The 56,877-nt window shown below is 52.3% G+C and carries 57 protein-coding genes, 1 tRNA gene and 2 other RNA genes; 23 read left to right on the forward strand and 37 right to left on the reverse strand.

From position 1 onward, the window contains the following. Positions 1–104: 104 nt before the first annotated feature. A non-coding RNA gene (locus OGV69_RS19760) (RtT sRNA) lies at positions 105–243 on the forward strand. Positions 244–287: 44 nt separating this feature from the next. Further along, positions 288–426: non-coding RNA, RtT sRNA (locus OGV69_RS19765), on the forward strand. A gap of 148 nt (positions 427–574) precedes the next feature. Here OGV69_RS19765 and torA read toward each other — a convergent pair. The 11 genes from torA to ccmA form a co-directional block, all read right to left on the reverse strand. Continuing rightward, a complete protein-coding gene (torA, locus tag OGV69_RS19770) occupies positions 575–3,094 on the reverse strand; it encodes a trimethylamine-N-oxide reductase TorA (RefSeq protein WP_114140308.1) in 2,520 nt (839 codons plus the stop codon). Positions 3,095–3,103: 9 nt separating this feature from the next. Continuing rightward, entirely contained in the window at positions 3,104–4,267 is a 1,164-nt protein-coding gene (locus tag OGV69_RS19775; RefSeq protein WP_286469447.1) for a NapC/NirT family cytochrome c, read from the reverse strand. Between the two features lie 225 nt (positions 4,268–4,492). Continuing rightward, complete coding sequence (gene ccmI, locus OGV69_RS19780; RefSeq protein ID WP_069323300.1) at positions 4,493–5,359, reverse strand: c-type cytochrome biogenesis protein CcmI; 867 nt, start codon at positions 5,357–5,359, stop codon at positions 4,493–4,495. Continuing rightward, complete coding sequence (locus OGV69_RS19785) at positions 5,356–5,823, reverse strand: cytochrome c-type biogenesis protein (RefSeq protein ID WP_077223854.1); 468 nt, start codon at positions 5,821–5,823, stop codon at positions 5,356–5,358. The genes ccmI and OGV69_RS19785 overlap by 4 nt, the downstream gene beginning before the upstream one ends. Next, a complete protein-coding gene (locus OGV69_RS19790; RefSeq protein WP_069323299.1) occupies positions 5,820–6,377 on the reverse strand; it encodes a DsbE family thiol:disulfide interchange protein in 558 nt (185 codons plus the stop codon). The genes OGV69_RS19785 and OGV69_RS19790 overlap by 4 nt, the downstream gene beginning before the upstream one ends. Then, a complete protein-coding gene (locus tag OGV69_RS19795; protein WP_069323298.1) occupies positions 6,374–8,329 on the reverse strand; it encodes a heme lyase CcmF/NrfE family subunit in 1,956 nt (651 codons plus the stop codon). The genes OGV69_RS19790 and OGV69_RS19795 overlap by 4 nt, the downstream gene beginning before the upstream one ends. Next, positions 8,326–8,802: a cytochrome c maturation protein CcmE gene (gene ccmE, locus OGV69_RS19800; protein ID WP_038639584.1), complete on the reverse strand. Its 477-nt coding sequence runs from the start codon at positions 8,800–8,802 to the stop codon at positions 8,326–8,328. The genes OGV69_RS19795 and ccmE overlap by 4 nt, the downstream gene beginning before the upstream one ends. Further along, positions 8,799–9,011, reverse strand: coding sequence for a heme exporter protein CcmD (gene ccmD / locus OGV69_RS19805; RefSeq protein WP_038639581.1), 213 nt, complete (start codon positions 9,009–9,011; stop codon positions 8,799–8,801). Before ccmD ends, ccmE begins: the two co-directional genes overlap by 4 nt. Next, positions 9,008–9,754, reverse strand: coding sequence for a heme ABC transporter permease (locus OGV69_RS19810; RefSeq protein ID WP_069323297.1), 747 nt, complete (start codon positions 9,752–9,754; stop codon positions 9,008–9,010). The genes ccmD and OGV69_RS19810 overlap by 4 nt, the downstream gene beginning before the upstream one ends. 36 nt (positions 9,755–9,790) lie before the next feature. Next, positions 9,791–10,450: a heme exporter protein CcmB gene (gene ccmB / locus OGV69_RS19815; protein WP_069323296.1), complete on the reverse strand. Its 660-nt coding sequence runs from the start codon at positions 10,448–10,450 to the stop codon at positions 9,791–9,793. Further along, positions 10,447–11,070: a cytochrome c biogenesis heme-transporting ATPase CcmA gene (gene ccmA, locus OGV69_RS19820; protein WP_038639573.1), complete on the reverse strand. Its 624-nt coding sequence runs from the start codon at positions 11,068–11,070 to the stop codon at positions 10,447–10,449. The genes ccmB and ccmA overlap by 4 nt, the downstream gene beginning before the upstream one ends. A 375-nt stretch (positions 11,071–11,445) precedes the next feature. Between ccmA and OGV69_RS19825 the strand changes: the two genes are divergently transcribed. Beyond that, the gene (locus OGV69_RS19825) at positions 11,446–11,739 is read left to right on the forward strand and encodes a YciI family protein (protein WP_069323295.1); all 294 of its coding nucleotides are present in this window, start codon (positions 11,446–11,448) and stop codon (positions 11,737–11,739) included. A gap of 49 nt (positions 11,740–11,788) precedes the next feature. On the opposite strand, the gene phoH is transcribed toward OGV69_RS19825, so the two are convergent. The 6 genes from phoH to putP form a co-directional block, all read right to left on the reverse strand. Next, positions 11,789–12,577 carry a phosphate starvation-inducible protein PhoH gene (gene phoH, locus OGV69_RS19830; RefSeq protein WP_006685183.1) on the reverse strand — a complete coding sequence of 263 codons (789 nt, stop codon included), beginning with the start codon at positions 12,575–12,577 and terminating at the stop codon, positions 11,789–11,791. Next, a complete protein-coding gene (locus OGV69_RS19835; RefSeq protein ID WP_038639568.1) occupies positions 12,556–12,852 on the reverse strand; it encodes a hypothetical protein in 297 nt (98 codons plus the stop codon). The genes phoH and OGV69_RS19835 overlap by 22 nt, the downstream gene beginning before the upstream one ends. A gap of 246 nt (positions 12,853–13,098) precedes the next feature. Further along, the gene (efeB, locus tag OGV69_RS19840) at positions 13,099–14,382 is read right to left on the reverse strand and encodes an iron uptake transporter deferrochelatase/peroxidase subunit (RefSeq protein WP_204563381.1); all 1,284 of its coding nucleotides are present in this window, start codon (positions 14,380–14,382) and stop codon (positions 13,099–13,101) included. 5 nt (positions 14,383–14,387) lie between these two features. After that, a complete protein-coding gene (efeO, locus tag OGV69_RS19845) occupies positions 14,388–15,515 on the reverse strand; it encodes an iron uptake system protein EfeO (protein WP_069323293.1) in 1,128 nt (375 codons plus the stop codon). A 58-nt stretch (positions 15,516–15,573) separates the two neighbouring features. Next, entirely contained in the window at positions 15,574–16,407 is an 834-nt protein-coding gene (efeU, locus tag OGV69_RS19850; RefSeq protein ID WP_038639559.1) for an iron uptake transporter permease EfeU, read from the reverse strand. A 950-nt stretch (positions 16,408–17,357) separates the two neighbouring features. Continuing rightward, entirely contained in the window at positions 17,358–18,866 is a 1,509-nt protein-coding gene (gene putP, locus OGV69_RS19855) for a sodium/proline symporter PutP (RefSeq protein ID WP_069323292.1), read from the reverse strand. 421 nt (positions 18,867–19,287) lie between these two features. On the opposite strand from putP, the gene putA reads away from it, so the two are divergent. Both putA and OGV69_RS19865 read left to right on the forward strand, forming a co-directional pair. Beyond that, complete coding sequence (gene putA, locus OGV69_RS19860) at positions 19,288–23,250, forward strand: trifunctional transcriptional regulator/proline dehydrogenase/L-glutamate gamma-semialdehyde dehydrogenase (RefSeq protein WP_069323291.1); 3,963 nt, start codon at positions 19,288–19,290, stop codon at positions 23,248–23,250. Positions 23,251–23,308: 58 nt separating this feature from the next. Continuing rightward, complete coding sequence (locus OGV69_RS19865; protein ID WP_069323290.1) at positions 23,309–23,704, forward strand: lysozyme inhibitor LprI family protein; 396 nt, start codon at positions 23,309–23,311, stop codon at positions 23,702–23,704. Here the strand turns inward: OGV69_RS19865 and rutR are convergent. The 3 genes from rutR to OGV69_RS19880 all read right to left on the reverse strand — a co-directional run bounded on the left by rutR (position 23,701) and on the right by OGV69_RS19880 (position 25,648). Continuing rightward, positions 23,701–24,339 carry an HTH-type transcriptional regulator RutR gene (gene rutR, locus OGV69_RS19870; RefSeq protein WP_069323289.1) on the reverse strand — a complete coding sequence of 213 codons (639 nt, stop codon included), beginning with the start codon at positions 24,337–24,339 and terminating at the stop codon, positions 23,701–23,703. The two genes, OGV69_RS19865 and rutR, sit on opposite strands and share 4 nt — an antisense overlap. Before the next feature lie 58 nt (positions 24,340–24,397). Further along, the gene (locus OGV69_RS19875; protein WP_069323288.1) at positions 24,398–25,312 is read right to left on the reverse strand and encodes a DMT family transporter; all 915 of its coding nucleotides are present in this window, start codon (positions 25,310–25,312) and stop codon (positions 24,398–24,400) included. Between the two features lie 162 nt (positions 25,313–25,474). Beyond that, positions 25,475–25,648 (reverse strand): con-10 family general stress protein, encoded by a 174-nt coding sequence (locus tag OGV69_RS19880; RefSeq protein ID WP_003036022.1) that lies wholly within the window; start codon positions 25,646–25,648, stop codon positions 25,475–25,477. A 386-nt stretch (positions 25,649–26,034) separates the two neighbouring features. Here OGV69_RS19880 and wrbA point away from each other — a divergent pair, with 386 nt between their 5' ends. Beyond that, positions 26,035–26,631, forward strand: coding sequence for an NAD(P)H:quinone oxidoreductase (gene wrbA / locus OGV69_RS19885; RefSeq protein ID WP_003036019.1), 597 nt, complete (start codon positions 26,035–26,037; stop codon positions 26,629–26,631). A gap of 20 nt (positions 26,632–26,651) precedes the next feature. Further along, entirely contained in the window at positions 26,652–26,879 is a 228-nt protein-coding gene (locus tag OGV69_RS19890; RefSeq protein WP_038639537.1) for a YccJ family protein, read from the forward strand. Between the two features lie 38 nt (positions 26,880–26,917). On the opposite strand, the gene agp is transcribed toward OGV69_RS19890, so the two are convergent. From agp to OGV69_RS19925, 7 genes are all read right to left on the reverse strand, one after another. Then, positions 26,918–28,159 (reverse strand): bifunctional glucose-1-phosphatase/inositol phosphatase, encoded by a 1,242-nt coding sequence (gene agp, locus OGV69_RS19895; RefSeq protein ID WP_038639533.1) that lies wholly within the window; start codon positions 28,157–28,159, stop codon positions 26,918–26,920. A gap of 87 nt (positions 28,160–28,246) precedes the next feature. Beyond that, entirely contained in the window at positions 28,247–28,954 is a 708-nt protein-coding gene (locus tag OGV69_RS19900) for an ArsR/SmtB family transcription factor (RefSeq protein ID WP_038639530.1), read from the reverse strand. A 68-nt stretch (positions 28,955–29,022) separates the two neighbouring features. Further along, the gene (locus tag OGV69_RS19905; protein WP_069323287.1) at positions 29,023–29,778 is read right to left on the reverse strand and encodes a sulfite exporter TauE/SafE family protein; all 756 of its coding nucleotides are present in this window, start codon (positions 29,776–29,778) and stop codon (positions 29,023–29,025) included. A gap of 135 nt (positions 29,779–29,913) precedes the next feature. Next, a complete protein-coding gene (locus OGV69_RS19910) occupies positions 29,914–30,420 on the reverse strand; it encodes a protein disulfide oxidoreductase (RefSeq protein ID WP_069323286.1) in 507 nt (168 codons plus the stop codon). Continuing rightward, positions 30,410–31,033: a DsbA family protein gene (locus tag OGV69_RS19915; RefSeq protein ID WP_069323285.1), complete on the reverse strand. Its 624-nt coding sequence runs from the start codon at positions 31,031–31,033 to the stop codon at positions 30,410–30,412. The genes OGV69_RS19910 and OGV69_RS19915 overlap by 11 nt, the downstream gene beginning before the upstream one ends. Beyond that, on the reverse strand, positions 31,030–32,910 hold the full coding sequence (locus OGV69_RS19920) for a protein-disulfide reductase DsbD family protein (RefSeq protein WP_069323284.1): 1,881 nt from the start codon (positions 32,908–32,910) through the stop codon (positions 31,030–31,032). Before OGV69_RS19920 ends, OGV69_RS19915 begins: the two co-directional genes overlap by 4 nt. Positions 32,911–32,958: 48 nt before the next feature. Then, the gene (locus OGV69_RS19925) at positions 32,959–33,321 is read right to left on the reverse strand and encodes a copper resistance protein (protein WP_069323283.1); all 363 of its coding nucleotides are present in this window, start codon (positions 33,319–33,321) and stop codon (positions 32,959–32,961) included. Positions 33,322–33,741: 420 nt separating this feature from the next. On the opposite strand from OGV69_RS19925, the gene dsbA reads away from it, so the two are divergent. The 4 genes from dsbA (at position 33,742) to OGV69_RS19945 (ending at position 36,578) form a co-directional block, all read left to right on the forward strand. Further along, a complete protein-coding gene (gene dsbA / locus OGV69_RS19930; protein WP_038643102.1) occupies positions 33,742–34,365 on the forward strand; it encodes a thiol:disulfide interchange protein DsbA in 624 nt (207 codons plus the stop codon). Between the two features lie 206 nt (positions 34,366–34,571). Beyond that, positions 34,572–35,498 (forward strand): curved DNA-binding protein, encoded by a 927-nt coding sequence (gene cbpA / locus OGV69_RS19935; protein WP_038639512.1) that lies wholly within the window; start codon positions 34,572–34,574, stop codon positions 35,496–35,498. Further along, positions 35,491–35,784 (forward strand): chaperone modulator CbpM, encoded by a 294-nt coding sequence (gene cbpM / locus OGV69_RS19940; RefSeq protein ID WP_038639509.1) that lies wholly within the window; start codon positions 35,491–35,493, stop codon positions 35,782–35,784. The genes cbpA and cbpM overlap by 8 nt, the downstream gene beginning before the upstream one ends. Positions 35,785–35,891: 107 nt before the next feature. Further along, on the forward strand, positions 35,892–36,578 hold the full coding sequence (locus OGV69_RS19945) for a Crp/Fnr family transcriptional regulator (protein ID WP_038639506.1): 687 nt from the start codon (positions 35,892–35,894) through the stop codon (positions 36,576–36,578). A gap of 42 nt (positions 36,579–36,620) precedes the next feature. On the opposite strand, the gene OGV69_RS19950 is transcribed toward OGV69_RS19945, so the two are convergent. The 3 genes from OGV69_RS19950 to deoD all read right to left on the reverse strand — a co-directional run bounded on the left by OGV69_RS19950 (position 36,621) and on the right by deoD (position 39,453). After that, positions 36,621–37,457 carry a nucleoside-specific channel-forming Tsx family protein gene (locus tag OGV69_RS19950; RefSeq protein ID WP_069323282.1) on the reverse strand — a complete coding sequence of 279 codons (837 nt, stop codon included), beginning with the start codon at positions 37,455–37,457 and terminating at the stop codon, positions 36,621–36,623. Between the two features lie 95 nt (positions 37,458–37,552). Then, complete coding sequence (gene tsgA, locus OGV69_RS19955; RefSeq protein ID WP_038639500.1) at positions 37,553–38,707, reverse strand: MFS transporter TsgA; 1,155 nt, start codon at positions 38,705–38,707, stop codon at positions 37,553–37,555. Positions 38,708–38,745: 38 nt separating this feature from the next. Then, positions 38,746–39,453, reverse strand: coding sequence for a purine-nucleoside phosphorylase (deoD, locus tag OGV69_RS19960; protein WP_069323281.1), 708 nt, complete (start codon positions 39,451–39,453; stop codon positions 38,746–38,748). A gap of 271 nt (positions 39,454–39,724) precedes the next feature. Between deoD and OGV69_RS19965 the strand changes: the two genes are divergently transcribed. The 3 genes from OGV69_RS19965 to OGV69_RS19975 are packed head-to-tail and all read left to right on the forward strand — an operon-like array spanning position 39,725 to position 42,451. Further along, on the forward strand, positions 39,725–40,087 hold the full coding sequence (locus OGV69_RS19965; RefSeq protein ID WP_038639494.1) for a GtrA family protein: 363 nt from the start codon (positions 39,725–39,727) through the stop codon (positions 40,085–40,087). Next, entirely contained in the window at positions 40,084–41,007 is a 924-nt protein-coding gene (locus tag OGV69_RS19970; RefSeq protein ID WP_069323280.1) for a glycosyltransferase family 2 protein, read from the forward strand. The genes OGV69_RS19965 and OGV69_RS19970 overlap by 4 nt, the downstream gene beginning before the upstream one ends. 1 nt (position 41,008) lies before the next feature. Beyond that, entirely contained in the window at positions 41,009–42,451 is a 1,443-nt protein-coding gene (locus OGV69_RS19975) for a glucosyltransferase domain-containing protein (RefSeq protein ID WP_069323279.1), read from the forward strand. 245 nt (positions 42,452–42,696) lie between these two features. Here the strand turns inward: OGV69_RS19975 and OGV69_RS19980 are convergent. Next, positions 42,697–42,784, reverse strand: a tRNA-Ser gene (locus OGV69_RS19980). 142 nt (positions 42,785–42,926) lie between these two features. After that, positions 42,927–44,555 (reverse strand): ABC transporter substrate-binding protein, encoded by a 1,629-nt coding sequence (locus OGV69_RS19985; protein ID WP_069323278.1) that lies wholly within the window; start codon positions 44,553–44,555, stop codon positions 42,927–42,929. A 269-nt stretch (positions 44,556–44,824) separates the two neighbouring features. Between OGV69_RS19985 and yccA the strand changes: the two genes are divergently transcribed. After that, positions 44,825–45,484 carry an FtsH protease modulator YccA gene (yccA, locus tag OGV69_RS19990; protein WP_069323277.1) on the forward strand — a complete coding sequence of 220 codons (660 nt, stop codon included), beginning with the start codon at positions 44,825–44,827 and terminating at the stop codon, positions 45,482–45,484. Between the two features lie 56 nt (positions 45,485–45,540). Here yccA and OGV69_RS19995 read toward each other — a convergent pair whose 3' ends face one another. Both OGV69_RS19995 and OGV69_RS20000 read right to left on the reverse strand, forming a co-directional pair. Continuing rightward, on the reverse strand, positions 45,541–46,017 hold the full coding sequence (locus tag OGV69_RS19995; RefSeq protein ID WP_038639481.1) for a hypothetical protein: 477 nt from the start codon (positions 46,015–46,017) through the stop codon (positions 45,541–45,543). After that, entirely contained in the window at positions 46,014–46,769 is a 756-nt protein-coding gene (locus OGV69_RS20000; RefSeq protein WP_069323276.1) for a winged helix-turn-helix domain-containing protein, read from the reverse strand. The genes OGV69_RS19995 and OGV69_RS20000 overlap by 4 nt, the downstream gene beginning before the upstream one ends. A gap of 308 nt (positions 46,770–47,077) precedes the next feature. Here OGV69_RS20000 and OGV69_RS20005 point away from each other — a divergent pair, with 308 nt between their 5' ends. The 6 genes from OGV69_RS20005 to tusE all read left to right on the forward strand — a co-directional run bounded on the left by OGV69_RS20005 (position 47,078) and on the right by tusE (position 53,312). Then, a complete protein-coding gene (locus OGV69_RS20005) occupies positions 47,078–47,821 on the forward strand; it encodes a fimbrial protein (protein ID WP_069323275.1) in 744 nt (247 codons plus the stop codon). 74 nt (positions 47,822–47,895) lie between these two features. Then, a complete protein-coding gene (locus OGV69_RS20010) occupies positions 47,896–48,402 on the forward strand; it encodes a CS1 type fimbrial major subunit (RefSeq protein WP_069323274.1) in 507 nt (168 codons plus the stop codon). 72 nt (positions 48,403–48,474) lie between these two features. Next, complete coding sequence (locus OGV69_RS20015) at positions 48,475–51,192, forward strand: TcfC E-set like domain-containing protein (protein ID WP_069323273.1); 2,718 nt, start codon at positions 48,475–48,477, stop codon at positions 51,190–51,192. Position 51,193: 1 nt separating this feature from the next. After that, complete coding sequence (locus OGV69_RS20020; RefSeq protein WP_069323272.1) at positions 51,194–52,351, forward strand: CblD like pilus biogenesis initiator family protein; 1,158 nt, start codon at positions 51,194–51,196, stop codon at positions 52,349–52,351. 10 nt (positions 52,352–52,361) lie between these two features. Then, positions 52,362–52,913 (forward strand): LuxR C-terminal-related transcriptional regulator, encoded by a 552-nt coding sequence (locus tag OGV69_RS20025; RefSeq protein ID WP_069323271.1) that lies wholly within the window; start codon positions 52,362–52,364, stop codon positions 52,911–52,913. 69 nt (positions 52,914–52,982) lie between these two features. Next, on the forward strand, positions 52,983–53,312 hold the full coding sequence (tusE, locus tag OGV69_RS20030) for a sulfurtransferase TusE (protein ID WP_038639458.1): 330 nt from the start codon (positions 52,983–52,985) through the stop codon (positions 53,310–53,312). Here tusE and yccX read toward each other — a convergent pair. The 3 genes from yccX to OGV69_RS20045 are packed head-to-tail and all read right to left on the reverse strand — an operon-like array spanning position 53,309 to position 54,989. After that, complete coding sequence (gene yccX / locus OGV69_RS20035) at positions 53,309–53,590, reverse strand: acylphosphatase (RefSeq protein WP_038643100.1); 282 nt, start codon at positions 53,588–53,590, stop codon at positions 53,309–53,311. The two genes, tusE and yccX, sit on opposite strands and share 4 nt — an antisense overlap. 45 nt (positions 53,591–53,635) lie before the next feature. Beyond that, positions 53,636–54,424, reverse strand: a complete 789-nt coding sequence (locus OGV69_RS20040) for an AraC family transcriptional regulator (RefSeq protein WP_038639456.1) — start codon at positions 54,422–54,424, stop codon at positions 53,636–53,638. Positions 54,425–54,437: 13 nt separating this feature from the next. Beyond that, positions 54,438–54,989: a YbhB/YbcL family Raf kinase inhibitor-like protein gene (locus OGV69_RS20045; RefSeq protein ID WP_069323270.1), complete on the reverse strand. Its 552-nt coding sequence runs from the start codon at positions 54,987–54,989 to the stop codon at positions 54,438–54,440. A gap of 214 nt (positions 54,990–55,203) precedes the next feature. Between OGV69_RS20045 and rlmI the strand changes: the two genes are divergently transcribed. Then, positions 55,204–56,415, forward strand: coding sequence for a 23S rRNA (cytosine(1962)-C(5))-methyltransferase RlmI (rlmI, locus tag OGV69_RS20050; RefSeq protein ID WP_069323269.1), 1,212 nt, complete (start codon positions 55,204–55,206; stop codon positions 56,413–56,415). A 57-nt stretch (positions 56,416–56,472) separates the two neighbouring features. Continuing rightward, positions 56,473–56,790: a heat shock protein HspQ gene (hspQ, locus tag OGV69_RS20055; protein WP_038639447.1), complete on the forward strand. Its 318-nt coding sequence runs from the start codon at positions 56,473–56,475 to the stop codon at positions 56,788–56,790. Positions 56,791–56,877: the final 87 nt, after the last annotated feature.

Here is a 56,877-nt window from a genome sequence, read left to right on the forward strand (position 1 = left end):
ACGCCTGGAAAGTGTGTATACGGCAACGTATCGGGGGTTCGAATCCCCCCCTCACCGCCATATTTTAAGAAGAGCTCGTATGCAAGTACGGGCTTTTTTTTCGCATGTTGCACGTCTGCGGGGGGATGAGAAGCCCCGACCGGGGTTCGACTGCTGGCGCAGCCAGCTGGACAGACCGGGAGCATCGCGAACGGGCTGCCCCGAAGGGGCGAGCAAAGCGAGTCAATCCCCCCCTCACCGCCATATTTTAAGAAGAGCTCGTATGCAAGTACGGGCTTTTTTTTCGCATATTGCACGCCTGCGGGGGGATGAGAAGCCCCGACCGGGGTTCGACTACTGGCGTAGCCAGTTGGACAGACCGGGAGCATCGCGAACGGGCTGCCCCGAAGGGGCGAGCAAAGCGAGTCAATCCCCCCCTCACCGCCATATTTTAAGAAGAGCTCGTACGCAAGTACGGGCTTTTTTTTCGCATATTGCACGCCCGTGGGGTTCGACTGCTGGCGTAGTGAGAATTAAAAGAAACGGCCCCTCTCACCACTGGCAAGAGGGGCCGTTCGTTATGACCGGCTGTCGATTATGCGCCTACTGGCACATTATGCGCGGTGTTTTGCAGCACCGGTCCGGTATATTTCTCGATCTGCAACTGTGACATCTGCCCGCAGTTCCCCTGCGCCAGGCTGGAGGAACCGACGTCAAAGGTCAGGCAGTTGACGTTACCGTTCTTGCACAGCGAACCAGGCTGTGACGGATCGGCCGGGTCAAACCACGCCCCTTCGCTGATCCGCACCACCCCTTCACGGACGTTATCGGTAATCACTGCCCCAACCAGGATCTGCCCGCGATCGTTAAAGGCACGAACCAGATCGCCCGCACTAATGCCACGTGCGCTGGCATCCTTCGGATGGATCCAGATAGCCTCACGGTCGGCTACTGCATACTTCTTACGTAGCGGCGTGTTGTCGAGCTGAGAGTGTAGACGGTTAATCGGGTGACCGGTATTCAGCGACAGCGGGTATTTCGCTGCTTCCGGCCCGCGATACCACTCGTGAGGCGGCATCCAGGTCGGGATCGCTTTACAGTCCTCGTAGCCCATTTTGGCAATGGCATCAGAATAGATTTCGATTTTACCGGACGGGGTACCCAGTGGATTAAGCAGCGAGTTCTCGCGGAAATCAGCAAAGCGTACCCACTGTTTATTCTCTTCCGGAATCGGGAAGCGGATATAGTTGTTGGACGCCCAGAACATATCAAACGGCGGTAGCGCCACGCGTGCGTTACGCGCCTGGGCTTTCATGTCGTCATACATGCCTTTTAACCATAACATCTCATCTTTACCTTCGGTAAAGGCGTCGTGTACGCCGAGGATCTCGGCAATACCGGCAAAGACGTCAAAGTCATTTTTCGCTTCATGCTGCGGCGGCACACACTGGCGTAGCGGGAAGACGTAAAGCTGCGAGTAGTCGCCGCCCATGTCCAAATCGTTACGTTCATAGGTCGTGGTAACCGGCAGCACGATATCGGCATGTTTCGCCGTTGCCGTCCAGTAAGGTTCGTTGACGACCACGGTCTCCGGGTTCTGCCAGGCTTTGACCAGGTTATTGGTATCCTGATGCTGGTGGAAGGTATTCCCCCCCGCCACGTAGACCATTTTAATATCCGGGTAGGTCACTTTCGTGCCGTTATAATCAATGGTCTTGCCAGGGTTCGCCAGCGCATCGGCAATACGCGCTACCGGGAACGGTGTAATGTCTTTTGCCGCCGGAGAGGTTGGGCTACCCGCCGAAATCCCGGCAAGAATGCCGCCGCGCGCGGTCGGACTACCGCCGGAAGAGTAGTGATAGCTAAAGCCGAAGCCGCCGCCAGGCAGACCAATCTGCCCCAGCATCGACGCCAGGGTCACCATCATCCAGTGCGCCTGCTCGCCGTGATGTTGGCGCTGAATGCCCCAGCCGCCCATGATCATGGTGCGGTGTTTTGCCATATCGCGCGCCAGCTGTTTGATCACCTCGGCGTCAACACCGCTGATGTCCGCCGCCCAATTGGCGTCTTTCACAATACCGTCGTCCTGACCGGTCAGATACGCTTCAAACTTATCGAAGCCGACGGTATAGGTTTTCAGGAAGTCAGCGTTATGCAGTTTTTCCACCAACAGCGTATGGGCAATCCCCGCCATCAGCGCACAGTCGGTATAGCTGTGCGGGCCAATCCACTCGGCACCCAGCATGCGGGCGCTGTCGCTGTGCACCGGATCGATACAGATCATCCGGGTGCCTTTTTTCTTCAGCGCTTCAAAACCAGTCTGGCTGACGTGATCCGGCAGGTTCCAGCTGTTTTTAAGCGTGATCATAGGGTTACAGCCAATCATCACCACCAGCTCGGTGTTTTCAATGACGTTCGGCCATGCGGTCTGCTGCTCGTAAACCTCAACAGAGCCCACTACATGCGGCATAATTACCTGTGCGGCACCGGTCGAGTAGTCGCCGGAGTAGCCGACAAAACCGCCTGCCAGGTTCATCATGCGCTGCAGTAGCGTTCTTGGGTTGTGGAACATCCCCACGCTTTTCCAGCCATAAGAGCCCGCATAGATAGAGGACGGTCCGTGCTCTTTCTGCAGACGGCTGATTTCACCGGCCACCAGATGCAGCGCCTTATCCCAGCTCACGCGCACCCACTCATCGCGGCCACGCAGCTCTGGTTTACAGTCTTTCGCGCCGCCTTCCAGCCAGCTTTTACGCACCATCGGGTACTTGATGCGGTTTTCGGCATACACCTGATAAGGTGCCATGGTAATCAGTTCGTTCGGATACGGATCGTCTTTCACCGGACGAACGTCAACCATTTTGCCATCGCGGACAATCGCTTCAAACGCGCCCCAGTGGGCGCCGGTCAGAATGCCGCTTTCCGCCTGGCGTAACGCTACAAACTGCGGCAGCGCCTGGCTTATCGCTTCGGCCAGCGCCGAGCGTGGCCACATTCCCGCCAGCAGCGGCGCCGCCATTAAAGCTCCGGCACCAGCCAGAAAACGGCGACGAGTCAGATTCATACCTGCTTCCTGGCTCTGCTGCGCCATGTCATGGTCATTATTCTTTTTCATCATGGCTCCTTATTTTTTGTCCTGATCGGCTGCTGCGGGCATGTCGCTCGCGTGTTTTTGTACGTACTGGGTCAGAAGACGAACCTGTTCCTGCGTCAGCGACGTACGACCGGACATGCCTTTAACCACCCCAATCCACTGGTTGGCGTTAAAGCGATTCAACTCGGTAAGACCGTGGCAACCGGTACAGTTGTTAGCCATGAGTTCGGAGGCGTAGCTCCAGATTTTTTGTTGATCGCCAATCAGACTTTTCGCCGGCAGCCAGACCTGCAGATCGACTTCATGCCAGACCTGTTTCGTCTCTTCATCGGTTACCGTGCTGTTCACTTTCAACGCTTTACGCGCTTCCTCACCCAGCAGGGCGCTCATGATGCGTTTACCACGCGCGGCGTAGAACGCCTCGGTGACGCCATCCTGCTGCCAGCCTTTGACGTCAGCCAGTACCATATCACCGTCACGTTTCACTACCTGCACTTCGGTGGAAGCCATCAGGTTACCGTCGTTATGATCGGTTGTTTTCTCACTAAGCCAGAACGGTTGGGTTTGAATGGTGTACAACGTGGTCGCCGTTGCCGGCGTTTTCGCTGCCGCATTCGCCAGTTCGCTCGCCCCTGCTGCCGCCAGGCCACTCATGTTCGGCAGAATGTGCGCGACCCCTTTATGACAATCGATACAGGTTTGGCCCTCTTTGATCGCTACCGGGTGCTGCTTACGGGCTTCAGGCGTTTGCGCCAGTATATCCATCGCTTTGTAGTCGTGGCAGGAACGACAGGTTGCCGAGTCGTTCTTCTTCAACCCATCCCAGACGCTCTGGGCCATCGCGAGCTTATGCGCCTCGTATTTTTCTGGGGTATCGATTTTGCCGGTCATTTCACCCCAGACATCTTTCAGGGCGCCAATTTTGGTCAGCATATAATCGATCGGTTGGTGGGGAACGTGGCAATCGGCACACTCGGCGCGAATACCTTTATTGTTCTGGAAATGCACACTGCCCTGATATTCCGCCAGAGGTTGTTGCATGGTATGACACGACACGCAGAATTCAGTGCCGCTGGTTTTATGCATGATAGTTGCCGTACCCGCCAGCAGCACGACACCAATAATGATCCCAACCAGCAGGGCGATAAATATAATTTTTCGCCTACCTGAACGTTCCAGTGAAAGTTTTCTCATCTTATTATTTAACCCTTTTCCTAAAATAAAGACGCAATAGTCCTTGCCACATGACAATCGCTATATAAAAATATTTATAGCGATTACCGTCATCTTCTACTCCAACAATGCTTATGGAAGTTTGATTCTGCGGGCTAATCATCAGAGGTTGATTAGCCGATAATTTCAGCGTGGTATCACATTGCAAATCGAACAAACCTTCGCGCAAATGTTGATATATTTTGATTATTTCAGTGTAGCGATTTGTTCTTGTTTCGCGCGGTCGATACTACGAATAATGATCTCTCGTTGGCTATCGTCCGGCGGTAACAGTTTCAGCATCAGTTGCCATGCTGCTATCGCTTTATCATATTGTTGATGCTCAAAGGCGTTAAACGCCACAAGGCTGAGTACCCGTACATCGTTATGGTTATTTTTAAGCAACGTATCAAGCAACTGCTGGGCTTCACGGCTATCATTCGGATCCGTAGAGTGCAGCAATGCTTCGGTATAGCCCAGTTGCGCATCCGCATTTCCCGGCGCCAACTGTCGCGCTTTATCAAATGCCTGTAACGCAGCCCCGGGGTTATTCAGCACCAGTTGTAGCCTACCGAGCATCGTCCAGCTTAGCTGGTCTGCCGGATATTGCTGCAGACGAGTACGTAGCCCCAGCGCCAGGCGAAACAGCTCTTCTTCCGACAGCGGTTTCCCCTGGGGATCCATCACGCGCTGCATCAGTTGCGGCGTTTGCTGCACGACCTGCTGCCACTCAATTACACGGGGGACGTAACTCGTTCGGACGAATACCCCTACGCATAAAGAGGTTAGTATAATAACCCCGAGAATATACACCCAATAGCTACTATTTTTGTTATCCGTTTTTGGCGACTCAGGCAGATCTTCCAATAAATTCAAGCGTAAATCGTCAACCAACTGCTGTTGCTGAGCCGCATTTACCGGAGAAATGTCTTCATCAAGCTCCTGAAGACGCGCACGAAAAATCATATGATTCATCGTGTTACGATCAACGCGCTGTCTGCCTGACCAGGGAATAAACAGCAGTGCCGCCGTCCCCAGCAGTAAAATCATCATGATAAGAAAAGCGACGATCATTTCAGGGTCCTTTTGTTTTCATCGAGAAGCGCTTGCAAACGCGCCTGCTCATGCGGACTGAGTTCCGTTTCCCGCGCTGCCCGCGGGCGACGGCTTAAACGGAAAATGACCAGCGCGCCGCCCAGTACAAAACAGGCGGGCAACAGCCAGAGGATCAGCGTCGCCAACGTTACCGGCGGCTCATAGGTGACGAAGTTACCGTAGCGCGCCACCATATAATCGGTAATTTGCTGATTGCTTTGTCCCTCCTCCATCAGTTGCCAGACTTTTTTACGCATATCGGCGGCAATCATCGAATTGGAGTCGGCAATACTGTTGTTTTGGCATTTCGGGCAGCGCAGTTGCGCGGTCAGTTGGCGGAACTGTTGCTCCTGAGCCTCATTTTTAAACGGATAAGTGTCAATCGCCGCCAGCGCCTGAAACGATAGCAGCGCCGTCAGCAACGTCATTAGCAAAAATCTCACGCGCTGCCCTCCCGACTGTATTTATTCCACAACGGCAGGATTTCCTGCTGCCATACCTGTTCGTTCAGATCGCCTGCATGGCGGTAGCGAATAATGCCTTTGCCGTCGATAAGAAAGGTTTCCGGCGCACCGTAGACACCGAGATCCAATCCCAGCATACCGTCACCATCAAACACCCCCTGCGCGTACGGATTACCCAGCTCCTGCAGCCAGTCCAGCGCCTTCTGGCGATCGTCTTTATAGTTAATGCCCACGATGCGAATACCCTGCGCCGCGAGGGAACGCAGGTATTGGTGCTCCGCGCGGCAGGTTGGACACCAGGTCGCCCAGACGTTAAGCAGCACCGGTTTACCGTTGATAATACTGGACGCGTCCAGCATCACGTCAGGCTTCTCCAGCGACGTCAGATGAAACGCGGGGAGCGGTTTGCCAACCAGCGCCGACTCCAGCGCCGTCGGGTCATCGCCGTCGCTATTGCGCAGCAGTTGCCACATTAGCGCTGCCACCAGAATCAGAAAGATAACCAGCGGCAGATAAAGGACTTTGCGGTTCATTGTGCGTTCTCCGGCAGCGATTTACGTAAGCGGTAGCGCGGGTCCAGAATGCACAATACGCCACCAAGCGCCATTAACATTCCGCCAAACCAGATCCAGCGAACAAACGGTTTGTAGTACAGGCGCACCGCCCAACTGCCGTCATCCAGTTCTTCACCCAGCGCGGCATACAGATCGCGCACCAACCCGCCGTCGATGGCGGCCTCGGTCATCTCCATCCGGCTGCTGCTGTAGACGCGTTTTTCTGCCCGCAGCGTGCTGATATGCCGCCCGTCCTGCGAGACGTCAATCACCGCTTCACCGCCAAAATAGTTCGGACCTGTAATGTCCTGAACGTCGCGGAAGACAAAGTGATATTGATGAATATCGACGCTATCGCCCGGCTTCATACGCACATCGCGCTCAATGCTATAGTTCTGGCTAAAGGCGATGCCAATCACCGTCACCACCAGCCCGACATGCCCAGCCACCATCCCCCAGTGGCTGCGCCCCAGGCGAGTTAGCCCGCGCCAGAAGGTATGGCGATCGGTAGCGCGTTCCACTACCTCCATCACTGTCAGAACCAACGCCCACAGCGACATCAGCAGACCAAGCACGGTCATCGCCTTAATACGGTCCTGCATCAGCCACGGCAGCACCACGGCCAGCACAATCGACACCAGCGCCGCAACCAGCAGCCGCTTACGCAGCTTATGCAATTCATCGCGCCGCCAGCGCACCAGTGGCCCAATCCCCAACAGTAGCGAGAAGGGAATCATCAGCACGATAAACAGCGAATTAAAGAATGGTTCACCAATTGAGATACTACCCAGCCCCAATAATTTATGAATCAGCGGCAGTAGTGTGCCCAACAGCACCACCAACATCGCGGCGATCAGCAGGACGTTATTCCCCAACAGCAGCGACTCGCGCGACCACAGCTCATGGCGTACCCGAGAGCGCACCTTCCCGCCTTTAATGGCAAACAACAGCAGCGAACCGCCGATGGTGATCACCAGCAGCGCCAAAATAAACAGGCCGCGCGTCGGATCGGAGGCGAATGAGTGTACAGAGATGAGCACCCCGGAACGCACCAGGAAGGTGCCGAGCAGGCAGAGCGAAAAGGCGAGGATTGCCAGCAGCACGGTCCAGGACTTGAAGCTACCCCGCTTCTCCGTTGCTGACAGTGAGTGAATCAGCGCCGTGCCGGCCAGCCACGGCATCAGCGAGGCGTTTTCGACCGGATCCCAGAACCACCAACCGCCCCAGCCCAGCTCGTAGTATGCCCAGGCAGAACCCAACACAATGCCCACCGTCAGGAAGCTCCACGCCGCCAGCGTCCACGGACGCGACCAGCGCGCCCAGGCGCTGTCCAGACGCCCGGTCATTAACGAGGCGATGGCAAAAGCAAAGGCGACGGAAAAACCCACGTACCCCATGTACAGCATCGGTGGATGAAAAATCAGTCCAATATCCTGCAGCATCGGATTCAGATCGCGGCCTTCGATCGGAAAGTCCGGCAGCGTACGTACAAACGGGTTTGAGGTCAGCAGGATGAACACCAGGAAGCAGAAGGAGATCATCCCCATCACCGCCAGCACGCGGGATGATGCTTCCAGGGGAATGTTGCGGCTAAGCGCCGCCACGGCAAAGGTCCAGCCGCTCATCAGTAGCACCCACAGCAGCAGTGACCCTTCGTGCGCCCCCCAGGTAGCCGCCACGCGATACCATACCGGCAGCAGCGTATTCGAGTTGCTGGCGACATACTGAACGGTGAAATCATTCACCACAAAAGCATAAACCAGTATCAGAAATGACCCGAGGATCGCCGCAAACATGGCGAACGACAGCGGTTTCGCCAGCGCCATCATCCGCGTATCCTGGCGCATCGCGCCCCAGGTCGGATACAGCCCGAGCAGGCAGGAAATACCCAGCGCCAGGCACAGCAGAAAATGCCCAATTTCAGGGATCATTGCGCGGCTCCTTGTTGATTCCCGGCAGAGTGATGATTTTCATCCATCGCCTCTTTAATCTCCGGAGGGGTATAGTTTTCATCGTGTTTCGCCAGCACCTCTTTGGCGCGAATATGGGTACCGTCTTGCAGTGTTCCTTGTGCCACCACTCCCTGCCCTTCTCTGAACAGCGCTGGCAGGATCCCCGTATAGCTCACCTCTACCACGCCGCGCGCATCGTAGAGCTTAAAGGTCACGTCCAGCGTTTTATCGTCACGCTTCACGCTGCCTGGCATCACCATGCCGCCAATGCGCAGGCGCTGTCCCGGTTCCGGCTTCTGGCCATTTTCCCGCTTGCCGTAAATGATTTCCCCCGGCGTATAGAAGAGATCGATATTGGCGCTGAGCGCATACATCACCAGTCCGACCGTCAGCGCCAGTCCTCCCAACACGCTACAGGCAAGCCAGAGTCGTACCTTACGCCGCGGATTCACAACGCCTCTCCTTTTTTACGCGCCGCCAGCATCCGGCGCTCGCGCGCCATTTGACGCTGTACGTCAGTCAGCAGCGCCCTGCGCTGCCAGCAGGCATGCCAGACCACAACCAGCAGCGAGAGCGCCGTCACGGCAACCGCCAGCCAGACATAAAAGGCGTAGCCGCCCATCTGCCAGAAATCACTCCAGGAGTGGAAAGCGCTGGTCATGAATTAACCTCGCTCTTGCGCCCGGAAACCAGCTGCGCCACCCATGGGCGACGACGTTCCTGCAGCAGAATCAAATTACGCATACGCATTAATGTCAGAGTAATAAAAAGGAATAAGAAGCCGAAAATCGTTAAACGCAACGGCATACGCATAGATGGATCGATGGTTTTCTGCATATTGGTCGATCCCTGATGCAGGGTGTTCCACCATTCAACGGAAAAATGAATAATCGGCAAATTGACTACCCCGACCAGAACGAGGATCCCGGCGGCGCGCCCGGCCAGGCGGCGGTCGTCAAAGGCGTGATACAAGCCAATCACGCCGACATATAAGAACAGCAGCACCAGCTCGGAGGTCAGACGCGCATCCCACACCCACCAGGTTCCCCACATTGGTTTGCCCCAGGCCGAACCGGTGACCAGCGCGATGAAGGTATAGACAGCGCCGGGAAGCGCCATCGCAATCACCGCGTTGTCCGCCATTTTCATTTGCCAAATCAGGCCCACAAAGGCGGTCACCGCCATCGAGCCATAAATCCCCATCGACCAGATAGCCGCGGGCACATGCAGATACATGATGCGATAGCTTTCGCCCTGCTGATAATCCGCTGGGGCGTAGACAAAGCCCCAGATGCAGCCCACCACCAGAAACAGCGCGCTCAGAATAGTCATTGCCGGAATAAATCGCCCGCAGACCTTATACAACCGCTCTGGAATGGCGAGTTGGTGTAACGCTTTCCACATTTTTTCTTTGCCTCATATTCCCGGAGATGACGGGAGTTATTGCACGCTGATTCGTAACGCTGCCGCAGTGGCGAACGGACTTAAGGTGGCGCTTCCTGCCAGGAAGGCCCCGAGGATCGCCAGATAGCCGTCAACCGGCAGCAGCATCTGCGCCGCGCCCACGGCGGCGGTCGCAAAAATTAATAAAGGGATCATCAACGGCAGCACCAGCAGGCTGAGCAATACGCCGCCGCGCCGCAATCCGACGGTCAGCCCGACGCCAATCGCACCAATAAAACTGAGCGTGGGCGTACCCAACAATAGCGTAAGCGCCAGCACTTGCCACTCCGCAACGGAGAGGCCGAACAGCGTGGCGATAAGCGGCGAAATGATTAACAGCGGTAGCCCGGAAACCACCCAGTGCGCGGCGACTTTCGCCAGCACCACCAGCGAAAGCGGGACTGGCATTAGCATCATCTGCTGCAACGAACCGTCCAGCCAGTCATCACGAAACAGTCGATCCATTGCCAGCAGCGAGGAGAGTAACGCCGCTACCCAGACGATGCCGGGGGCAATTTGCCGCAGCAACTGCGGCTCCGGGCCAATACTGAGTGGAAACAGCGTGACGATAATCAGGAAAAACCACAGCGGGTTGATAATTTCGGCACAGTTACGAAAGGCAAGACGCAGGTCGCGCCAGAAAATCTGCGTGATCATGCCACAGCCGCCTCATACTCATTGAGCGTAATCGTGCGCAACGGGACGCAGAGAGGCCGTAAAGGTTGATGGGTTGTCAGAATAACTGCGCCGCCATGGACGACATGCTGTTCCAGTCGTGTGGTCAGTTTTTGCACGCCAGCCACGTCCAGCGCAGTAAAAGGTTCATCTAAAATCCAGAACATTGCGCGGCTGAGCCACAGCCTGGCCAGCGCTACGCGCCGCTGCTGCCCGGCAGAAAGCTGAGCCACAGCCACATCTTCAAAACCGACCAGTCCGACCTGCTCCAGCGCTTGCCAGCGCGTCTCAAGCGACGCCTGCGGGTGATAAAAACGCAAATTTTCCTCCGCCGTCAGCCCCCCTTTTACGCCAACCTGATGGCCAAGCCACAACAGTTGACGATGCCAGTCGTCACGCATCCGATGCAGCGGTTTTCCCTGCCACAAAATCTGCCCTTCGCTCGGCGTTGATAATCCGGTTAGTAGCTGTAATAAAGAGGTTTTTCCTGCCCCATTAGGACCCGATATTTGGACAACTTCGCCGGGCTGAATAGAACATGATAGGCGGCAAAAGAGTAGACGTTCATCCCGCAGGCACGCAATATTTTTTAATTCAAGCATTAGAAGGCGGATCCAGTTCGGGAGCGCAGCGTATTCAAGGATCTATAGTATAGCGAAAGTATGCGTTTCAGTTTGCCAAATATGTTAAAAAATATAAAACGCTCATGATCTGGAACATTATCGTAATATTTATCTCATCACGAATGTTTCATGATTATTAATAATAACTCGCCGATTAAGCGATAGCCGCCATTTTTTCGCCAGCCATCAACCATGCCAACCCATCCGCCCCCCTACAAGTGTACAATTAACAGACATAAATGCTGCATATGCATTTTTAATATTAAAATTTAGGAAGGACAGTGTTGATATTAATCTTTTCTCTCCCTGGTTATATGCTACGTTAATACACTTTAAAAAAGCAGGGACAATAAAATGAGTGTTATTTATGTTGTTGTTTTAACCTATATAAAACCGTTGAAAGACGTCGATAGCCTACTTCCTGCCCACGTGGATTGGCTGCAAAAAGGCTATGCGGAAGGTTTATTCCTGGCATCAGGCCGCAAAATTCCACGTTCCGGTGGTGTGATATTGGCAAAATGTGATGACGCTGAGAAATTAGAACACTATCTGAGTCAGGATCCCTTCCAGCAGGCTGGCGTCGCGAAAGTTGAGTTGATCCCATTTGAAGCAACCATGACGGCTGCCGCCTTAAAAGATATTCTGTAATACCGCAAAACAAAGCCCGGTTTCCCGGGCCTTGAAGACGGCGTACTCATCAGTTGTAAGCGTTGAGCGTTCGCTGACAGAGCGCCGAGCGAACGCAATCATCTTTATTGAAACGAACGATCCCAACCATTTCATCTTCTTCGAAACGGGCCAGCGCATCGCTTAGCCCTGAGCGAACGTGGGCGGGTAGATCGCACTGGGTTACATCCCCATTCACAATCACCGTCACATTCTCACCGAGGCGAGTCAAAAACATCTTCATTTGTGCAGCGGTAACATTCTGAGCCTCGTCAAGAATGACCACGGCATTTTCAAATGTTCGTCCACGCATATAGGCGAACGGCGCGATTTCCACCTTACCAATCTCAGGTCGCAGGCAATATTGCATAAAGGAGGCTCCCAGACGTTTCACCAGCACGTCATACACCGGGCGGAAATAGGGAGCGAACTTCTCGGAAACATCTCCAGGTAAGAAGCCGAGATCTTCATCAGCTTGCAGAACCGGACGGGTTACAATAATCCTGTCCACATCTTTGTGGATCAGCGCCTCTGCTGCTTTTGCCGCGCTGATCCAGGTTTTACCACACCCGGCTTCACCGGTGGCGAAGATCAGCTGTTTACTCTCGATAGCATTCAGGTAGTGCGCCTGAGCCTCATTTCGCGCCGTGATTGGCGTGGCATCGCGACTATCACGCGCCATTCCGATCGCTTCTACGCCGCCCATCTGCACAAGCGAGGTGACCGATTCATCTTCACGTTGCTTATGGCTACGCGAGTCCCGCCTCAGCACCCGTTTTGCTTCGCGACGAGCTTTGATCACTGCTTTTTGTCTTCCCATGGATAGCACCTTGAGTTGTAGGTATACATCACACGCGCCGTTGGCGGCACGATTATGCGCACGAACATCTGAGGGTTGGCTTCCTTGTAAGCCATTGCTTGCTTTTGGATAAGACGCCACCCACGGCTACGCGCACCGTACAGGGCGTCAGTTACAAGGATAAAAAGTGAAAGGGGGAGAGATTTAGCGGTGACGAAGTGGCTACCGGAAGAGAAACGTCCGCGTAAGGTACTGCTGTTACTGTGAAAAACGTGTCCAGTACAGGACTTTTCCATTCGCGATCTCCATAGTGAACAACTATCACCGCCGGGAACTACCGCTGTTACTTATAAGTACATCATAATCTTTCGCTAATGCAACAATATTTTTACTTGCCATTAACTTGATTTTGACTTGTCGCTACAGACAGTCTCTTGCAGAAAGATGACAAAATTATTTCATTCACAGACCGATCATAAAAAATAATTCGTTCATTCATGAAGATGTCAGTAAAAGCCCCGCCGCGCTGCGGGGCATAGATATCAAGCTTCGAGCAGACTCTGTCCGAGATAATGATCTGCGGTTTTGACACCCGGCAACGCAAAGAAGTAACCGCCACCAATTGGTTTGACATACTCCTCAAGCGCTTCACCGTTCAGGCGTTTCTGCACCGTCAGAAAACCTTTTTCCAGATCGTGCTGATAGCAGACGAACAACAGTCCCATATCAAGTTGACCGGAATTGGTCACGCCGAGCGAATAACTATAACCGCGACGCATCATCAGGCTAGACTCGGTCTCCTTCGTACGCGGGTTTGCCAGACGGATATGGCTGTCGAGCGCAATCACCTCACCTTCTGGATCGCTGGCATAGTCAGGCACATCGTGCTCATGCTGCATACCCAGCGGCGCACCGGTGTGTTTATCGCGACCAAAAATCGTTTGCTGTTCTTTCAGCGGCGTGCGATCCCAAAACTCCACGCGGAACTGAATGAGCCGCACGGCCTGATAGCTGCCGCCTTGCGCCCACGCAGGTTCGCCCTGCCCGTCCGTAACCCACACCACGTTTTGCATCAACTTCGCATCTGTAGCGTCCGGGTTCGCGGTACCGTCCTTAAAGCCAAGCAAGTTGACCGGGGTCTCTTTCCCTTTACTGCGCGCGGCGTGATCGGAAATAAATCCTTCACGTTTCCAGCGAACGCTGAGCAGATCGGGCGTATGTTTGATGATATCGCGCAGCGCGTGGATGACGGTGTCCTGTGTGTTGGCGCAAATCTGCAACAGCAGATCGCCATGGCACAGCGCTGCATCCAGAGAATCATTCGGGAAACGCGTCATTTTTTGCAGCTTTTTCGGCATCTGCGGTGTCAGACCATAGCGCTCGTCAAACAGCGAGGAGCCGACCGACAACGTGATCGTCAAATTGTCTGGTGCGATGTATGCGCCAAGGATACCGGAATCCATCGGCGGTAACCGCGGATTCGGCGTATCCGGCGCAGGCCCACCGGTAGTCAGAAACGCAAATCGACGGGTTAGCAACCGGAACAGACGTTCAAGATCGGCCTTATCGCTGGCGAGAACATCGAACGCCACCAGCATCATGGATGCCTGCTGCGGCGTCAGGATCCCCGCCTGATGTTGGCCATAAAACGGCTGCACTTCACTGCGCGCATCAGGAGACAATGTTCCCGGCGCGCTTTGCTGTTTTTGCGCATGGGCAACCGGGCATCCGCCAGCCAACGCCAGCGCGCCGCCCAAAGCGCCCATCCCTTTCAACAAACGTCGGCGTGAAGGTTCGCTCACGCCGTTTTCATTATCTTGCTGCATAGTGCTTAATCCAGACCCAGAACACCGCGTAATTGTGACAAGTCTTCCGCCAGCGTCGTGATTGGCCCTTTCAGCGCATTGCGATCGGCATCGGTCAGTTTGTCATAGGTTTCAAAACCGTCTTTGGTACGGTACTTGCTCAGAATGGTATCGACTTTTTTGAAGTTCGCATCCACCTTCGCCAGCAGTTCAGCATTGGATTTTTGTAACTGCGGACGCAGGAGATCGACAATTTTCTGCGCGCCATCGACGTTAGCCTGGAAATCCCACAGATCGGTATGGCTGTAGCGATCTTCTTCCCCACTGATTTTGCTGGCTGCGACTTCTTCGATCAGCCCTGCCGCGCCACCTACCACTTTAGACGGTGGGAAGGCCAGCTCGCTAATACGCGTTTGCAGGTCAAGGACATCGTGGTTTAACTGGTCGGCATACTTGTCCATCCCTTTGGTGGTATTGTCACCGAACAGCGCTTTTTCCAGACGGTGGAAGCCGGTAAATTTCGGATCGGCAGCTTTTTGTTCGTAATCATCTTCCCGCGCATCAATGCTGCCATCGAGATCGGAGAACAGTTCGGCAATCGGTTCAATACGCTCGTAGTGCTGACGCGTTGGCGCATACAAGGATTTTGCTTTTTCCACATCGCCGACTTTAATCGCATCGGTGAAGGCTTTGGTACCCGCTACCAGTTGCGCGGTTTCTGCCGTCACGTAGGCTTTGTACTCGGTAATCGCGCCGCCCAGACTCAACAGAGCATCACTGTGCGCGGCATCCGCTGTAGCGCTTCCTTTTACGATCAATTTGCCTTTCGGGTTGGTCAACAAGCCACAGGTCATATCATATTCGCCAGGCTGCAGGTTGGCCGTCATTTTCTGGCTAAAGCCCGGCGCAATGTTTTCGCGCTCTTCAACCACCATAACGCCTTTGAGGATCTCCCACTCCAGCGCTTTCTGGCTGTGGTTCTGGATGATGAACTGCGTTTTCCCGGCGTTAACCGTGATCGTCATCGGCTCACACTGTTTATCGTTAACCGTGACTTTCACCTGCGGAATATCGGCGGCTTGTGCAGAAAAAACGGAAGCAAACAGCGTGGCAATACCCAACTGCAGCGCACTACGGCGAAAATGAAACGTCATAACCTGGTCCTTTGAATAAGTATGTTGTAACTAAAAAGTATTCCGCATCGCGTTGTTTTTAAGGTGCGGTACGCGATGCCGTAGTGCCTGAACGCGGCGGTAGCGCAAAAATAATGAATGCCGGAATCAGGTAGATAAACCAGACAGCCACTTCACTCACGCTTGGCGCCTCCTGATAGCCGAAGATTCCTTCCATCAACGTGCCAAACAGCGAGTGCGTCGAAAGTATGCTGCTTATGTCAAACGCCACATCCTGAAAATGATTCCATAACCCGGCTTCGTGGAAGGCGCGGATGGCTCCAGCGGCAAGTCCGGCGGCCACCAGCAAAATGAACAGACTGGTCCACTTGAAGAATGCCCCGAGATTGAGACGAATACCGCCGAGGTAAATCAGGTAACCCAGTACCACCGCGGTGGCCAGCCCCAGCATCGCGCCCAGCGGCGGCCAGATGCCGACATCCTGCTGAAACGCCGCCAGCAGAAAGAACACCGACTCCAGCCCCTCGCGGGCGACGGCAAAAAAGACCATCATCACCAGCGCCCAGCCGTGATGGTTGCCGCGCTGCAACGCGTTATCGACAGCCTGTTCAAGCTGGACTTTGACGTTACGTGAAACTTTACGCATCCAGAACACCATCCAGGTGAGGATCACCACGGCAATGACCGCCACGATGCCTTCGAACAGCTCCTGCTCTTTTTGCGGAAATTCCCCGGTGGTTTCGTTGATGAAAATCCCTAACGCCAGGCATAACGCCGCCGCCAGCAGCACACCAATCCACATCACACCAATCCAACGACCACGCTGAGTCCGTTTCAGGTAGCTGGCAATCAGGCTGACAATCAGCGCGGCCTCTAACCCTTCGCGCAACATAATTAGAAATGGAACAAACATGCGAAGAACCCTTAAACGTTATTCTCAGTCAATTGATGCAAAGAAAAGTAAATTACAGTGATAGTGATTATCATTACAGGAAAGAAAAACTCAAGCAGAATGTTTTGAGAATGATGACTGAATGTAAAAGGTTAGGCAGGTAATGGTTATAGCGAGCTTGCAGCGTAGGTAATAAAAGCCCCCCACATGCGTCAATGTCATTAAGTTAACGCCTCTATATCAGAAAGCATCAACCTTTATTCGCGAAGGTAATGAACATGCTATTTCAGAGAAAGGATTCCGTTCACCTCATGTACATCGTTTCTCTGAAACACCGATTCCTGTGAACGTGTAAAGGGCGTTCTCCGCCACGCCCTTTACAATCCCGGCTCCCGACGGGAAAATTGCCGCTCCGCGGTCCCCTCCGTTTATTCCTCCAGGCGACCGGGCCGGGCGCGAGGTAGCGTCCCTGCAAAGCGCGCCCTGAGCCAGCATCCATGCTGGCTCTCCCGGCCTTACGGAAACACGTCGGCAATTTTCAGCCGGACCAGCCACACCTGACCTCCTGTGTTTTTATTTGAATATGTTGAACAGCAAAAAAGATTTTACTGAAAGTCAGAGCGTTGAAGCGATGACCCCGGTCCGGCTGAAAATCGATGAGGCGTTGACGGCTGACCGGGTCTGTCCGCAGGGATGCGGACAGAGGGGACGGCCTGCAGGGACGCAGGCTCGGCCCCGACCCGACAGGCAGACGGCATAAGACGAATAGCTCGCGCAGCGACGATTTTCCCGCCGGGAGCCTGGGATGCAAGGGAGGCGGCGGTGAGCCTCCCTTGCACGTTCACAGGTATAGCGATATCAGAGAAGCAATGCACATAAGGTGAACGGAAACTAATTCAGGGTAAAACGTTCTCCATACATGCTTAACCGAACGGTATTGCGCACGCGGCGGGCCTGAGGACAAAGGTAGATTATTCTGCCTGTAAACGAGACGGCGGCGCAGAGTGATAATGCGCGTCAGCCTCGGCAAAACGTTGCTGCATTGCGGTTGATGGCGCTTTACCCAACAGACTAAAGACGACAATACCGATGCTGCCGAAAATAAAGCCAGGGATGATTTCATACAGACCCAGCCAGGCAAACTGCTTCCAGACGATTACCGTCACCGCGCCGATGATCATCCCTGCCAGCGCGCCGTTGCGGGTCATGCGCGACCACATTACCGAGAACAGAACCACCGGACCAAACGCCGCGCCAAAGCCTGCCCAGGCGTAGCTTACCAGACCCAGTACACGGTTCTCCGGGTTGGCCGCCAGCGCGATGGACACCAGGGCCACAACCAGCACCATGATACGACCAATCCACACCAGCTCTTTCTGGCTGGCATTTTTACGCAGGAACGCTTTGTACAAATCTTCGGTGATTGCGCTGGAACACACCAGCAACTGGCAGCTCAGGGTCGACATCACCGCCGCGAGGATCGCAGACAGCAGAATACCGGCAATCCACGGGTTGAACAGGATTTGCGCCAGTTCAATAAACACACGCTCAGCGTTCTGATTAACGGCACCTGCCAGCGATGGGTTGTTATTAAAGTAAGCGATACCGAAGAAACCAACGGCAACTGCGCCGCCCAAACACAGGATCATCCAGGTCATGCTAATACGACGTGCATGCACAATACTATGGTGAGAATCTGCCGCCATAAAGCGCGCCAGAATATGCGGCTGGCCAAAGTAGCCCAGGCCCCAACCCATCAGAGAAATGATGGCAACAAAATTCAGCCCTTTGAACATGTCTACGTTCTCAATGCTCTTTTGTTTAATCACTTCCAGCGAATCATCGAATCCACCCACGCCGATAATGACCATGACCGGCGTCAGGATCAGAGCAAAGATCATCAGGCTGGCCTGAACGGTATCAGTCCAGCTTACCGCCAGAAAACCACCGATAAAGGTATAAATGATCGTCTCAGCCGCCCCCGCCCACAGTGCTGTTTCGTAGCTCATGCCAAAGGTACTTTCAAACAGACGCGCCCCTGCCACAATCCCTGAAGCACAATAGATGGTGAAAAACAGCAGAATAACCAGCGCGGAGATAATCCGCAGAATGCGGCTTTTATCTTCAAAGCGACCGGTAAAGTAATCCGGTAACGTCAGCGCATTGTTATTGTATTCGGTGTGTACGCGTAAACGTCCGGCCACCAACTTCCAGTTGATCCATGCGCCCAAAATAAGGCCGATGGCGATCCAGCTTTCTGAAATCCCCGACAGGAAAATCGCGCCTGGCAGCCCCATCAGCAACCAGCCACTCATATCGGATGCGCCAGCGGATAACGCGGTCACGAATGGACCCAGACTGCGTCCACCAAGAATGTAATCGTCAAAGTTTTTGGTTGAACGCCATGCAATAAACCCTATCAATATCATGCCGAAAATATAGACACAGAATGTCACTAACATCGGTGTGCTAATAGCCATCAAAACTCTCCAAAATTATGTATCAGCAATGCCGTGGCTTGCCGTTTTATTACCCTGCCGGAACGTGGCAAAGATATCTATGTTTACCAGGCGACCGTATCCTGCCGGAAGCGATGGTCATTCACAATCGATTTAACACACCATTTACATCAAAATTGATCCAGAGTAGATAGCATTTTTCTGTAGGTTGCACTCTCTCACACTTTTCTTGGTTGCACCTTTGAAAAGTGTTAACTACCGCAGAGAAAAAGATTCCGTAATTTTTATTCGCCCTGTCACGAACACCAACTTTATTAACATTTCATTCATTTTCAAGCTTGCAAACCACGTCACATTTAACACGGTTGCACAAAGTTGCAACATAGTGGATATTTCTCGGTAACTATCAGACCCGTATTTCAGTACAACAGGAGTAAACGGCATGGGAACCACCACGATGGGGGTTAAGCTGGATGACGCCACTCGCGAGCGTATTAAAACAGCCGCATCACGAATCGATCGCACACCGCATTGGCTGATTAAACAAGCCATCTTTAATTATCTTGAAAGACTGGAAAATGACGATGCGCTTCCTGAACTGCCGGCACTGCTGGCAGGCGCGGCGAATGAGGGCGAGGAGTCAACCACGCCGCAGAATGAAACGCATCAGCCTTTCCTGGAATTTGCCGAACAAATTCTGCCGCAGTCCGTTTCCCGCGCGGCAATCACCGCCGCGTACCGCCGCGCCGAAACCGACGCCGTGCCGATGCTGATGGAGCAGGCACGTCTGCCGCAACCCATCGCCGAGCAGGCGCATAAGCTGGCGTACGATCTGGCCGACAAACTGCGTAACCAGAAGACCGCCAGCGGTCGCGCCGGAATGGTACAAGGTTTATTGCAGGAGTTCTCCCTTTCTTCGCAGGAAGGCGTGGCGCTGATGTGTCTGGCCGAAGCCCTGCTGCGTATTCCCGATAAGGCAACCCGCGATGCGTTGATCCGCGACAAAATCAGCAACGGTAACTGGCAGTCGCACATTGGGCGTAGCCCGTCTCTGTTCGTTAACGCGGCGACCTGGGGACTGTTGTTTACCGGTCGTCTGGTTTCTACGCATAACGAAGCCAGCCTCTCCCGCTCGCTCAACCGTATTATCGGCAAGAGCGGCGAACCTTTAGTGCGTAAAGGCGTCGACATGGCGATGCGCCTGATGGGCGAACAGTTCGTCACCGGGGAAACCATCGCCGAAGCGCTGGCTAACGCACGTAAACTGGAAGAAAAAGGTTTCCGCTACTCCTACGACATGCTGGGCGAAGCGGCGCTAACCGCCGCTGATGCTCAGGCTTATCTGGTTTCTTACCAGCAGGCGATCCACGCCATTGGTAAAGCGTCTAATGGACGCGGCATTTATGAAGGGCCCGGTATCTCTATTAAGCTGTCGGCGCTGCACCCGCGCTATAGCCGCGCGCAATATGACCGCGTGATGGATGAACTCTATCCGCGCCTGAAATCGTTGACACTGCTGTCCCGTCAGTACGACATCGGTATTAATATCGACGCCGAAGAGGCTGATCGACTGGAGATCTCCCTCGATCTGTTGGAAAAACTGTGCTTCGAACCCGAACTGGCGGGCTGGAACGGTATCGGCTTTGTTATCCAGGCCTACCAGAAGCGCTGCCCATTTGTTATCGACTATCTGATCGATCTCGCCACCCGCAGTCGCCGCCGCCTGATGATCCGTCTGGTTAAAGGCGCATACTGGGATAGCGAAATCAAACGTGCGCAAATGGACGGTCTGGAAGGCTATCCGGTTTATACCCGTAAGGTGTATACCGACGTTTCCTATCTGGCCTGTGCGAAAAAACTGCTGGCCGTACCGAATCTGATCTACCCGCAGTTCGCCACCCATAACGCCCACACGCTGGCGGCGATTTATCAGTTAGCGGGGCAAAACTATTATCCTGGTCAGTATGAGTTCCAGTGCCTGCACGGTATGGGCGAACCCCTGTACGAGCAGGTTACGGGCAAAGTCGCGGATGGCAAACTGAACCGTCCATGCCGTATTTATGCACCGGTAGGTACACACGAAACCCTGCTGGCGTACCTGGTGCGTCGTCTGCTGGAAAACGGCGCCAACACCTCGTTCGTCAACCGCATTGCTGACACCACTTTGCCGCTGGACGAACTGGTTACCGATCCGGTCGAAGCTGTGGAAAAACTGGCGCAACAGGAAGGCCAGACAGGTTTACCGCATCCGAAGATTCCCCTGCCGCGCGACCTGTACGGTAAAGGCCGGGAAAACTCAGGCGGACTGGATTTGGCTAACGAACATCGTCTGGCCTCGCTGTCCTCTGCCCTGCTCAATAGCGCGCTGCAAAAATGGCATGCCAAACCGATTCTCGAGCAGCCGGTTGCTGACGGTGAAATGACGCCGGTCGTTAACCCGGCCGAGCCAAAAGACATTGTCGGCTACGTGCGTGAAGCGACTCACAGCGAAGTGGAACAGGCATTACAAAACGCCGTTAATAATGCGCCAATCTGGTTTGCGACGCCGCCACAAGAGCGCGCCGCTATTTTGCATCGCGCTGCCGTTCTGATGGAAGGCCAGATGCAGCAATTAATTGGCATTCTGGTACGCGAAGCGGGTAAAACCTTCAGCAACGCGATTGCAGAAGTGCGCGAAGCGGTAGACTTCTTGCACTATTATGCAGGCCAGGTACGCGATGACTTCGATAATGAAACCCATCGTCCGTTAGGCCCGGTAGTTTGTATCAGCCCGTGGAACTTCCCGCTGGCCATTTTCAGCGGACAGATTGCCGCCGCGCTGGCCGCAGGCAACAGCGTACTGGCAAAACCAGCGGAACAAACCCCGCTGATTGCCGCCCAGGGTATCGCTATTTTACTCGAAGCGGGCGTACCGCCAGGTGTGGTACAACTGTTGCCAGGCCAGGGCGAAACCGTCGGGGCGCAGCTCACTTCCGATGAGCGCGTACGCGGCGTGATGTTTACCGGCTCGACGGAAGTCGCCACGCTGTTGCAACGCAATATCGCGACCCGCCTTGATGCTCAGGGCCGTCCAATCCCACTTATCGCCGAAACCGGTGGCATGAACGCGATGATCGTCGACTCCTCAGCGTTAACGGAACAGGTGGTGGTAGACGTGTTGGCTTCTGCTTTTGACAGTGCCGGACAGCGCTGCTCCGCGCTGCGCGTCCTGTGTCTGCAGGATGATATTGCCGACCACACGCTGAAAATGCTGCGCGGGGCGATGGCGGAATGCCGCATGGGTAATCCGGGTCGCCTGACTACCGATATTGGGCCGGTTATCGATGAAGAAGCCAAAGCCAATATTGAGCGCCATATTCAGGCCATGCGCGCCAAAGGACGTCCGGTATTCCAGGCCGTGCGTGAGAACAGTGACGATGCGCGGGAATGGCAAACCGGTACCTTTATCGCTCCGACGCTTATCGAGCTGGAAAGCTTCGATGAATTACAAAAAGAGGTGTTCGGTCCGGTACTGCACGTCGTGCGTTACACCCGTAACAATCTGGGCAGCCTGATTGAACAAATTAATGCCTCCGGCTATGGCCTGACGCTGGGCGTCCACACCCGTATTGATGAAACCATCGCTCAGGTCACGGGATCTGCACATGTGGGGAACCTGTACGTTAACCGTAATATGGTTGGCGCCGTTGTCGGGGTGCAGCCATTCGGTGGCGAAGGCTTGTCAGGAACCGGACCAAAAGCAGGTGGACCGCTGTACCTGTACCGCCTGCTGGCTAACCGCCCGGAGAATGCGCTGGGCATTACGCTTGCCCGTCAGGATGCAGACTATCCTGTCGATGCGCAGCTCAAAGCGGCTCTCGTGCAACCGCTGGAAGCCCTCACCGAATGGGCCGCCGATCGTCCGTCGCTGCGTGCGCTTTGCCAGCAGTTTGGTGAACTGGCGCAGGCCGGAACGCAACGTCTGCTGCCAGGACCAACCGGCGAGCGCAATACCTGGACGCTGTTACCGCGCGAGCGCGTACTGTGTATCGCTGATGACGAGCAGGATGCGCTGGTGCAGGTTGCCGCTGTGACTTCGGTGGGAAGCTTGATCCTGTGGCCGGATGATGCGTTCCATCGTGAACTGGCAAAACGTCTGCCAGTTGCAGTCTCCGGGCGGATTCAGTTTGCCAAAGCGGACAACATCGCCACGCAGCCGTTTGATGCCGTGATTTTCCATGGCGATTCCGATCAGCTTCGCGCGCTGTGTGAAGCGGTGGCGGCCCGTGAAGGAGCGATTGTGTCGGTTCAGGGCTTTGCCCGCGGCGAAAGCAATATCCTGCTTGAAAGGCTGTATATTGAACGCTCCCTGAGCGTCAATACCGCCGCCGCCGGAGGCAACGCCAGCCTGATGACAATCGGCTAAGGTTGTGGTTAATTAAGGCTCCGGTAACGGGGCCTTTTTTATAAAGTCAGAGGGAAATATGAAACGAATTTTACTGACATGTGCAGCGCTGCTGCTGAGCGGCCAGGCGCTGGCAGATGACTGCGCCAACGCGAATAATCAAGCTGAAATGAACACCTGTGCGGCAGAGCAGTATAAAGCGGCCGACGCCAAACTTAATGAAACGTATCAGAATGCGCTGAAGCGCGCCGCCCCGACCCAGCGCGATTTACTGAAAAAAGCGCAAACTTCGTGGATAACCCTGCGCGTTGCAGACTGTGCGTTAATCAGTTCCGGTACCGAAGGCGGAAGCGCCCAGGCGATGATTTCCAGCCAGTGTTTAACGGATAAGACCAACGAGCGCGAAGCGTTTCTCGCCTCGCTTTTACAGTGTGAAGAAGGCGATTTAAGCTGTCCGCTACCGCCAGCCAGCTAACGCACGCGGATCCCTTCGATAATCATCCGCTGTACGCTCTCAACGGTCTTGTTAAAAAAGGCTTCATCACGCAGCGTTGCGCCCGTTACCGCCTCTACCTGTGGGGCAAAGTCTGCATAATGCTGTGTTGAAGCCCAAATCATGAAAATCAGATGGTGCGGATCGACAGGAGCCAGTTTCCCACTGCTGACCCATCCGGCAATCAACGCCGATTTCTCATCAATCAGCGTTTTAAGATCGCCCGTTAATTCAGCCATCAACAATGGCGCGCCCGCCAGCATCTCCATGCAGAATAACCGGGAAGCCTGCGGGTAATCGCGCGACACTTCCAGCTTCAGGCGAATATATTCTTTAATGGCCACCAGCGGCGCAAAGTCTTCGCGAAACGCCTTTAGCGGTGCCAGCCAGATGTCGAGGATTTGCCGTAAAACGGCAATATAGAGCACCTCTTTTGACGGGTAGTAATAGAGCAGATTCGTTTTTGACACCCCCGCCTGCTCTGCCACCTGTTCCAGACGCGTACCATGGATCCCATATTGGGAAAAGATATTTAATGCCGCGGTTAAAATAGCCTGACGTTTTGCACTGACGGCCTGCGAGCGTTTACCGTTTTTTTTCTCTGCGCGTTGGACCATGCGCCCTCTCCTTCTTGTGAGGGCGTCAGCATACCAAATCACACGGTGAATGGTTAAATTAAAGCGATTCAGGAGGCGCCGCCTGCGGCTGCGCTTTTTTCTTCTTGAACTTCAGTTCGCTGACCAGCACGCCAACAATAATGAATGCTGCGCCTAACAAAGCCAGTAGCGGTAGGCGTTCACCCGCCAGACGACCAAAGATCCCCGCCCACACCGGCTCTCCGGTGTAGATGACCGTCGCCCGCGTCGGCGAAACGCTGCGCTGCGCCCAGTTCATGGTGACCTGAATAATCGCGCTAAAAATGCCTAAACCCAGCGCGACCACCAGCAATCCTGTCGACATCGGCGGTACAGACTCTCCTGCCGGGGCCATGGCAATAAACGCCGCCACAGAAGCGGTTGCCAGTTGCACCACCGTTACCCGACGCACATCTACTTTTCCCGCCCACGCGCTAATCAGAATAATTTCTGCCGCAATCGCCACCGCGCCCGCGAGCGTGATCCACTCACCTTCACCCAGCGCCAGTAAATTTCCCCCCGGTCCGGCAAGAAAAATCAACCCGATAAAGGCCAGTACAATCCCGACACACGGCATCAGGCCAGGCATACGCCCCAGGCACAGCCATTGCAACAGCGGCACCAGCGGTACGTACATCGCGGTAATAAACGCCGATTTACTGCTGGGAATAAACTGCAATCCCCAGGTTTGCAGGCTATAGCCCAGCGCTATCGCAATGCCAATTGCCACGCCAGCTTTAAACTCCAGCCAGGTCAGCTTATGCAGCGTTCGCCACGACAGAAGCGCAACGGCCAGCGCGGCAGTAGCAAAACGCACACCGACAAAGAAAAAGGGCCCGCTCAGAGTAACGGCATATTGCACCGCCAAAAACGTTCCACCCCAGAACATGGTGATCACAATGAGGATCGCCTCCTGAGGTTTAACCGAAAAGGAATAACGAGAAAGTAAAGACATGAGACACCCGATTAACAGAATGTCATTAGTCTGCGTTGCGTTTTGTTACAGTTCAACCTTGCTGACAAAAAAAACCGCCGGATGATCCCGGCGGCGGTGGCTTCGTGACGGCTAAGATGAAACACGAGACCGTCACGACATAACTAACAGGCAATGCAATAATTACGATTTATTGTTGCCGTGGCTATTTTTGCCCCCTTTCTTGCCTGCTTCTGAAGCGCGTTGCGGGTCATTCTTGAAGTTGCCCCCGCTGTGCTGGCCACCTTTTCGACCTGCTTCTGATGCTCTTTCGCGGTCTTCCGCAAAGTTACCGGAACCGCCTCGATGGTTTGCCATTACTGACCTCCGTCATTGATTAGACATCATATTGCATAGGTACTGAGGAGTGATACCTCAACGCAGCGTCTGGGCGAGGCCCTTGTTTTCACTGCGTGGAATTAAGCTTAGCGAAGACCGGCCTGTTGACCAGCAAACTGTAATATCCTGCAACAGGATCCGCTGCATGATCAAAATAATAACAAGAAGAAATCAATAAGCCTTTCTTATGACTACCAAATTTCGCACGGTTAAATATGTATCATTTTGCAACATAAGAGGATGTTATAAAAATTGTTATAAATCAAAGAAGTGTTTGTGAAATTTGCACTCCTGACAGTACGTCATATCTTTATAGGTAGGTAGCGAATCGCTACGGACACGGTTAACTCGAGGAGTAGTGTAAAATGGCAAAAGTTCTGGTGCTTTATTATTCCATGTACGGACACATTGAAACTATGGCCCATGCAGTTGCAGAAGGCGCAAATAAGGTAGACGGCGCGGAAGTCATCATTAAGCGTGTACCGGAAACCATGCAGCCTGAGATTTTCCTCAAGGCGGGCGGTAAAACACAAAATGCACCAGTCGCCACCCCGCAAGAACTGGCTGATTACGACGCCATCATTTTTGGTACCCCCACACGCTTTGGCAATATGTCCGGCCAGATGCGTACTTTCCTTGACCAGACTGGCGGGCTGTGGGCTTCCGGCGCGCTGTACGGCAAACTCGCCAGCGTATTCAGCTCAACGGGGACCGGCGGCGGTCAGGAACAAACCATTACCTCAACCTGGACGACGCTTGCCCATCATGGGATGGTGATTGTGCCGATCGGCTACGCAGCGCAAGAGCTGTTTGATGTCTCACAGGTTCGCGGCGGTACGCCTTACGGCGCAACCACCATCGCCGGAGGCGACGGCTCCCGTCAGCCAAGTCAGGAAGAGTTGTCTATCGCCCGCTATCAGGGTGAATATGTCGCAGGTCTGGCAGTAAAACTCAACGGCTAATCTTCAACAGGAGGATTCGAATGCCAACTCAAGAAGCGAAAGCCCATCACGTCGGTGAATGGGCAAGTCTGCGCAATACATCGCCGGAAATAGCCGAAGCCATTTTTGAAGTCGCGCATTATGACGAGAAACTGGCGGAAAAAATTTGGGAAGAAGGTAGCGATGAGGTGCTCATCAAAGCCTTTGAGAAAACAGACAAAGATTCGCTCTTTTGGGGTGAACAGACTATCGAACGCAAAAACGTCTAGCGCTCTGACTCCCCCGCTCGCACGGGGGAGTTTTTCTTTTACTTCGCCGCCTCATTCAACACACTATCGAACTTATCGATTGGGCAGAAGCCGTTCGCATCTACCGGACACCCTTTCAGCTCCAGCGTCACACGCTGCGCCGGGGATTTCAGCGTCAGGACATCCGCATTACGCAACTGCTGCGAGCTTTGATAGACATATTCGATTTTCATCAGATCACGATTCGCCTTGCTGTCATGCCAGCGCTGGAAGACAATCTTCCCGCCGATCGGCGTACGCTCGTTCTGGTCGTGAAGCTGATACGGTTTGAAATCCAGCGCGGTGAGCAGCGAAGCAATGTTTGAGTCATGCCCCACCAGCACGGTTATTTTCGGTGCTTTCATGCGTTCGGTGACCAGCGCATTATCAATATATTTCACCAGCGGTTTGGCGACGTTCTGCGCCACTTCCGGCGAGGTGAACAGGCTGTCCTGATAGCCATTTTTCAGCTTCGACAGCACCTTCCACTGTTGATCGGACTTAATTTCCCCCCAGGCGACCTGGTCCATCGGGAATCCTTCGTAATATTGCAGCGTGAAAGCATCGACCAGCGAGTTCCCCACCTTTAATGGTCCTGACACCCCCGGCTCCTGTTGGTATTTGGCGCTGAACGTATCTTTGGCGTCGGTCAGGGAACACTGCTGTTTTTCTTTGCAGGATGGCGAGTCTTTGTAGTCTGTCATTTGCTCAAGCAATTGATAGCTGTCGCTGAGCTGCATTTTGCTGCGCTCTTTTTCCATCGCCTGGACAGCCTGCTGGCTGAAGGCGGCAGAATCATCGGTGATCACCGGGTTAAAGGTGGGATCCATAGTGCCCATTTTTTCCTGATGATGAACTGGAACGTCGCACCCCGGGAATGCGCCGGTGACAAAGAACTGCGCCGTAGCAACCGTACGCTGTAGGCTATTCGCATAGGTATAGACCGTGTCCGGAGCCGGACATTCGCCCGTTTTTACCATCCCTTGCTCTGCCAGCCACTCACGCATGTAGTGACCCATATAGACTTCCAGCACGCCGCCTTTGGTGGTGAGTTGCCCGCCAGGAACATCCCATTCCGGCCATTGTTTAGGCGTGGACTGCTCAAGAACGCTGCCGTTATTGGCTAAAGGTGCACGTAAGTTATGCCGACTCATCATCAATACTTGCTGAAGCTGGTAGCCTTCCGGCGCGGTCTGCGCGTACGCGGCGCCTGACACTAATACAGCCCCTGCCACGGCTGCGGCGATTAACGATTTATTCATCCCTACGACCTCTTGTTGTTATCAATCACAACAGAGTGTGACAGAAACAGGACATTTTTCCGGGAACGCTTTCGCAAAACAGGGCATCTACCGTGTTGTTTTAATACCGAACTCGCTATTGAGTTTGCGGATCCCTGGTGGGGTAAAGGTGACATGGCGACTACCGGTCTGCGTTTTAATCCACTTTTGTTCGGTAAACCAACGTAGCAGCGTTGCGCCAAGCACGCCGCCAGGATGGTAACGTCGCTCACTCCAGTCCAGACAACCGCAGGCTAATTTCCGCCGTGACGAGCCGGTAAAGAGGACGATCCCCATTTCCGTCAGCTTTTCCTGCCCGAGTTCAGTTAGCGTTTCACCATCCGGCGTTAACCACTGACGGGAAACGAACGTATCAAACAGTCTCACCGCCACTTCTCCGGCGAGATGGTCGTAGCAGGTGCGGGCATGCCGCAAACTTAGGGGCGTGGTGATTTTTCGAGGGGTAGATGTCGCCCACGCCACCCCCATCAGTCGTTCCAGCAGTTCAGCAATCTCCGCGCTTGCGAGGCGAAAATAACGATGCCTTCCCTGAGCGAGCGCCACCACAAAATGTTGTTCGCACAAACGCGCCAGATGCGCGCTGGCGGTCGAAGCGGATACATCCGCTACGGCGCTAAGTTCGGTCGCGGTCCAGGCGCGGCCATCCATCAGCGCACACAGCATACGCGAGCGCGATTTATCGGCCATGACTGCCGCAGTGAGCGCCATGCGCGACTCCAGCTCGCCCTCTTCTTCCTTTAACATCACGGATACCATAGTGACCTCGTTGGCGCTAAATATCTGAATTAACGATGCCATGAAAACGCGCTAAAGTCACCGAAGGGTCACGCCGCACGCACCATCATCTCCGCACCCAGTCCAAGCAAACACAACAGAAAACAGCGTTTAAAAACCAGCGGAGATATAACCCGTCGCACACGAGTCCCCATCCACTGACCAATCAGCGCAGGCACAATGGCCAACGCCGATAAGCTCAGCGACTGTGCGGGCAGCGCATTGTGCCACCACAGTCCGAGCGCCAGCGCCAGCGTTGAAAATGTGAAAGAGATCCCCAGCGCCTGCACCAGTTCATCTTTCTCAAAACCCAGGGATTGGATCCAGGGCACCGCAGGCATCACAAATACGCCGGTTCCGCCGGTCAGCAAGCCGGTAACGAATCCAACAACAAGGGAGTATGGCTTTTCACGGTGCGCGGCCACCGCGATCGTCTTACCCGCCAACGTCCAGATGGCGTAAGCCACCAGCGCTACGCCGAGCGCAAACTGGGTACGGGCCGTGTCGCCGCCGGTAATCCAGGCGCTGGCAAGCAGAGTCGCTACCACTACCGTCAACAGCATAGGCCACAGCCGTTTGAGCAATCTGCGTGTATTACCGCCGCCGCCAAACTGGAACAAATTACTTATAAGCGAGGGTAAGAGCAGCATTGCCGCCGCGGCAACCGGCGAAATAAGCGATCCGAGGATCCCCATCGCCACGGTGGGTAACCCCATACCGGTGACCCCTTTCACCATGCCGGCGAGGACAAATGTGGCGGCAATCATTATTACCAGAGAAGGTCCAAACGCTACAGAACTCGTCATATTGCACTTTCCTGCAAAGAGAAGGTGACTCATTCTGAACATCAATCACCCTGCTTGCTTCGCCAGACAACGAAATATGTCCTCCCGTTTTAGCGGCGGCAGCATAAAAAATGCCGGGTTTCCCCGGCACGAATATCAGAACGTTTTCGCCCACCACAACCGAAGCTTCATGCCCCAGTAACTGGTCCAGCCGCTGGTTGTAGACACCACCCGGCCTTGCGACATTACCACCAGCGTGGGCGTGACGCTGATTGCCCAACTGCGGGAAATTGCCCCGTTTGCATCATTGATGACCGGAAAGTCCACGCCTTTTCGCGACAGCCAGCGGGATACCTCGGCTTCATTGCCGGAGCGTAGCGCAATGGTCATCACGTTTTCCCCTTGCGAACGTAGCCTGGCGACTTCCGGCGTCGTGAAGCGACACACGCCGCACCAGCTGGCCCAGAAATAGAGCAATACTGGCTCGTGTTGACTCAGCGCCACCAGCGTGACGGTTTCACCATCCAGCGTTTGTAAAGGTGTGCTGTCAAAAGAGGCAGGGAGCTGCGGGGCACGCCAGGCATCCATCAGCAACATCACACCGGCCAACAACGCCAGTAAGATCAGCCCTTCGCGCAGCCAGCGGCGTAGCTTACTGACCATTGGCTGCCGCCAGTTTTTCTTTTACGACGTCCTCAAGCGTTTCCCATGGTACTGCGCCCGGAATGAGTTCATCGCCAATAATCGTTGCAGGGGTACCTTGCACCCCGACCAGTCGCGCCAGTTGCAGATTCGTACTCAGCGTTTCCGCACTTTGCGCGTCCAGCGTCACCGGAGTGGCACCCGCTTTTTCCTGGGCCTGCTTGATACTCACGTCAGTATGATAGCCCTTCTTCTGCATCAGCTTTTCATGCAGCGCCAGAAACTGCTGCGGATGCTGATGCCAGGTGGTCAGCACGGTCCGCGCCGCCAGTTCCGAACTTTTCCCTTTAAATGGCAGCGGTTTAATGACCACCGCCACGTCAGGGTATTTCTGCACAATTTTCTCCAGCATCGGATCGAGCTGTTTGCAGTATGGACAGTTGTAATCGGTAAAGTTTATCAGCGTCAGTTTCGCCTGCTTTGCACCAATTCGTGGGCTGTTGGGATCGTTAAACAGGGCTTCCTGAATAAGCGCTTCGATTTGTTTTTCCTGCTCCGGGGTAAATGGCGCAGGCTCTTTCGCCACGCTGACGGCGGAAAACAGGCTTAACAACAGAACAATCATCATCTTCATGGGGTGACTCCTTTAGCATCATTCAACATTTGCAGTACCGCATCGCGGGTTAACAACGTTGGCAACGCCTGACCTTCCGGCAGACCGGGGCCATAAATTTGGTTATACGGCACAGCAACCTGGCCGCGTTTTTTCAAAAATTCGGTGATGGCTTCAGAAGGGAGCGTCCAGTCGCCGCGCAGCGCCACAACATCCGGCTGCTGCAGCGCGGCCTGGACGTCATCTTTATGCAAGACGTTGTATTTATTTACCTTACAGGTAATACACCAGTCCGCCGTGACGTCAATAAACACACGCTTGTGTTGCGCCAGCGCCTCTTCAATCGCCTGCTCGCTAAGCGGTTGCCAGTTCACGCTCTCTTGAGCGCTACTTTGCCCTGCCAGCCCTAAATGCGGGAGCAGCAATGTCGCAAGCCAGATAGCCGAACCCAGCATCATCACGCCGAGCAAACGCCGCAGGATATTCATCCAGCGCCCCGGCCGCGGCAGGCGCAGCGCCAGACCGGGACGCAGGGCCACCAGCAGCCACGGCAGACTCATCCCCAGACCTAGCGCGATAAACAGTCCCCACAGCGTCGGCAATGAGGCCGTCAGCGCCACCGCCACCGCCGTGCCCAGAAACGGGGCGCTGCATGGCGTGGCGAGCAGGGTCGCAAATGCGCCTTGCCAGAAATGTCCCGCCAGGCCGTTACCGCCATGAGTCGCCAGCGTGGTGGTCATCGCCGAAGGCAGACGGAATTCAAACCACCCGAACAGGCTGGCGCTGAACGTCAGCATCACCAGTACCATGACACCGATGAACCACGGATTCTGGAACTGGATCCCCCAGCCAAGCGCCTGATTGGTTAACCGCAGTACCGTCATCAATAGCGCCAGAGCCATAAAGGAGACCAGTATTCCGGCTACCGATGCGAGGAATTGACGGCGAATCTGGCGGCGGCTTTTTTCCTCAACCAGTAAAATCGAACCCAGCTTCATACCCAGCACCGGTAACACGCAGGGCATCAGGTTGAGAATCAACCCGCCCAGTAACGCCATTAGCGCCACCTGCCACAGCGGAAGCGAAGCGTTATCGATGGCTGGCGCTTCGCCAATCGCAAGACGGCTTTCCTGCGCCACGCCATTATCAGCCAAAACCAGCGTGACCGACTTACCGCGTAGATCCGGCGCACCTTCCCCCCAGCCATCATGTACAGGTACCGTGGCGCGTAGCGTTTCCCCGTCAACCTGGATTTGCGGCATACCAAAATCCGCATCATCTACGGCATCCAGATACAGCCCTGGTGCAGTCCAGCCTCCGGCGCGCTGCGCCTCAACGACCAGTTCTCCAGCACGCGCCCCGGCATGAAGAGAATCAGTCAGGCCACTGGCGAGCGGGATCTGCCCCATCGCCTGAGCATAGTCATGCGCAAAAGTCGGATCCTCGGCGGTGGGCGTCACGGAAAAAGGAAAATCCGTCAACAGGCAAACGTTGCTACAGGTGGATAGTGTCAACACGCCGCTAAGCGTGGCGGGCGATCTGCCGCGCACCATCATCGGGAACGTCACCCGATCGTGATACCCCTGGGTGGTGATATTGGCGACCTCAAAACGCGCAGGGGTTGGCCAGAACCAGTCGACCGTCGGCATTTCGCCCTTCCAGGCGATAGACGGCGCAACGCCCCCCTCCCCCGGCGAACGCCAGTAGGTTTTCCAGCCATCTTCCAGTTTAACATCCAGCAGCAGACGGGTTTCACCGGCGGCTGAGGTATCGGCGCGTAATCGCACGCTGGCGTGATCGTTATCGGGTGAACGTAGCCAGCCGGGGTCAGCCGCCCAGGATACGGGCAGCCAGAGTAATAACAGACAGAGCAGCGCCTGCCTGAAAACAGTCATCATAGTTTTTCTCCGTGAATAATTATCTAACAGTCAGCAACGGCTGCTCTGTCATTCACGGAAGACGCAAAATCGGAGATGTACCCTGAGAGTGGGCGACGAGATGGCTCGCGGTGGGAAAAAAGGTAAACGAAACGCCCGCACTGGCGCCAGTAGCGACAGCAGCAGACACAGCGCCAGAATAATGCCCTCAAACAGTACCGGCGGCGCAGCCAGTAACGACTTCGCGCTCAGTTCACAAGGGGTAACCGGGGCAGCCTCATCAGGTTGCGCTTGTTCGCTTGTGACAACGCTGGTGGCAACGGTGTTCATCTGCAACGCGTGCAGGCCCGCCATGCGTTGCGCGGTGCAAACCATCACCACAACACATGCCAGACAGAGGAACCACCATCCCAGCCGTTGACGTTTCGCCATTCTACCCTCACTGATTGATGCGGGTTATCTTAACCACTCGCCAGGTTTTAGCAACCTTTACGCTGTAAAGTTATGTCCTGTTATTTGAAGGTTATACACGCCCTCGCGCAATAAAAACGCTATATGTGAAATGATTATTCATCATATTTTCAGCATTCCTTATTACAATATAACATTGCGGATTAAATACCCCCTTAAAATGTTACGCCAGTTATTATTCATTATTTATAAAGGGTACCCGATAATATTTAACACCAGCACAAAAAAGACACGTCGAATGTACTGCCATGTATTGATGCGTAAATGAAAGTAAGGTTCAGCACATTTTCAATGCGAGTATCGTATTATAGCGTAACGTAATGGACACCCGTTCATTTCAAGAACAACATGTTTAATAAATGTTATTTAGAGTATATGGAAATGAAAAAATATTTATTACCCCTGATTGGATTACTTTTCACAGTCAGCGCTCAGGCCGCAACATTTACCGACGGCAAAGAATTTATCTCACTGGAAAAACCCGTCGCTACAGCACCGGCGGCGCTGAAGTTTTTCTCGTTTTACTGCCCTTCATGCTATCAATATGATGAAGTGTTTAAAGTGACTGATAACGTAAAAAAAGTTCTGCCTGCTGATGTCAAACTCACCGAGTATCACGTCGATTTTTTAGGCCCTTTGGGGCAAGACATGACGCATGCCTGGTCCGTCGCCATTCTCCTGAACGTGCAGGACAAAGTGAAACCATTGCTTTTTGATGCCGTGCAGAAAAAACAAACGATTAAGACAGCAGACGATATTCGTAACGTATTTATCAACGCCGGCGTTAGCGCCAGCGATTATGATGCCGCGTGGAATAGCTTTGCCGTGAAATCACTCACCGCCAAACAACAGGAAATGGCTAAAGCTGTGGATTTAAAAGGTGTGCCTGCCATTTTTATTAACGGTAAATATATGATCAATCCGAAGGGACTGAAATCAGATGACCTTAATTCTTTCGTACAGAACTATGCAGACACGGTCCGCTTCCTGATGACCAAATCCTGATATTTCGCTAATCCGACTATTCGCACCACACAACAGACGCCACCACCTTGCAACGCGCTGTTGGTGGTGCGACGACAGCATCGTTTATACCGATATCCTTTCTTCCCGGTTGGCATTCGCCGTTATCAGGATTACCCTAAACTTAGCGGTGACACCTTTTGTCAGGGTTCACCTTCTGCAAGTGTTGATTTACACGAGAGAACGCTATGGAATTAAAGGATTATTACGCCATTATGGGCGTGAAACCGACAGACGATCTCAAGACAATCAAGACCGCCTATCGTCGACTCGCCCGTAAATACCATCCTGATGTCAGCAAAGAGCCTGACGCAGAGGCCCGGTTCAAAGAGGTCGCTGAAGCCTGGGAAGTACTGAGTGATGAACAGCGACGCGCCGAGTACGACCAGTTGTGGCAGCACCGCAACGACCCTCAGTTCAACCGTCAATTCCAGCAAGGAGAGAATCAAAACTACAGCGCCGAAGATTTCGACGATATTTTCTCCTCCATTTTTGGTCAGCATGCACACCACACGCGACAGCGCCATGCCAGCCGCGGACACGATATTGAAATTGAAGTTGCCGTATTCCTTGAAGAAACGCTCACTGAGCACAGCCGCACTATCAGTTACAACCTGCCGGTTTACAATGCCTTCGGCATGGTTGAACGGGAAATTCCCAAAACGCTCAACGTGAAAATCCCGGCAGGCGTGGGCAACGGTCAGCGTATCCGTTTGAAAGGCCAGGGTACCCCTGGTGAAAACGGAGGGCCGAACGGTGATTTGTGGTTGGTGATTCATATCGCACCGCACCCACTGTTTGATATCGTCAATCAGGATCTGGAAGTTGTCGTTCCCGTAGCACCGTGGGAAGCCGCTTTGGGCGCGAAAGTGACCGTACCTACGCTGAAAGAAAGCATCCTGTTAACCATCCCTGCGGGCAGTCAGGCCGGGCAGCGGTTACGCATTAAAGGCAAAGGTCTGGTGAGTAAAAAACATACCGGCGATTTGTACGCGGTGATCAAAATCGTGATGCCGCCGAAACCTGACGACAACACAGCCACCCTGTGGCAACAGCTGGCAGATGCACAAAAGACCTTTGATCCGCGCAAAGAGTGGGGAAAGCATAATGGCTAACGTCACCGTCACCTTTAGCATTACCGAATTTTGTCTGTACACCGGTGTATCAGAAGAGGAACTGCATGAGATTGTCGGCTTAGGGGTGATTGAACCCCATGAAGACGAGACCTTTGACGATCATGCCCTGACCGTAATGCGACGCGCAATGCGCCTGCGCCAGGAGCTGGAGCTTGACTGGCCGGGAATCGCCGTTGCGCTGACATTGTTAGAAGAGAACGCGCAGTTGCGTCAGGAAAACCGCGTGTTGCGCCAACGGCTGTCTCGCTTTATCAGCCATCCTTAATACGTCGGGGTCAGCATCGCGCTGGCCCTGCTCACGTTTAATGACATTACTCAACAGATGGCATACAGTCAGAACAAGAAATATCTCAAACCATAAGACGTTAGACCATGCAGCTAAAACCCCTTACCAAAGGTCGTTTTCACAATATCTGGCAGCAGGATGATGCCTTAATCGAGAAAATATTCCTGGAGTTGCTCTCTGAAACCCAGATTATCCAGGAAGATGAATATCTCTATCGCCAGGGACAAATTGTTGATCGCCTGATTATGGTGCAGTCGGGCAGAATTTCTTTGCGCTACAGCGCTGAGAATGGGCGTCGTTTTCAACTGGGCGCAATGGAATGCGATGAGCAACTGTTTGGAGAAATGGAGTTTTTTACCGGCTACCGCTGCCAACTTGATATCGTAGCCGAAGAGCCGCTGACCGTTGCGGTGTGCAGCTGTGAACGCCTGGAAGAGGCGCTGAACCAACACCCCAGACTGGCAATATTTTTCGCCAGCGCGATGGCCGTTGACTATCAGGATATGTTAGAAATTTTCCTGCACCGGATGCTCTACCCGATCGTACACAACGTCGCGTACGACCTGTATCGCCAGCATCAGAACAAGCAACCGATGGATGGTTTTCATAAAAAATATCAGGAAGCGGAACGATTCGGCACCACCGACAGGGTATATCGACGGGCGGTAAAAGCGTTGACGGATGCCGGGCTGGTAACGCGCACGAAACAAGGTCTGGAAATTAAGGATCTGGAAGGTTTACGCCAGTTTCTCGGCAACGACATCATTGACTGACACACCAACCATTCTGAGTGTTGGTGTGCCGTCGGGTCGCTATCAGAACTTATAGGTGAGATTGAAATAGTGACCAAGACCGGTGGTGCGCCCTGCTCCACCATGGTTTTCCATCAATGCCATATTGCGGAAATACTTCAATCCATAACCTACCGCGTAGTGCTCTGAATGCCAGTAAATGCCGTTATACCATTCAATCGCGTTATTACTGTATAGCGGCTGGTTAGCTATCTTGTTAGCGGCAAACTGATAGTCAAAGTATCCCTGATAATTGAGATAACTGCCGTTGGCGAAGGTATAGAACGGCGTCGACCAGTTGGTCGAGAACATGTAACCATCCCACTTACCTTCGTTATCCGCGCCGTAGTTTTCGCGAACGTAGTGTGCATAGATGTTCATTCCCATCATACCAAACCATGGAACCTTAACATCCGTACCTAAACCAACGTAATGTTCAAACAATTCCCGATCGCCAATGTTATTCACCGTCGCGATATAGAATTCGTTAAACGGCCCCACGGATAAATCTTTATTAAAAATAGCATCCAGGGAAAACCGCGGGGATATCTTGGCGAAGAAGTTATCGCCACCGTGACGGTCGTCCTGCTTGCTGTCTAAAATATCAAAGAAATCGACATAACCATACAGATCGATAATCCCGGAACGTGCACCGAACTCCAGTTCCAGATAGGTGTCATTACGAATACCATACGGTACTTTCGCATCCACACTTTGCATTAAATTTAATTGCATCCAGTTAAAATCATTTTTGCGAATATTGCCATCAGTATAATCAGCCGCAAGGGCTTGCGTGCAGCTGATAGCAAATACAGTACCCAGAACTGTTTTTTTAAGCATTGATATATTTTTCTTCAGCATTTTCAATTCCTTTGAGTAAGGTTGTGAGTCGCCCCACCCGAGAAAGGGTGTGGCGGCTGGCTATCTAATTAAGGAGGTAAGCGTTATTACTGTATTTATTTACGTTTGAGTTTGAGTGTCCCCATCAGCATGACGAAGATAATTAAATACAACACCGGTATTGCATACATAATTTTCTGCAGTCCCATCGTTTTTTCCATCAGGGCGCTGATCGCCGGACTAAACATGGCCCCGGCACTACCACTAATTAAAATATATGAAACGTTCTGACTACTCGCGCGCTTCACAAAAGAAACACCATAAGCAATAAAGGAGTTATACAATGCCGCACAGACAAACCCATAACTGTAGGCAAGATAATCAAGCCCAGAGATCTGTTCTTTCGTAACGATAATAGTGGTAATCACACACGCCAGCAGAATAATACTGAGCAGGAAATAATGGATCTTCACCCGGGCAACAATCACGGTAGAGACTAACGCCCCCACCAGCGCAGCCCCCCAGTATTGGGTAATAATATTCCCGGCCTCTTCAAACGGAATACCAAACTTGTTCTTCACAAATAACGGTGCCCAGGTGAGGAAGGTGTACAGCGCCAGCATGCCTAAAAACAGACCTATACCGCCGCTAATAATCCCAGGATTCCACTCTGATTTCACTGCGTCTGTGCGATCCGCCTCAGGAGCCGTTTCACAGGCATTGAAGCGGGTTAGCATCACAACTCCCAGCGTGAGTAAGGCCACTATGCCAACGCTAAGGTAGCTATAACTCCACGACATATTATGCGTCAGGGCAAAGGTAGTGATCAGCGGAAAAACCACGCCCGCGACGTTAAAGGTGGCATCCTGTACCACCAGCATTGTGCTCTGAATGCGATCCTGCCAAACCGAAACCACGATCGTTCCCGCCACGCACAGGCCAATCCCCCCACAGAATCCCACTAAGGCCATGGCGACCATCACCGGCCATAAGCCGGGGCTTACGTGCATCGCCAGCGCGCAGAGGAACACTATCGAGTAGATAATGAGCGTCATACGCTTCACACCAATTTTTTCTATCAGGAAAAAGGCGGCGATAGTCCCGGCTAATGCTCCGCCATTGAGTAACGAAAATATCGAGGCGACAGTATTTACATCGGCACTGTAGCGTACTGCAATCGGTTCAATCAGCATGCCGAACTGACTGGCAAACCCTGCCATTATAAAATTTGCCAGAAAACTAATCAGCGTAAGTGCTATTTTATTCTTCATATAATGCCATCTCTGATTGGTTCAATTAGAAGTCAGGGCTAAGCCGTAACGGCAGTATTTAGCGCCAGCTCAATCATATTTTTAAAGGTTAACTGTCGTTCTTCTGCCGTCGTTTCTTCTCCTGTCAGGCAATGATCGGATACGGTTAAAATAGCCAGTGCTTCAATACTAAACTGATGCGCCAGGGCATAGAGTCCTGCCACTTCCATATCCACCCCCAGTACACCGAAGTTTTCCAGTGCCGGAATTAAATTTTCGTCAGGGTCATAATAAAGATCGCCACTGAAGACGTTACCGACCTTAATATCGATTCCGGCCTTTTGTGCCAACATCCACGCCTGCTGTAATAGTGGAAAATGCGCAGACGTCGCCATTGCGTAGCCCGCGCTACGTTTTAAATTTGTAACGGAATCCGTTCCGGCAGCGACGGCAAGGATAATATCGCGCATTTTGACATGATGTTGAGTTGCCCCCAGGCTACCGACGCGAATAATTCTCTGCACGCCAAAGTCATGTATCAGTTCATGGGCATAAAGCGTCATTGAAGGAATGCCCATTCCGTGCCCCATTACCGAAACGGGTTGTCCAAAATAAAGACCGGTATAGCCCAACATATTGCGCACATTGGTAACTTCGCGGTAATCCATTAAATAGTTTTCGGCAATAAATTTCGCGCGTAGCGGATCGCCCGGCATAATCACAGTTGGCGCAAAATCACCCGGTTTAGCATTAATATGTGCAGTCATAACAATTCCTGAATTATGGGTATTGAAAATATGCAGGGATTGTAACCAGACGTTTGCAGGGGATTGAGGACAAAAGTCCTGCTCAGAGGATCGGCCTCTCATTTCTGAGAGTTAGTGTTGCAGTCTTGTGGCTCAGCGGAAAACCGCGCCCCCGGCACAGTCGCTCGGAGGTATCGCAAAACAAGCCTCTGCGAAAGGTCAAAGTCGAGGTGTCGATCTCGTTTTGCATCAATGTTAAACTCGCACACTTTCTATTAGACCTTTCTTAATTATGATAAAGCTACTTTCACGCTACATTTCCGTTGGGATTGTAAACACGGCATTACATTGGGCGGTGTTCGGCATCATGGTATACATCATGAAAAATGACCAGGCCGTGAGCAACGTGGTGGCGTTTTTGATAGCTGTGACATTTTCATTTTTTGCCAACGCAAAATTTACATTTAGTGCAAAAGCCACCAGCCGGGGGTATGTGCTATTTGTTGGATTTATGGGGCTACTGAGCTTTATCTCTGGTCAGGTATCCGATCACTACAACATTTCCCCTCTCATAACGTTGATAGAGTTCTCCTGTATCAGCCTGGTATGTGGCTTCTTATACTCAAGGTTCATTGTTTTTAGGGATCCGAAATGAAAATCTCTCTGATTGTGCCGGTGTTCAATGAAGAAGATACAATACCTATTTTCTACAACACGGTGCGTGGGCATGAAGAACTAAAAAAATATGATGTCGAAATTGTGTTTATCAACGACGGTAGCAAAGACGCTACAGAATCAATCATTAATGCTCTCGCCGTATCTGATAAGCTCGTCGTCCCCATTTCATTTACGCGCAACTTTGGAAAAGAACCAGCAATTTTTGCAGGCCTTGAGCGTTCCTCTGGTGAAGCAGTTATTCCGATCGATGTTGACCTACAGGATCCAATCGAAATAATTCCATTGATGGTCGATAAGTGGCTTGCGGGTGCAGATATTGTGCTGGCAAAGCGTGCAGACCGCTCCACGGATGGAAAACTGAAGCGTAAAACCGCTGAGTGGTTCTATAAATTACACAATAAAATAAGCGATCCGAAGATCGAAGAAAACGTTGGTGACTTTAGACTTATGTCCCGCGATGTAGTTGATAACATCAAACTCATGCCGGAACGTAATCTCTTTATGAAAGGTGTGCTTAGCTGGGTCGGTGGCAGTACTGATGTTGTTGAGTACACACGAGCAGGACGCATTGCTGGTAAATCAAAATTTAATGGCTGGAAATTGTGGAATCTTGCCCTGGAGGGTATTACCAGTTTTTCAACGTTCCCATTGCGGATATGGACCTACATTGGTTTTTTTGTAGCCGCCGTATCCTTCTTGTTCGGTGCATGGATGATTATAGACAAGATTTTTTGGGGAAATCCGGTTGCGGGATATCCATCAATTATTGTTTCAATCCTTTTCCTGGGTGGTATTCAGTTAATTGGTATCGGTGTGCTCGGTGAGTACATAGGTAGAATCTACATCGAAACCAAACAACGGCCACGCTATATAGTTAAAAAACAAGACAGGATTTAAAATGTTCTCCAGATACGATAAAAAAGCATTGTTTATTTACTCAGGATTAGCCCTGTTGTTTATCTATCCCTTAATCCAGGCAGGCATATATTATAGAGATGACTTAGATAGATCTATAACTGGATATTACGGCTGGCGTGGTTTAGGTCGACCTTTTGCAGATATTTTAACAAGGTTTTTTTCTGCCAGTGGGCACTATAACCTTGACCTGTTTCCTTATACAATGCTCGCATCATGTATTTTCTTAGGTGCATCTTCGCTTGCGCTCAGTAAGCATCTGTTTAAATCAGACATTCCGAACGCAAATATGGTGGCAGCACTTTTAATATTCAATCCATTCATTTTGCAGAATATTGCGTACAGATATGATAGTCTCGGAATGTCGATTGCCTTTTTCCTTGCGGTGATTGCATATACCTATAAAAATAAAAACCAGAGGATAGAGATTGCAACAAAATTAGTAGCTGGCGTATTATCTTTAACCTTATATCAACCATGTGCCAATATTTTTATTGGCTTGCTTGCAATTGATGTAATCATCATCGCAACAAAAAAAGATATAAAGATCAAGGAATCGATATTTTTCTTATGCAAGAAAACAATTTTATTCGTATCATTTTTTCTTATCTATATGCTTTTCTTCTCGCCCAAAAATAACTCTCGAGCAGAATTAATACATCCAGACCAGAGTGGATTGGAGCATCTGGCCAAAACATTAATTGCCTTAAAAGAAATGGTTCTTTCTTATCTCTATCACCCGGTTTACATTTACTTCGCAATCCCAATACTTATCAGTTGCGTGTTTATGCTCATTGCTTACCGTACTAATATTAAGCAAATGGCAACATTTATTTTGTATGGAACTATCTCCTTTTTAATATTCATTATTTCACTTATGGGACCAACATTATTGCTTCAGGACGCACCAGTACTTCCCCGTACTTTAGTCTCGTTTTCAGTTATACTGGTTATAATTGCTATACCGATTATGCGTTTCGCTCCTCGTTTTAAATACGCTGCACTGATCCCAGTCATTGCTTCGCTTGCTTTTAGCGCTCAATTAAGCAACGCTATGAAGTCACAACAAGAATATGAAGATTTTGTTTTTAACATGATTGCGCAAGACATTGCCTCTCATAAAGACATCGCCTCCATTGGTACTGTAGGCCAATTGAATAAAAATGAAAGAGCAAAGTTATTAATAGATAATAAACCACTTATAGGCTATTTCGTTTTTCCCGCCACTGAGTTTTTAGCGTCATATCAATTGGTCAACAAAGGGTTCACGCAAACCCTTCATGGTTATGGGGATGAGCAAGAAAATAAAAACAGACTATCTGATATGATAAAAAAAGGTATTAAACCGGTATCATCAAATGAATATTATACATTATTCATTTCGGACAACAACGCCATCGTATTTTTAGGAAAATATAACAATTAATTATTACCAGCCCTCACACTTAATGTTGAGGGCTTTATTTTCGAAGAGTCAGCAGCAATCATATCCAGCGAAAAAGAAGTTACCCTGGGCTCGCCTGGGCTGAAGTGGTAAGTATGATGGTTACTCGGTTATTCCATTCCCTTGCCAATTTCAGGGAACGTAACAGCACGTACTCTCACAACAACAGGTTCAAATTTTCCTTATAAGCAAAAAGGGGTTGCCTTTCGGCAACCCCTTTTCATGTTTGGCGGAAGCGTAGAGATTCGAACTCTAGAACCCTTTCGGGTCGCCGGTTTTCAAGACCGGTGCCTTCAACCGCTCGGCCACGCTTCCAATGAGGCGCACTATAAACATCCCGAACGGACCTGTAAAGTACCAATGTGTTCATTTGCCTGAAAAACAGCCAAAACAGTGTTAATCGACTGAAATAAAACCAAATTGGCCATTTATTCAGCACAAATAGCGGCTGCCACGCTTAATGTTTTTTGATGTACATATCTTTGGTGTAGTAATTTCCGCGGTTATCCGGCGCAAATCCTCCTACCCACGGCTTCACCAGATGTGTGCGAACATAGTGATAAATCGGAATAGCAGGTACATCCTCACCTAACAGATCTTCAGCCTGCTGGTAGTCTTTACCTCGCTCTTCCAGTGAACTTGCTTTCGCTGCATTATGCATCGCTTCATCAAAGGCGGGGCTACTGTACCCGGTGGTATTCTCACTGTCCCCGGTGCGGAAAATATTGAGGAAACTAGAGGCATCGTCATAGTCGGCTATCCACGCATAGCGCACAATGTCAAAATTACCGGTGTGCATAGTATCCAGCATGGTTTTCCATTCCTGATTTTGCAGCTTCACCTCAACGCCAAGATTTTTCTTCCACATTGACGATGCGGCAATCGCAATACGCTGGTGCGTTTCGAAGGTGTTGTAGAGCAGATTTAAGCTCAGCGGATGGTCAGGACCATACCCGGCCTCAGTGAGCAGTTTTTTAGCTTCAGCAATGCGTTTGTCGAGTGGCCACGACGCATACTCTGGCGCATGCAGTTGTACCCCACCTATTTCAGGCTGGCTGATAACCCACGCCGCACGTTGCCCCTGGCCCATTACCTTTTGCGCAATGATGTCTTTATCCAACGCCATATTCAGCGCCCGACGCACGCGCGGGTCATTAAAGGGCGCTCTGGTCGTATTGAACTGATAGTAATAGGTTGAAAGCTGAGGCGAGACATGGAGTTCATCGCCCATGGTCTTTTTCAACTGTGCAAACTGATTGACCGGTACGCTATACACAATGTCAATCTCACCCGCCTTATAGCGGTTCACGTCAGCAGACTCTGAACTAATGGGCAGGTAAGTGACTTTATTAATGACCGTGTGCCGATCGTCCCAGTAATGCGGGTTACGCTCGGCAACAATGCGCTCATTGACCACCCACTGCGATAATTTGTACGCTCCGCTGCTGACAATATGCTCTGGGCGGGTCCACTTATCGCCAAAACGGCCAATCAGCACTTTATCGAGCGGGACCAACGACGGGTGCGCCAGCATCGCCAGAAATGCCGCCGTCGGTTGCGTTAGGGTAATTTCCAGCGTGGTATCATCCAGGGCCTTGACCCCTAGCGTAGCGGGATCTTTGTTACCCTGAGCAATATCGACCGCGTTCGCCACGTGCATATTGCCCAGATAGGAGGCATATGGTGAAGCCGTTTGCGGCGAGACCAGGCGCTGCCAGCTCCAGACGACATCCTGTGCGGTGATAGCCGATCCATCCGACCAGGTTATGCCCGGACGTAAATGAAAGGTCCAGACGGTGTTACCTTTATTCTCCCAGGAGGCGGCAAGACGGGGTTCAATAGACCCATCCGGCTTAACTGCCACCAGACCGTCGAACATATCGCTGATTAAATTAAACTCCACGTTGCTTTCGACTTTATGCGGATCCAACGACGCCGGTTCGCTGCCGTTGTTTCTGACCAGCTCCTGTTTTTCTGCAAGTACTGCTCCTGCCGGAACATTTGCCGCCCTCGCCGCGCCGTTTACCGACATCAAACAGACAGCCAACAGCGTAAATGTAAATCTCTTCGTTTTATCTTGAGTCATTCCCTTTACCTTATTGCTCTGTTTATGATGACACCGCTGTCACTGTCAGAGAGAAACGGGAATTACGCAATATTTTTCAGTAACCTGGCCGATATCTAACAGGCATTTTTACACATACAGTGCTAACATCTGATTCGGGAGCTTTTGCTGAAATAATATGCTTAAGCCTGGCGGGTTAAACTGCGTAAAGATGGGTAAAACCGCTGTGTCATTCCCCTTGATTTCATTATCCTTCATCATTAATTACATCTGTCATAAGAGAGTGACTCATGGATCGTATTATTAGTTCTTCGCGCGATCGTACATCGCTACTCAGCACACATAAGGTGCTGCGCAACACCTATTTCCTGCTCAGCCTGACGCTGGCGTTTTCAGCGATCACCGCGACCGCCAGTACGGTGCTGATGCTGCCTTCTCCGGGACTGATCCTGACGCTGGTGGGTATGTATGGTCTGATGTTCCTGACCTATAAAACGGCGGATAAACCCGTTGGTATTCTGTCAGCCTTCGCTTTTACCGGCTTCCTGGGCTACATTCTGGGGCCGATGCTGAATACCTACCTGTCTGCAGGTATGGGTGACGTTATCGGCATGGCGCTGGGTGGTACGGCGCTGGTCTTCTTCAGTTGCTCTGCGTATGTGCTGACCACACGGAAAGATATGTCCTTCCTCGGCGGGATGCTGATGGCAGGTATCGTGGTTGTGCTGATCGGTATGGTTGCGAATATCTTCCTGCAACTGCCGGCACTGCATCTGGCGATTAGCGCGGTGTTTATTCTGATTTCTTCAGGCGCAATCCTGTTTGAAACCAGCAATATCATCCGTGGCGGTGAAACCAACTACATCCGCGCCACTGTTAGCCTGTACGTTTCGCTGTACAATATCTTCGTCAGCCTGCTGAGCATTCTGGGCTTCGCCAGCCGCGATTAAGCAGCATCACTGATACGAAAAAAGAGAATGCCAATGGCATTCTCTTTTTTTATACCTTATTCACTCCGACAGATATAGGTAGGATAACGCCGGTCCTGAATCAGCCACACGGCGGGTGAAAGTTCAGAAATCGTCAGGTAGTAGCGAGCGGTCGGCCAGGCAAAGCTTCCCCACTGGGCATCGGGGGTGTTGTCATTGTGTCGACGCCAGGTTTTGGTGTAACTCAATACAATGACGTTGTCATCGTCCCGCCGCTCCCACGTAAAGTCTACATCCCTGTCAATAATCAAATTTTGCCCCCCAGCTCTTGCCGCACCTTTGTAGGTGGTCAAGCCTGTACCGTCCCGATGAAAATAGAACTGGGCTATGGTATTGACCTTCACTTCACTTGTTTTTCCCTCATTGCGCGTAAAGTTAAATTCAGTGCTGCAGGCCAGCACATCGCTTTTGCCGACCGCGCCGCAATAGTAGAACAGCGCCAGCGCGCCACCAACCACAGCACCGCCCAATCCAAAAAGAAGCCTTATTTTCATTTTTCGGCCCCACTTTTATAGCGAATAGTCTTGCACAGGCTGGTTTTACTGACCGGGCAGGCACCGATGAACATTTCATCGGCGGTGGCGAGCGAAAAACGAGCGCTGAAATAATAAATATCGTATTCCTCGCGCTCACAAGCCACGTTATTGGCCTCCAGTCGCTCAGCTAATTTCGAGAGCACTAACGGTCGTCCATGATCGTTGATAATCCAGACACTACAACGTGCGATTTTTTCCTCGACCGGCTTTAATTTCGCCGGAACGGTTATCTCCTGCGGGCGGCTAAGGTAAATGCCCGCCCCCAACGCTGCGACGATCAATGTCGCTATAATCAACCACCTTTTCAGGTAAGTGCGCCGGGGCTGTATGTCTGGTTGCATGGAAGGGGATTGCGGCTCAGCGGTTTGAATGTTCTCATCAGGCTGAAAAATCACATCGGCATCAAAACGGAATCCATAGCGCGGGACAGTGACGATAAATTCGTGCCCCTCTCCCAGAGACTGGAAGCTTTTACGCAGTTCGCTTACCGCTTTATTAAGATTATTTCCGGATGGCGTAAAGCCAAACTCTTCCCATACGCGAGTGATCAATTCCTCCCGGCTCAGGTCGCGTCCTCGGTGTTTAATAAATTCCTGTAAAAGACGAACGGCTGGCGCCGAAAGTGTTAATACAGTCTCAGGTTGTCCAACAAGGCTTATTGCATGTGCTTCAGGATCAAATAACAACGAATTATTGCATATAAAAAACATCTTTTATTCTCGGCTGTAACCGCATGCTTTTTATTCCCTGGTACATCGACATGAAAACCACCTCCTGATCTGCTTGTTTTTTCATCAGAAGGAATTTTCTTCCCATCCTTGGCCGCGGTATTTTCGCTTAACTATACAACCTTAAAGCCAAAAAAGCAGGATAAAAAACTGTATATAACGAGTTAACTAATACAAATTTTCACAAACCGCTGTTCTGGTTAAAGTTTCCCTGCCCTGAAGCGATACGAAAGCAGACGGTGTCCTGGTGTTAACGCGCCGCCTTTAAACTCAGAGCAGGCAGACTGATTGTGAAACAGAAAAAAAGAGTGAGCATGACAACCGCCTTTTATGTCGCCGCGCTGTCATTGCCATTTTTCTCAGAAATGACAATGGCCAATATGAGCGTGTATCCCATGGAACTGAATGTAGACAGTTCCGGTGCGGCGCAAATTAAGGTGGCTTCAAAAACGGATGATATTCAGTTCATTCGGGTGAGGCAAAAGAAAATTCTTAATCCCGGCACAGCTCAGGAAAAAGAAATTGACGTGGCGTCATGGAAAGAAGATGGCGTGGTGGTTACGCCCGAAAAATTTGCCCTCGCGGCCGGCGCGATGCGCGTAGTTCGTCTGGTATCACTTATGCCTCCGAAAAAAGAGACCACCTGGCGCGTCTATTTTGAAGGGGTAAAACAACCTGACAGCATTATTCCGGGCAAGGCAGAAAGCCCTGCCGCGATGGCGACATTGGGCGTCAACGTGATTTGGGGCGCACTGGTCCATATTGCTCCAGAAGAAAACGTAATTTCACTGTCGTTCGACCCTCGCCGCGGGACGTTAAAAAACAATGGCACGCTGCGTGTACCGCTCAGAGAGATTGGTATTTGTGATGCAAATTCATCGTGTAAATGGATAAAAGAAGACGCGACGATTTATCCGGACACTGAACGGAAATTAAAAACACTCACAATGAGCCATGGCCAGAAATATAAATTCCGCTACTTCAACTGGGTAAATAAAACCGCTGAAGAAGCTGACTTACCCGTCGTGCAATAACACGACATCACAGTAAAAACCCACGTAGTTCGTTGAAAGAGCCAAGGTGCTCATTTGTAAATATGGAGATATCAATGCGTAAGTATATTAAACCTCTGATGATCGTTGCCGCGATGACCTCGTCCTTTAGCGCGCTGGCAATTCAAAAAGATATTACCGTTAACGCCAGCGTTGACTCACAGTTGGATATGACCCAGGCCGATAACACGCCGCTGCCGGCCAGCATCGACATGCAGTACCTGCCTGGTCGTGGTCTGGAAAGCTACCGTCTTAACACCAAGGTGTGGTCTAACTCCGCCACCAGCAACGTCAAAGTGCGCCTCGTTAGTGCGGCAAAACTCACCAACACGGATGGTGACCAGATTGTACCGATGACGGTCATTCTGGGTGATAAAACACTGTCTACCACCGATGCTGAATTTACCGGAACTGAACTGTTCCCTGGCAGCATTGAAAACGGTTCCGCAGTACTGCCACTGACCATTTCGCAAACCACCAAAGGCATTCTGAAAACCGGTCAGTACAGCGGCGTTGTCAGCCTGATGCTGACGCAGGCGACAACCACGGAAGGCGGTGCGTAACACCACAGTACCTAAGGAATAACGTCAGAGGGTGCCCACCCTCTGACGTCAGGATGATGTCGAGGCTCGGTCATGGCGTTTCACAGAAATACTCTCCTCTTAGTTGCTTTGTTACCCGCATCCATCCAACTCGCCTGCGCAGAGATGGCCGTCCCGGCAGGTTTTGAAGATCTGGCGAAAACACAGCGCCTGTGGACAGAAGTCAATCTCTATGGCGAGTCGCTTGGCCTTTTTGAAACGGATATCACGCTTGAAACAGTAAGTTTTGTCACGCCTGAAACCGTGGTCACGGCCATCAAACGGCAGTTTAATGACGATCCTGCCCTCATTGCCACCGTGTCTGCAGCCCTGGCCGTTCCACTGGCCCGTAACGGCAATCTGGCATGCAGCAGCAATGGCTCCGCAACGGGATGCGATTACCTTGATACCCAGCGCGCGGCCATTATCTATGATGAAAATAACGCCCGTATTAATCTTTTTTTCGACAAGAAATTTCTGCCTAAACAAACCACTGAAAGCCAGTGGTATCAGCCCACGCAGGACACCGAGAATGCGTTAATCCATCAGCAGAATATCAATTTTGTTGCCGACAGGGATTACCAGTCAGCCACCGTTCAGGGCAATGGCGCGCTGGCACTCACCCAGGACGGCTACTTCAACCTCGACTGGACCTGGATGGGGCAACGTTCGAAGCACCAGCAGCAACAGGAGATAACCGTCAACAATGCCTGGTTTCGTCAGGATATCTGGCGCCAATACTATGTTCAGTTGGGCGAGATGGACACTCGCGATCTGTTCAGCAATGCCGGCGGGAATATCAATCTCAGCCAACTGCCGCTGGGTAAAATTCGCGGCTTGCGCACAGGCTCAACAAGGGCATGGATCAATCCGGTTCAGCAGTCAAAGGGTACGCCTATCACCGTATTGCTTTCTCATGATGCGCGTATTGACGCCCGCCGGGGTAATCAACTGCTGGCCAGTTTTTATCTGAATGCCGGGGCGCAAACCCTGGACACCCGTTCGTTCCCGGACGGGAGCTATACCGTGACGTTGTCCGTCTATGAAAATAACCGGCTGACGCGCACCGAGCAGGTACCGTTTACCCGAACCGGCATTACACCTTTCGATCGCGTCGAGTGGTTCCTGCAGGCAGGCGAAACTGACAATAACGATCAAAACGACGAACGCAGCGCGGTCGCGCAAGCGGGCATCCGCCTGCCCGTCACTCCGACGCTGGCGCTGACCAGCGGCGCAACAATAAAAAAAAACCAGCGTTTTCTGGAAAATGCGCTCGACTGGAGCCGTGGTTTCAACACCGGCCCGATCGATGGCGTGCTAAGTACCCGCTTTAGCTACCTATACGGCAGCGAAGGTCAACGCGGCAATATTCAGCAAATCAGCTATAACGACGGTTTTTCACTGAGCTTCTATCGCAACGCGTTATCAGCAGAAAACTGCAATACCCGAAGCGCAGGGGTTGACGCCGTGAATGGCTGTTACCGAAGCCTGTCGGTCATGTTCTCCGTCCCTGTCGGCACCTGGTACGCGAGTCTGGGGTATTCAGATAACCGCAACGAAGGACGTTACGTTGCTCGTCGGGAACTCCCGGACAGTGACGATCGCCACGATGCAGGCTTGCCATGGGACTCGGTTTATATGACCCGCTCGCGCACGCGGGCCTGGCAGGGCGGCTTAAGTACAGCTTTCAACGCTCGCGGCCTGAACATCAACAGCAGCATTAACCTTTTCATGCGAAACGATGACTCCCGCGCAGGTAGGGATAAAGGCGGCTACCTGAGCGTAAGCCTGTCAATGGCGCATAACCGTCAGGGCGATGCGACGAGTTATACCTCGCTTGGCGCGACGTGGCAGCACCAGCAGCATGAAAAAAACCAGCTGAGCTACAACGTGGCGCACAACTGGTATGCCGATGCACGTGGTGAAAATGAGTATGGACTGAGCGCGTCAGGCATTAACAGCGATTCGCTCAATGCCTCTGCCTATACGCGCCAGGGCGGACGCTATGGCAACGGTAGTCTGACCGTCAGCGACGCCTGGGATCGTCAGGATGGGCGTCATACTCTGAGCAGCAGCGGCAATTACAGTTCAACGCTCGCGCTATCTCGCTCTGGCCTGTGGCTGGGCCGTTGGAGCGACGGACGCCCTGCTTCAGCCATCGCGGTTAACGTTGCCACGCCGGAAGATTCCCAGGATCCGCGCGTCGCTGTGTCGCTGGATAACGGCGGCAGTGCAGATATCCCAGGCAATAGCCGCGCCCTCTTCGCCGTGCCTGGCTATCAGCAGACGACGTTGACGATTAACGAATCGCTGGATGTCTCCCGAGGTGCCAGCAGTGAAATCACACAAGGTTCCGGCAGTAGAACATTGTTTATGGTGCCAGGCAAACTGCTCCGTCGGCACGTGCAAACCACCGCAAGCTACACATGGCTCGGCCAGTTAACCGACGAACAACATTCGCCGTTTATTGGCGGCGTGCCCCTGAACGTAAACGGCTGGAGCGACCTTGGCAACGGCGGGTTTAGCGCCCAAAGCAATGCTCTGCTGCATAACCTCTACCTGGTGCGTCAGCAGCAGTTTTATCAGTGCGCGCTAAACGTGAAGAGTATGCGCGACGTCGTGCGTTATGTCGGGTCGATCCCTTGCCGGGAATTAACCTTTTCTGCCCTGCCGGATACGGTCCAGCAACAGGCGCAGCTAATGCTCGCCGGACGTAGCGTGCCAACAGGACCAACTGCCATGAACGCAGACAACCTCACTAAAGGGAAATGATGTGAACAAAAGCCTTATTATTTTACTTTTCCTGCTCCTGTGGGCTGGCCAGACGCTGGCCGGCGCCCCTGCCGGAAGAAACTCCAGCGTCGGTATAAGCTACGATCGCATGGCACCGCCCGCGCGTTTCGATATCTGGCTTCATGAATCAGGCGGCTATGATGCCGCCGATCCGCAAAAGTGGGGACGCAATACCCTGACCTGCTTATCCCGTACCGATAGCACCTATGGCGCCTGTATGACTGCCCCGGTGTGGTTCTCGGTGAATCCGGCGGCGCCTTACGCCATCAATTTACGTTTTACGCATACCCTTACCAACAAAACGGTGGATATCAAGGTGTATGGCGATCACTACCTGTTTGTCAATAACAAAGTCTTTACCTTTGCCAGTTTTGTCGCGGGAGGAACAAAAGTTATTGCGGACTGGAACAGAGAGCCCTATTTCGATTTCTATATCGTGAAAAGCGAGCTGGAAAAGCTCGCTCTGCCGGGTATCTGGACCGCCACCCTGAAGCAGAACCTGCGTGAGTGGGGGAGCGCCGACTGTGGCGGGAACTTCAATGACGTGAATGTCGGATGTCCTGGCTATCTCACCATCGCCAACTGGCAGGCAAATATTCGCATTGAGGTGGTCGATCCGGGTAATCAGCAGATTTATCTGCCCGCATTTCCACACTCAACGCCTATCGTTAACCTCAACCTGACCAACTTCCCGGGGCGGCCCGGCGGCAGCGAGATCCAGGGGGAAAACACGCTGGATATGTGCTTGTACGACGGCAAAAACAGTACCAGCACTCGCACTTATCTGCGGTTTGAGGACAACGAGCTCAACGCTTCAGGCCGTGCCGAAGGCGCGTTTTCAATCCGGCGACGTGGCGGAAGCCAGACCGATGCGCGGGATCGTCTCGACTATCAGGTTTTTGTCACTAATCCCATTACTGGCGCAACTGAAATTGTCGCCAACGGTAAAACCGTGGTCTGGCAAGGCACCAACGATCCGCAGTATCTGCGTCAGGTCGTGCTGCCCGGCGGGCGCGAGGGCGTACTGTGCGTACCCGCCCCTATTATCCTGAAAACGCCTGCCTTTGCCGCCAGCAGTAAAAATGCCGGGGATTACACCGGTACGCTACGCATTATTTACACGCCCAGTACGTTATAAAGAGGCCGCCGTGAATTACGTCATTCTTGATAATAATCGTTTTTATGCCGAAGGGTTGCGCTATGCCCTTCTGCGTCGTAACGCGCCGACTCAGGTGAAGTGCGGCACGGTAAAGTGGCGTCGTTCGCTGTTGGCCTGCGACACCCTCGTTGTACGTTGCCGCTTTTCCGTCACGAGAACGCATCTGGCGCTGGTCGACATTCTGCTGCAACTGGAAACCAGGCGCTGGGAGGGAACCGTTTATCTGGTGTGCAATGAAAAAGGCTGGGCACTGGCCACGCATTTGCGAAAGCGTTTTACCACGCTGACCTTGCATATCATTGATGACCGAATTGCCGTCGTGGATGCGGCGTATATGTTCGCAAAAGAGCCCCGTCGGGTACGCAGCCTGAACTGTTGTCTGACAGGCATGGAGTTCAATGTTCTCGACAGGCTGGTTAACGGACAATCGGTAAAACATGTTGCGCATATGACGCAGATTAGCGAAAAGCAGGTATCGACGTATAAATGTAACGCGCTGAAGAAGCTTAATGCCAACAATCTGCTACAGCTTCTTCTGTAGGGCAAGGTTTCTCACGCCGCCCCTTATTTGCTAGACTAGGGGCGGTTTTTACTTTATCGACAGAGCACTATGTTCATTTTTGCAGGCCAGGAAATTGAGACCGATAGCGAAGGCTATCTGAAAGATACCACGCTGTGGAGCGAGCCGCTGGCGGAGAAAATCGCCGAAAACGAAGGTATCGACCTCTCCCCTGAACACTGGGAAGTGGTGCGTTTCGTACGCGAGTTTTATCTGGAGTTTAATACTTCCCCCGCTATCCGCATGCTGGTAAAAGCGATGGCCAACAAGTTTGGCGAAGAGAAAGGCAACAGCCGTTATCTTTACCGTCTGTTCCCAAAAGGTCCGGCCAAGCAGGCGACTAAAATTGCCGGCCTGCCGAAACCGGTCAAATGTATTTAATAGCGGATACTAAATCCCTTTAGCTCGTCGCCAGGGCGGTGTGGTTCACTGAGAACCCGTTCTACCCTGGCGCTGCTCGGGCCTCCGGCTTTTAACCACTTCATTAGCTGTTCCACCCGATCGCTTTCGCCGCAGGCGACAACCTCTACGCTGCCATCATCCATATTTTTAGCGTATCCGGTCAATCCCAGTCGTTGCGCTTCATGCTGCGTGGTGTAGCGAAATCCTACCCCCTGAACCCGACCATAGACCCAGGCGATTATGCAGACTTTCGACATTGCGGTTCTCCTAATCAACATAAATGAAGGAACAGTTACAAGGCCTCAGCGCACCTGTTTCGGCAGGCATCCGTAATGCTGGCGGAATCTTGCGGTAAATCGTGAGCCTGACAGATAGCCACAGCGTAACGCAATTTCGCCAATCGGCAGCGTGGTCGATTGTAGTTGAGAGAGCGCACAGGACATGCGCACCTCTTCGACTATCTGCCGGTAACTCTGCGATTCCATCTGTAATCGTCGGCGTAATGTTGAAGTACCGATGGACAAGTGACCGGCAATCTCCTGAGCTGTCCATAGCTTAGCAGGGGATAACATAATAAGTTGTCGCACCTGTTCAGTCAGATTAAACCGTCGCTCGATAAGCAGAGGCCCCGCCACACCATCATGCAGTAGCGCCAGCAATAATCCCATCGCCTGATGCTCCTGCAATTTTGCAGGTAAGTCCTGGCGTACAGCATCCAGCAGGCTTTCCCACATAAATGCCAGTCCGTTACTCATGGGCGTGCATAGCGACGTCAATTTTGCCGGAGGGAAATCCTTGACCCAGTTATTTTTAAACGTGCTAATGATGCTCGCCGACAGCAACAGCAAATCCGAACGAAATGCTCCCTGCTCCGGCTGATTAATAATCTCCAGAGGCGTATTCGCCGGGATGATAATCAGCTCACCCGGCCCTGCAACCAGACGATTGTCATCCTGAATAATGACCTTACTTCCCTGCGTAATATGGCAAATAGCAGCAGAAAACAGTTTAACCTGGTGCAGGCGGTGCAGATGGCCGGAACGCACCTCAGCGGTGGTAAGGTTGTTATGGCGAAAATGGACATCCTGCACCAGTGTATCCTCTTTATTTTCTTGCGTAAGTGGCGGTTAATTCCGCTTTGGCAATCACGTGGCTATTCAGCATAAAACCGACCAGCGCACCGCTGGCGTTACTGTCAATTGGCAACGCGTCGGTATTTAACGCCCACACGGTAAACTGATAGCGATGAGGTTTATCGCCCGGTGGTGGACAGGCGCCGCCGAATCCAGCATAACCGAAATCATTGCGTCCCTGAACTGCTCCAGCGGGTAACTTATCCATGCTGGCTCCGCCAGGAAGCGAGTGGACCTGAGCCGGAATATTTACGATGGTCCAGTGCCACCAGCCGCTTCCCGTTGGCGCATCAGGATCAAACAGCGTAATGGCAAAACTTTTGGCATCAGTTGGCGGATTTTGCCAGCTCAGCTGCGGGGAAATATTGTCACCACTGCAGCCAAACCCTTTAAACACTTGTTTTTGCGTTAATTGCAGGTTAGCGGGTATATCGGCGCTGGTGAGGCGAAATGTCGAGGCGGCAGAGGCATCAAAACTCAACGCGACAATAGCGGCGGTAGCCAGAGAGTAGACAGCTTTCATTACATTTCCTTTTTCTGATTAAGAAATAGCAATGTAAACGGTGGGTATAAAAGAAACTGTGCCTCTGTGATAGCGTTTTGTGCCGAAACGCCCAGCGCCATACGCTGATGATTGACCTCATCATCTGTGCTACTCTACGCGCCATTTTATTTTAATGGTTTCAGGTTGGTACTTTACTCCAGCCCGCGTCACTGTTTGTGAGAGGTTGCTCCGCATGACTGAATCTACAATTCCACATTATCCTCGTTTAGTGTTAGCCAAAGGGCGCGATAAATCATTACTGCGCCGCCATCCGTGGGTATTTTCCGGTGCTGTCGCACGTATGGAAGGTAAAGCCAACCTCGGTGAAACCATCGATATTGTTGACCATCAGGGTAAATGGTTAGCACGCGGCGCGTACTCACCTGCGTCGCAGATCCGTGCCCGCGTCTGGACATTCGACAAGTCTGAATCCATCGATATTGATTTCTTCACCCGTCGTCTGCAACAGGCGCAAACATGGCGCGACTGGCTAGCGAAAAAAGACGGGTTGAACAGCTATCGTCTGATCGCAGGAGAATCCGATGGTCTGCCGGGCATCACCATTGACCGCTTTGGCAACTTTCTGGTATTGCAACTGCTCAGCGCCGGTGCTGAATTTCAACGCGCCGCGCTGATTAGCGCTCTGCAAGTTGTGTTCCCGGACTGCGCTATTTATGACCGTAGCGACGTGGCCGTGCGTAAAAAAGAAGGTATGGAGCTGACCCAAGGGCCAGTAACGGGCGAACTGCCGCCAGCCCTGCTGCCTATCGAAGAGCACGGGATGAAGCTGCTGGTTGATATTCAGCACGGTCACAAAACCGGTTATTACCTTGATCAACGCGACAGCCGTCTGGCCACACGTCGTTATGTAGAAAATCAACGGGTTCTGAACTGTTTCTCTTATACTGGCGGCTTTGCGGTCTCGGCATTAATGGGCGGATGCCGTCAGGTAGTCAGCGTCGATACCTCTCAGGAAGCGCTTGATATTGCCCGCCAGAACGTAGAACTGAACAAGCTGGATCTGAGCAAAGCCGAATTTGTGCGTGATGACGTATTCAAACTGCTGCGCGCTTACCGCGATCGCGGTGAGAAATTTGATGTCATTGTGATGGATCCGCCGAAGTTCGTCGAAAACAAAAGCCAGTTAATGGGCGCCTGCCGCGGCTATAAGGACATCAATATGCTGGCTATTCAGTTGCTCAACCCCGGCGGCGTATTGCTGACATTCTCCTGCTCCGGTCTGATGACCACCGATTTATTTCAGAAAATCATCGCTGATGCCGCAATAGATGCTGGTCGTGATGTACAATTTATAGAGCAGTTCCGTCAGGCCGCCGATCACCCGGTGATCGCTACCTACCCGGAAGGGCTGTATCTGAAAGGGTTTGCCTGTCGCATCATGTAACTTGAAAAGTGGAATATTACCCTTACATAGAGGGTATCTATTTCCCGGGAGGTGACTATGATTGCCAGCAAATTCGGTATCGGCCAGCAGGTCCGCCATTCCCTGTTAGGTTACCTCGGAGTGGTCGTGGATATCGACCCGGAATATTCGCTTGATGAACCGTCAGCCGATGAGCTGGCGGTTAACGACGAACTTCGCGCCGCTCCCTGGTATCACGTGGTGATGGAAGACGATAATGGTCTGCCGGTGCATACGTATCTGGCCGAAGCACAGCTGAGTGGCGAGCTACAGGAAGAACATCCGGAGCAACCGTCGATGGATGAACTGGCGCGAACAATCCGCAAACAGCTTCAGGCTCCGCGTCTGCGTAATTGATGCGAACACAAGCCCGATGGCAATTCGCGTATCGGGTTTATGTTGCTCATCCGGCCAGCAACACGGGCCGGATAAGCAACGTGCCTA

Origin of the sequence: Citrobacter sp. Cc139 (assembly GCF_030334645.1) — a bacterium.
Lineage (GTDB): Bacteria > Pseudomonadota > Gammaproteobacteria > Enterobacterales > Enterobacteriaceae > Citrobacter > Citrobacter werkmanii.

Coding starts and splice junctions, on each gene's coding strand:
- hspQ (WP_038639447.1), top strand. CDS start 56,473: ATGATTGCCAGCAAATTCGGTATCGGCCAGCAGGTCCGCCATTCCCTG.
- yccX (WP_038643100.1), bottom strand. CDS start 53,590: ATGTCGAAAGTCTGCATAATCGCCTGGGTCTATGGTCGGGTTCAGGGG.
- tusE (WP_038639458.1), top strand. CDS start 52,983: ATGTTCATTTTTGCAGGCCAGGAAATTGAGACCGATAGCGAAGGCTAT.
- OGV69_RS19945 (WP_038639506.1), top strand. CDS start 35,892: ATGCAGCTAAAACCCCTTACCAAAGGTCGTTTTCACAATATCTGGCAG.
- OGV69_RS19835 (WP_038639568.1), bottom strand. CDS start 12,852: ATGGAAAAGTCCTGTACTGGACACGTTTTTCACAGTAACAGCAGTACC.
- efeU (WP_038639559.1), bottom strand. CDS start 16,407: ATGTTTGTTCCATTTCTAATTATGTTGCGCGAAGGGTTAGAGGCCGCG.
- putA (WP_069323291.1), top strand. CDS start 19,288: ATGGGAACCACCACGATGGGGGTTAAGCTGGATGACGCCACTCGCGAG.
- phoH (WP_006685183.1), bottom strand. CDS start 12,577: ATGGGAAGACAAAAAGCAGTGATCAAAGCTCGTCGCGAAGCAAAACGG.
- wrbA (WP_003036019.1), top strand. CDS start 26,035: ATGGCAAAAGTTCTGGTGCTTTATTATTCCATGTACGGACACATTGAA.
- OGV69_RS20000 (WP_069323276.1), bottom strand. CDS start 46,769: ATGTTTTTTATATGCAATAATTCGTTGTTATTTGATCCTGAAGCACAT.
- OGV69_RS19915 (WP_069323285.1), bottom strand. CDS start 31,033: ATGAAGATGATGATTGTTCTGTTGTTAAGCCTGTTTTCCGCCGTCAGC.
- OGV69_RS19890 (WP_038639537.1), top strand. CDS start 26,652: ATGCCAACTCAAGAAGCGAAAGCCCATCACGTCGGTGAATGGGCAAGT.
- cbpM (WP_038639509.1), top strand. CDS start 35,491: ATGGCTAACGTCACCGTCACCTTTAGCATTACCGAATTTTGTCTGTAC.
- OGV69_RS19905 (WP_069323287.1), bottom strand. CDS start 29,778: ATGACGAGTTCTGTAGCGTTTGGACCTTCTCTGGTAATAATGATTGCC.
- OGV69_RS19970 (WP_069323280.1), top strand. CDS start 40,084: ATGAAAATCTCTCTGATTGTGCCGGTGTTCAATGAAGAAGATACAATA.
- efeO (WP_069323293.1), bottom strand. CDS start 15,515: ATGACGTTTCATTTTCGCCGTAGTGCGCTGCAGTTGGGTATTGCCACG.
- cbpA (WP_038639512.1), top strand. CDS start 34,572: ATGGAATTAAAGGATTATTACGCCATTATGGGCGTGAAACCGACAGAC.
- yccA (WP_069323277.1), top strand. CDS start 44,825: ATGGATCGTATTATTAGTTCTTCGCGCGATCGTACATCGCTACTCAGC.
- ccmI (WP_069323300.1), bottom strand. CDS start 5,359: ATGATCGTCGCTTTTCTTATCATGATGATTTTACTGCTGGGGACGGCG.
- OGV69_RS19795 (WP_069323298.1), bottom strand. CDS start 8,329: ATGATCCCTGAAATTGGGCATTTTCTGCTGTGCCTGGCGCTGGGTATT.
- efeB (WP_204563381.1), bottom strand. CDS start 14,382: ATGCAGCAAGATAATGAAAACGGCGTGAGCGAACCTTCACGCCGACGT.
- OGV69_RS20010 (WP_069323274.1), top strand. CDS start 47,896: ATGCGTAAGTATATTAAACCTCTGATGATCGTTGCCGCGATGACCTCG.
- agp (WP_038639533.1), bottom strand. CDS start 28,159: ATGAATAAATCGTTAATCGCCGCAGCCGTGGCAGGGGCTGTATTAGTG.
- OGV69_RS19865 (WP_069323290.1), top strand. CDS start 23,309: ATGAAACGAATTTTACTGACATGTGCAGCGCTGCTGCTGAGCGGCCAG.
- tsgA (WP_038639500.1), bottom strand. CDS start 38,707: ATGAAGAATAAAATAGCACTTACGCTGATTAGTTTTCTGGCAAATTTT.
- OGV69_RS19775 (WP_286469447.1), bottom strand. CDS start 4,267: ATGAGAAAACTTTCACTGGAACGTTCAGGTAGGCGAAAAATTATATTT.
- OGV69_RS20045 (WP_069323270.1), bottom strand. CDS start 54,989: ATGAAAGCTGTCTACTCTCTGGCTACCGCCGCTATTGTCGCGTTGAGT.
- OGV69_RS19950 (WP_069323282.1), bottom strand. CDS start 37,457: ATGCTGAAGAAAAATATATCAATGCTTAAAAAAACAGTTCTGGGTACT.
- OGV69_RS19900 (WP_038639530.1), bottom strand. CDS start 28,954: ATGGTATCCGTGATGTTAAAGGAAGAAGAGGGCGAGCTGGAGTCGCGC.
- OGV69_RS19875 (WP_069323288.1), bottom strand. CDS start 25,312: ATGTCTTTACTTTCTCGTTATTCCTTTTCGGTTAAACCTCAGGAGGCG.
- OGV69_RS19985 (WP_069323278.1), bottom strand. CDS start 44,555: ATGACTCAAGATAAAACGAAGAGATTTACATTTACGCTGTTGGCTGTC.
- OGV69_RS19975 (WP_069323279.1), top strand. CDS start 41,009: ATGTTCTCCAGATACGATAAAAAAGCATTGTTTATTTACTCAGGATTA.
- ccmA (WP_038639573.1), bottom strand. CDS start 11,070: ATGCTTGAATTAAAAAATATTGCGTGCCTGCGGGATGAACGTCTACTC.
- putP (WP_069323292.1), bottom strand. CDS start 18,866: ATGGCTATTAGCACACCGATGTTAGTGACATTCTGTGTCTATATTTTC.
- OGV69_RS19995 (WP_038639481.1), bottom strand. CDS start 46,017: ATGAAAATAAGGCTTCTTTTTGGATTGGGCGGTGCTGTGGTTGGTGGC.
- OGV69_RS19965 (WP_038639494.1), top strand. CDS start 39,725: ATGATAAAGCTACTTTCACGCTACATTTCCGTTGGGATTGTAAACACG.
- OGV69_RS19925 (WP_069323283.1), bottom strand. CDS start 33,321: ATGGCGAAACGTCAACGGCTGGGATGGTGGTTCCTCTGTCTGGCATGT.
- OGV69_RS19810 (WP_069323297.1), bottom strand. CDS start 9,754: ATGTGGAAAGCGTTACACCAACTCGCCATTCCAGAGCGGTTGTATAAG.
- OGV69_RS19825 (WP_069323295.1), top strand. CDS start 11,446: ATGAGTGTTATTTATGTTGTTGTTTTAACCTATATAAAACCGTTGAAA.
- OGV69_RS20015 (WP_069323273.1), top strand. CDS start 48,475: ATGGCGTTTCACAGAAATACTCTCCTCTTAGTTGCTTTGTTACCCGCA.
- dsbA (WP_038643102.1), top strand. CDS start 33,742: ATGAAAAAATATTTATTACCCCTGATTGGATTACTTTTCACAGTCAGC.
- ccmB (WP_069323296.1), bottom strand. CDS start 10,450: ATGATCACGCAGATTTTCTGGCGCGACCTGCGTCTTGCCTTTCGTAAC.
- torA (WP_114140308.1), bottom strand. CDS start 3,094: ATGAAAAAGAATAATGACCATGACATGGCGCAGCAGAGCCAGGAAGCA.
- OGV69_RS19880 (WP_003036022.1), bottom strand. CDS start 25,648: ATGGCAAACCATCGAGGCGGTTCCGGTAACTTTGCGGAAGACCGCGAA.
- rlmI (WP_069323269.1), top strand. CDS start 55,204: ATGACTGAATCTACAATTCCACATTATCCTCGTTTAGTGTTAGCCAAA.
- OGV69_RS19790 (WP_069323299.1), bottom strand. CDS start 6,377: ATGAACCGCAAAGTCCTTTATCTGCCGCTGGTTATCTTTCTGATTCTG.
- ccmD (WP_038639581.1), bottom strand. CDS start 9,011: ATGACCAGCGCTTTCCACTCCTGGAGTGATTTCTGGCAGATGGGCGGC.
- OGV69_RS19910 (WP_069323286.1), bottom strand. CDS start 30,420: ATGGTCAGTAAGCTACGCCGCTGGCTGCGCGAAGGGCTGATCTTACTG.
- rutR (WP_069323289.1), bottom strand. CDS start 24,339: ATGGTCCAACGCGCAGAGAAAAAAAACGGTAAACGCTCGCAGGCCGTC.
- OGV69_RS19920 (WP_069323284.1), bottom strand. CDS start 32,910: ATGATGACTGTTTTCAGGCAGGCGCTGCTCTGTCTGTTATTACTCTGG.
- deoD (WP_069323281.1), bottom strand. CDS start 39,453: ATGACTGCACATATTAATGCTAAACCGGGTGATTTTGCGCCAACTGTG.